The organism is Velazquezella soli, from assembly GCF_977018685.1.
In genome coordinates this window covers 3429284-3486954 of sequence record NZ_CDRNXF010000004.1, presented here as the reverse complement: position 1 = coordinate 3486954, position 57671 = coordinate 3429284, and the positions used below count along the sequence as shown (strand labels likewise).

The 57671-nt window shown below is 60.3% G+C and carries 46 protein-coding genes and 2 tRNA genes (2 of these 48 running past the window's edge); 32 read left to right on the top strand and 16 right to left on the bottom strand.

The window, feature by feature from the left end; translation table 11 throughout:
* From AC0JZ8_RS20415 to AC0JZ8_RS20400, 4 genes are all read right to left on the bottom strand, one after another.
* A protein-coding gene (locus AC0JZ8_RS20415; protein WP_082476242.1) for a chloride channel protein crosses the window boundary here: on the bottom strand, positions 1–688 show its beginning. Its footprint begins 1115 nt before the window's first position; only the first 688 of its 1803 coding nucleotides appear in the window; its start codon is at positions 686–688; its stop codon lies beyond the left edge, outside the window.
* An 89-nt stretch (positions 689–777) separates the two neighbouring features.
* Positions 778–1590 (bottom strand): TIGR02186 family protein, encoded by an 813-nt coding sequence (locus AC0JZ8_RS20410; RefSeq protein ID WP_471893308.1) that lies wholly within the window; start codon positions 1588–1590, stop codon positions 778–780.
* On the bottom strand, positions 1590–2516 hold the full coding sequence (locus AC0JZ8_RS20405; protein WP_174195565.1) for a sulfite exporter TauE/SafE family protein: 927 nt from the start codon (positions 2514–2516) through the stop codon (positions 1590–1592). Before AC0JZ8_RS20405 ends, AC0JZ8_RS20410 begins: the two co-directional genes overlap by 1 nt.
* A 252-nt stretch (positions 2517–2768) precedes the next feature.
* On the bottom strand, positions 2769–6683 hold the full coding sequence (locus AC0JZ8_RS20400) for a peptidoglycan-binding protein (RefSeq protein WP_471893307.1): 3915 nt from the start codon (positions 6681–6683) through the stop codon (positions 2769–2771).
* A gap of 485 nt (positions 6684–7168) precedes the next feature.
* Between AC0JZ8_RS20400 and AC0JZ8_RS20395 the strand changes: the two genes are divergently transcribed.
* From AC0JZ8_RS20395 to AC0JZ8_RS20380, 4 genes are all read left to right on the top strand, one after another.
* Entirely contained in the window at positions 7169–8962 is a 1794-nt protein-coding gene (locus AC0JZ8_RS20395) for an acyl-CoA dehydrogenase C-terminal domain-containing protein (RefSeq protein ID WP_471893306.1), read from the top strand.
* Between the two features lie 197 nt (positions 8963–9159).
* Positions 9160–10368, top strand: a complete 1209-nt coding sequence (locus tag AC0JZ8_RS20390) for an acetyl-CoA C-acetyltransferase (RefSeq protein ID WP_062453885.1) — start codon at positions 9160–9162, stop codon at positions 10366–10368.
* A 2-nt stretch (positions 10369–10370) separates the two neighbouring features.
* Complete coding sequence (locus tag AC0JZ8_RS20385; protein WP_062453884.1) at positions 10371–10754, top strand: cupin domain-containing protein; 384 nt, start codon at positions 10371–10373, stop codon at positions 10752–10754.
* 15 nt (positions 10755–10769) lie between these two features.
* Positions 10770–12983 (top strand): 3-hydroxyacyl-CoA dehydrogenase NAD-binding domain-containing protein, encoded by a 2214-nt coding sequence (locus AC0JZ8_RS20380; RefSeq protein ID WP_471893305.1) that lies wholly within the window; start codon positions 10770–10772, stop codon positions 12981–12983.
* Between the two features lie 72 nt (positions 12984–13055).
* Here the strand turns inward: AC0JZ8_RS20380 and AC0JZ8_RS20375 are convergent, their stop codons facing one another.
* Together AC0JZ8_RS20375 and AC0JZ8_RS20370 are read right to left on the bottom strand one after the other, a co-directional pair.
* The gene (locus tag AC0JZ8_RS20375; protein WP_092663621.1) at positions 13056–14300 is read right to left on the bottom strand and encodes an OpgC family protein; all 1245 of its coding nucleotides are present in this window, start codon (positions 14298–14300) and stop codon (positions 13056–13058) included.
* 206 nt (positions 14301–14506) lie between these two features.
* Positions 14507–18028: a PAS domain-containing hybrid sensor histidine kinase/response regulator gene (locus AC0JZ8_RS20370; protein WP_471893304.1), complete on the bottom strand. Its 3522-nt coding sequence runs from the start codon at positions 18026–18028 to the stop codon at positions 14507–14509.
* A 187-nt stretch (positions 18029–18215) separates the two neighbouring features.
* On the opposite strand from AC0JZ8_RS20370, the gene mscL reads away from it, so the two are divergent.
* The 7 genes from mscL to AC0JZ8_RS20335 all read left to right on the top strand — a co-directional run bounded on the left by mscL (position 18216) and on the right by AC0JZ8_RS20335 (position 24865).
* Positions 18216–18659 carry a large conductance mechanosensitive channel protein MscL gene (gene mscL / locus AC0JZ8_RS20365; protein ID WP_062578996.1) on the top strand — a complete coding sequence of 148 codons (444 nt, stop codon included), beginning with the start codon at positions 18216–18218 and terminating at the stop codon, positions 18657–18659.
* Between the two features lie 124 nt (positions 18660–18783).
* Positions 18784–19959 (top strand): pyridoxal phosphate-dependent aminotransferase, encoded by a 1176-nt coding sequence (locus AC0JZ8_RS20360; RefSeq protein WP_430241050.1) that lies wholly within the window; start codon positions 18784–18786, stop codon positions 19957–19959.
* Between the two features lie 164 nt (positions 19960–20123).
* Positions 20124–21158, top strand: coding sequence for a UDP-glucose 4-epimerase GalE (gene galE / locus AC0JZ8_RS20355; protein ID WP_471893303.1), 1035 nt, complete (start codon positions 20124–20126; stop codon positions 21156–21158).
* Between the two features lie 120 nt (positions 21159–21278).
* Complete coding sequence (locus AC0JZ8_RS20350; RefSeq protein ID WP_113109457.1) at positions 21279–22046, top strand: polysaccharide deacetylase family protein; 768 nt, start codon at positions 21279–21281, stop codon at positions 22044–22046.
* Between the two features lie 170 nt (positions 22047–22216).
* The gene (locus AC0JZ8_RS20345) at positions 22217–22420 is read left to right on the top strand and encodes a KTSC domain-containing protein (protein ID WP_062579001.1); all 204 of its coding nucleotides are present in this window, start codon (positions 22217–22219) and stop codon (positions 22418–22420) included.
* 171 nt (positions 22421–22591) lie between these two features.
* Complete coding sequence (locus tag AC0JZ8_RS20340; protein WP_162237961.1) at positions 22592–24352, top strand: putative bifunctional diguanylate cyclase/phosphodiesterase; 1761 nt, start codon at positions 22592–22594, stop codon at positions 24350–24352.
* A 117-nt stretch (positions 24353–24469) separates the two neighbouring features.
* Positions 24470–24865, top strand: coding sequence for a RidA family protein (locus tag AC0JZ8_RS20335; protein ID WP_430258197.1), 396 nt, complete (start codon positions 24470–24472; stop codon positions 24863–24865).
* An 18-nt stretch (positions 24866–24883) separates the two neighbouring features.
* Here AC0JZ8_RS20335 and AC0JZ8_RS20330 read toward each other — a convergent pair whose 3' ends face one another.
* Positions 24884–25747: a MurR/RpiR family transcriptional regulator gene (locus AC0JZ8_RS20330; RefSeq protein ID WP_471893405.1), complete on the bottom strand. Its 864-nt coding sequence runs from the start codon at positions 25745–25747 to the stop codon at positions 24884–24886.
* Between the two features lie 134 nt (positions 25748–25881).
* Here AC0JZ8_RS20330 and AC0JZ8_RS20325 point away from each other — a divergent pair, with 134 nt between their 5' ends.
* The 6 genes from AC0JZ8_RS20325 to AC0JZ8_RS20300 all read left to right on the top strand — a co-directional run bounded on the left by AC0JZ8_RS20325 (position 25882) and on the right by AC0JZ8_RS20300 (position 34050).
* Positions 25882–26970, top strand: a complete 1089-nt coding sequence (locus AC0JZ8_RS20325) for a D-TA family PLP-dependent enzyme (protein ID WP_471893404.1) — start codon at positions 25882–25884, stop codon at positions 26968–26970.
* A gap of 365 nt (positions 26971–27335) precedes the next feature.
* Positions 27336–28817, top strand: coding sequence for a M81 family metallopeptidase (locus AC0JZ8_RS20320; RefSeq protein WP_471893302.1), 1482 nt, complete (start codon positions 27336–27338; stop codon positions 28815–28817).
* 62 nt (positions 28818–28879) lie between these two features.
* Positions 28880–30409, top strand: coding sequence for an ABC transporter substrate-binding protein (locus AC0JZ8_RS20315; protein ID WP_471893301.1), 1530 nt, complete (start codon positions 28880–28882; stop codon positions 30407–30409).
* 31 nt (positions 30410–30440) lie between these two features.
* Positions 30441–31382, top strand: coding sequence for an ABC transporter permease (locus AC0JZ8_RS20310; protein WP_471893403.1), 942 nt, complete (start codon positions 30441–30443; stop codon positions 31380–31382).
* A gap of 5 nt (positions 31383–31387) precedes the next feature.
* Entirely contained in the window at positions 31388–32242 is an 855-nt protein-coding gene (locus tag AC0JZ8_RS20305; RefSeq protein WP_371816133.1) for an ABC transporter permease, read from the top strand.
* A 2-nt stretch (positions 32243–32244) separates the two neighbouring features.
* A complete protein-coding gene (locus AC0JZ8_RS20300) occupies positions 32245–34050 on the top strand; it encodes an ABC transporter ATP-binding protein (protein ID WP_471893300.1) in 1806 nt (601 codons plus the stop codon).
* Between the two features lie 21 nt (positions 34051–34071).
* Here AC0JZ8_RS20300 and AC0JZ8_RS20295 read toward each other — a convergent pair whose 3' ends face one another.
* On the bottom strand, positions 34072–35160 hold the full coding sequence (locus tag AC0JZ8_RS20295) for a hypothetical protein (RefSeq protein ID WP_471893299.1): 1089 nt from the start codon (positions 35158–35160) through the stop codon (positions 34072–34074).
* Positions 35161–35357: 197 nt separating this feature from the next.
* On the opposite strand from AC0JZ8_RS20295, the gene AC0JZ8_RS20290 reads away from it, so the two are divergent.
* Complete coding sequence (locus AC0JZ8_RS20290; protein ID WP_471893298.1) at positions 35358–35792, top strand: BA14K family protein; 435 nt, start codon at positions 35358–35360, stop codon at positions 35790–35792.
* A 367-nt stretch (positions 35793–36159) separates the two neighbouring features.
* Entirely contained in the window at positions 36160–36780 is a 621-nt protein-coding gene (locus AC0JZ8_RS20285) for a transglutaminase-like cysteine peptidase (protein WP_471893297.1), read from the top strand.
* A 147-nt stretch (positions 36781–36927) separates the two neighbouring features.
* Here AC0JZ8_RS20285 and AC0JZ8_RS20280 read toward each other — a convergent pair whose 3' ends face one another.
* Genes AC0JZ8_RS20280 through AC0JZ8_RS20260 form a run of 5 tightly spaced genes read right to left on the bottom strand, consistent with a single transcriptional unit; the run spans position 36928 to position 42309 of the window.
* Entirely contained in the window at positions 36928–38385 is a 1458-nt protein-coding gene (locus tag AC0JZ8_RS20280; RefSeq protein ID WP_471893296.1) for an oligosaccharide flippase family protein, read from the bottom strand.
* Positions 38386–38428: 43 nt separating this feature from the next.
* On the bottom strand, positions 38429–39352 hold the full coding sequence (locus tag AC0JZ8_RS20275) for a glycosyltransferase (protein WP_471893295.1): 924 nt from the start codon (positions 39350–39352) through the stop codon (positions 38429–38431).
* An 8-nt stretch (positions 39353–39360) separates the two neighbouring features.
* Complete coding sequence (locus AC0JZ8_RS20270) at positions 39361–40140, bottom strand: WecB/TagA/CpsF family glycosyltransferase (protein WP_471893294.1); 780 nt, start codon at positions 40138–40140, stop codon at positions 39361–39363.
* Between the two features lie 5 nt (positions 40141–40145).
* A complete protein-coding gene (locus AC0JZ8_RS20265) occupies positions 40146–41249 on the bottom strand; it encodes a glycosyltransferase family 4 protein (RefSeq protein WP_471893293.1) in 1104 nt (367 codons plus the stop codon).
* Complete coding sequence (locus AC0JZ8_RS20260; RefSeq protein ID WP_471893292.1) at positions 41242–42309, bottom strand: glycosyltransferase; 1068 nt, start codon at positions 42307–42309, stop codon at positions 41242–41244. Before AC0JZ8_RS20260 ends, AC0JZ8_RS20265 begins: the two co-directional genes overlap by 8 nt.
* Positions 42310–42726: 417 nt before the next feature.
* On the opposite strand from AC0JZ8_RS20260, the gene AC0JZ8_RS20255 reads away from it, so the two are divergent.
* Positions 42727–43611: a glycoside hydrolase family 5 protein gene (locus tag AC0JZ8_RS20255; RefSeq protein ID WP_471893291.1), complete on the top strand. Its 885-nt coding sequence runs from the start codon at positions 42727–42729 to the stop codon at positions 43609–43611.
* A gap of 1068 nt (positions 43612–44679) precedes the next feature.
* On the opposite strand, the gene AC0JZ8_RS20250 is transcribed toward AC0JZ8_RS20255, so the two are convergent.
* Positions 44680–44754, bottom strand: a tRNA-Thr gene (locus AC0JZ8_RS20250).
* A gap of 153 nt (positions 44755–44907) precedes the next feature.
* Here AC0JZ8_RS20250 and AC0JZ8_RS20245 point away from each other — a divergent pair.
* The 12 genes from AC0JZ8_RS20245 (at position 44908) to AC0JZ8_RS20190 (ending at position 53567) form a co-directional block, all read left to right on the top strand.
* Positions 44908–45132, top strand: coding sequence for a hypothetical protein (locus AC0JZ8_RS20245; RefSeq protein WP_471893290.1), 225 nt, complete (start codon positions 44908–44910; stop codon positions 45130–45132).
* Positions 45133–45261: 129 nt separating this feature from the next.
* Positions 45262–46554 (top strand): UDP-N-acetylglucosamine 1-carboxyvinyltransferase, encoded by a 1293-nt coding sequence (gene murA, locus AC0JZ8_RS20240; protein ID WP_471893289.1) that lies wholly within the window; start codon positions 45262–45264, stop codon positions 46552–46554.
* 153 nt (positions 46555–46707) lie between these two features.
* Positions 46708–47550: an oxidoreductase gene (locus AC0JZ8_RS20235; RefSeq protein WP_192087542.1), complete on the top strand. Its 843-nt coding sequence runs from the start codon at positions 46708–46710 to the stop codon at positions 47548–47550.
* An 83-nt stretch (positions 47551–47633) separates the two neighbouring features.
* Positions 47634–48065, top strand: a complete 432-nt coding sequence (locus AC0JZ8_RS20230) for a DUF2948 family protein (RefSeq protein WP_062579055.1) — start codon at positions 47634–47636, stop codon at positions 48063–48065.
* 42 nt (positions 48066–48107) lie between these two features.
* Positions 48108–49421, top strand: coding sequence for a histidinol dehydrogenase (gene hisD / locus AC0JZ8_RS20225; RefSeq protein WP_062453858.1), 1314 nt, complete (start codon positions 48108–48110; stop codon positions 49419–49421).
* A gap of 2 nt (positions 49422–49423) precedes the next feature.
* Entirely contained in the window at positions 49424–49897 is a 474-nt protein-coding gene (locus AC0JZ8_RS20220) for a UPF0262 family protein (RefSeq protein ID WP_062453857.1), read from the top strand.
* Between the two features lie 68 nt (positions 49898–49965).
* Positions 49966–50397: an arsenate-mycothiol transferase ArsC gene (locus AC0JZ8_RS20215; RefSeq protein WP_062454876.1), complete on the top strand. Its 432-nt coding sequence runs from the start codon at positions 49966–49968 to the stop codon at positions 50395–50397.
* Between the two features lie 129 nt (positions 50398–50526).
* A complete protein-coding gene (infA, locus tag AC0JZ8_RS20210; protein WP_062453856.1) occupies positions 50527–50745 on the top strand; it encodes a translation initiation factor IF-1 in 219 nt (72 codons plus the stop codon).
* Positions 50746–50773: 28 nt separating this feature from the next.
* A complete protein-coding gene (locus AC0JZ8_RS20205; RefSeq protein WP_471893288.1) occupies positions 50774–51394 on the top strand; it encodes a Maf-like protein in 621 nt (206 codons plus the stop codon).
* A gap of 22 nt (positions 51395–51416) precedes the next feature.
* A complete protein-coding gene (gene yacG, locus AC0JZ8_RS20200; RefSeq protein ID WP_062579059.1) occupies positions 51417–51635 on the top strand; it encodes a DNA gyrase inhibitor YacG in 219 nt (72 codons plus the stop codon).
* A 181-nt stretch (positions 51636–51816) separates the two neighbouring features.
* Positions 51817–51892: transfer RNA gene (locus AC0JZ8_RS20195), tRNA-Phe, on the top strand.
* A 319-nt stretch (positions 51893–52211) separates the two neighbouring features.
* On the top strand, positions 52212–53567 hold the full coding sequence (locus AC0JZ8_RS20190) for a pilus assembly protein TadG-related protein (RefSeq protein ID WP_062453853.1): 1356 nt from the start codon (positions 52212–52214) through the stop codon (positions 53565–53567).
* Positions 53568–53619: 52 nt separating this feature from the next.
* Here the strand turns inward: AC0JZ8_RS20190 and pbpC are convergent, their stop codons facing one another.
* Positions 53620–55701, bottom strand: a complete 2082-nt coding sequence (gene pbpC / locus AC0JZ8_RS20185) for a penicillin-binding protein 1C (protein ID WP_471893287.1) — start codon at positions 55699–55701, stop codon at positions 53620–53622.
* Positions 55702–55841: 140 nt separating this feature from the next.
* Positions 55842–57671, bottom strand: the end of a protein-coding gene (locus AC0JZ8_RS20180) for an alpha-2-macroglobulin family protein (RefSeq protein WP_471893286.1). Its footprint extends 3636 nt past the window's final position; 1830 of the gene's 5466 nt are visible here — the last part of the coding sequence; its start codon lies off the right edge, out of view; the stop codon is at positions 55842–55844.

Below are 57671 nucleotides of genomic sequence, written 5' to 3'. Positions count from 1 at the left end.
GCCGGGTGACGAAGGTTGCCGCAAGCGCCGCAACGACGACGGGCGCGAGGCTCACGATCGTGTAGGTGCCGATGATCAGCTCGAACGCGTAGAAGGCGCCGGTCAGCGGTGCGTTGAAGGCGGATGCGATGGCACCGGCAGCACCGCAGCCAACCAGCACGCGCAGATCCGTTCGGCGCAGCTGCACCAATGAGCCGATCTTCGACGCAATGCCGGAGGACAGCTGCGTATAGCCGGCCTCAAGCCCGATCGAGGTGCCGAAGCCGTTGGAGATCAGGTTCTGCACCGCGACGATGATGCTGTCGGTCAGTGACAGGCGACCGCCATGCAGCGCATTGGCCTCAATCGGGTCGACCATCGGCTTTTTACGCCACTTGCGCAGGATCAGGTACAGCAGGCCCATCACGACACCGCCGGCAACCGGCGCCAAAAGCACCGTCGTCGGCTCGAGAAACGCTGCCGAGCTTAAGCGCTCGGTGCTGCCGATCTTGAAGATCAGGACATGCAGCGCGTGCGAGATAAAACTCATCGCGGCGACCGCGAGGCCGGCGAGAACCCCGACAACGCCTGCAATCAGGATCAGGCCGAATTCGCTGCGCCTGATGACTGCGCGCAGTTCGGACGGCCGAAGCAGCGGACGGAGGAGGGACAGGGAAGCCAAAAGGCGTGCGGCGATCCGGCGGAACATGCTGACGCTTTGCATTGGAACTGTATGTTGCGCCCTAACTAGGGCGTGAGGAGAGGATTGGAAACCGTTCCGGCGAATTTGTTAGACGATCAGTCCTTGCGGAAGATGATGCTGGCGCCCCATCCGGTCACGACAGCGATCAGCACGCAGAACAGACCGTAGGCGATCGGACGCTCGTGGGCTGCATCGGTGATCGCCTGCTCCAGGCCGGTCTTGACCACGCGCAACGGCATCTCCCGCTGAAAGATCAGGTCGCCGCTCTTGAACAGATAGGCGTGGACCATGTGCACGCCATCGGGAACGTTGGCTGGAAGCCGCAAGGAGGCGCGGAACAGGCTGGACGAGACGAAGCGCACGCCGCTCGTGTCGCGCTGGTAAAGCCCGCTGTTAAGCTTCTGCCGGCGATAGGCCTCGCGGAAATCGCGGATCAGACCGGAATTCGGAATGTAGCCGGTGGGGTTGAGAGGCAGGTGTTCGATGCCGACCCCGATATTGTTGAAGGACGGCGCCTGGTGATCGAGGTCGTTCAGCTGGCGCGTGCTGGCGATCGAATAGCTCTCCGGCACCTGTTCGAACGTCATCGCCTGGGTGTTCATCCAGATCCCGAGCACGCGTTCCTTGCGCCGCACGGTGGCATAGTCGCGCGGACCTTCAAGCGTCACGACGATATCGTACTGACCGATCGCGAGCAGCAGCTCGTCCGGATTGGTAATGGCCCCGAAGATGGTGAGGTCGGCGCCGCGGAAATCCGAGGTGATGGCAATCTCGCTCGACGACGCCCCGATCTCCAGCCCTTCCTTGATCGGCGAGGCCGTGTCGAACGGCGTCTGGGCCGCGACCTGCGTTGCCAGCGACAATCCGAATGAGAGAAGAAGAAGGAGGGAGAGGATCAGCCTGCGCATCAGTAGGACAGTCCTCCGACGGCGACCGAATAGACGTCGCTCGGCGTTGCGATCAGGCCGATCGCAAGACGGATGCCGACGGCGAGAACCAGCAGCGCCAACAGCGCGCGCAGCTGTTCGCCGCGCAGCTTCTGGCCGACGCGCACGCCGTATTGCGCGCCGATCACGCCGGCGACCATCAGGATCGTCGCAAGGACGATATCGACTGAGTAGTTGGTCGCCGCCTGAACCATGGTCGTATAGGCGGTGGTGAAGATGATCTGGAACAGCGAGGTGCCGACCACGACATTGGTCGGAATGCGCAGGAGATAGATCATCGCCGGCACCATGATGAAGCCGCCGCCGACACCCATGATAGAGGTGAGCACGCCGATGACGAAACCGAGCACGAGGATCGGGATGGCGGAGAGATAGATCTTCGACTTCTTGAACCGCATCTTGAAGGGCAGGCGGTGCACCCAGTTGTGCTGGCCCGGGCGTTTCAGCGGTAGCTGCTGGTTGTTCTTTGCCCGCCGCATGGCTCTCAGGCTCTCCTGCAGCATCAGCGCGCCGATCGTCGACAAAAGCACGACATAGAGAAGCGAGATGAACAGGTCGAGCTGGCCGATGCGCCGTAGCCAGGAAAAGATCCACACACCGACCGTCGCGCCGACAAGGCCCCCGGCAAGCAGCACCGTGCCCAGTTTCATATCCAGCGACCCGCGCCGGAAATGGGTGATCGCGCCCGAGATCGAGGAGGCAACGACCTGGTTGGCGCCGGTTGCCACGGCAACGACGGGTGGAATGTTGTAGAAAATCAGAAGCGGCGTGATCAGGAAGCCACCGCCGACGCCGAACATGCCGGACAGAAACCCGACAGCTGCACCCATGCCAAGGATGATGAAGATGTTCACCGAAAGCTCTGCAATCGGCAGGTAGACAGTCACGGCTGAACCTCGACACGTCGAAAAAGACAACGCCGTTGCAGGCGGCACGCATTCAAGATGGCCGTCGCTCTGGCTTTGGGGAACCCTTTCACAGACGCGATGAACCGCGCATGAAGGACACCCCGTCATGCGCTTGGCCTGCCGGGGTGTCAATTCGTGAATCCGCCGGGAAAACAGCAGCTTCAGCGTTTTCCAATGGGCGTGGCCGATAGTCCCCAGCCCGACCGGATTGGTCGTCTTACGGGTTGCTGGCTACTTGTTGCGTGCCAGCAATTCCCGAACCAGTGCGTCGTTGATGCGGCCGGAAGGCTCCTGGCCGATCGAGGACTGGAACGACTTGATTGCGCTTACCGTCTTGGCCCCAAGCTTGCCGTCCGGCCGTCCGGCTTCAAAGCCGTTCTTGTTGAGGATCGCCTGGATGTTGCGGACGGCCTTTTCCATGTCAACAGATGCGGTGGTAAGACGCTTGCCGGCAGCCCATTCATCCGGAACAACAACGGCATTTGCCCGCGGCTCGGGTGTCATCACCTTCCAGAGGTCGACCTTGGCGCGGGCGCTTTCCAGCTGTTCCTTGCGCATGGCGTTGGCCACTTCGTCGCGCTTCTGGGCGGCGTCGTTGTCGCCTGCCTTTGCCGCAACGGCAAACCACTTGTAGCTCTCTTCCAGATCCTGCTTCACGCCGTTGCCGCGGGCAAACAGGATGGCAAGGTTGAACTGGCTGTCGGCGACGCCGTGGTCGGCGGCCTGGGTGAACCACTTGACGGCCTGGGTGTAGTCAGGCTGGCCCGTGGCACCGGACGCGTAGAGAACGGCGAGGTTGTGCATGGCGCTGGCATTGCCGGCTTCGGCGGCCAGCTGATAGTAGCGAACGGCTTCACCGAGGTTGCGCTCGACGCCCGTTCCCTTTTCGAACATGTTCGCCATGCGGTACTGGGCAGGCGCAAGACCACGGTCGGCGGCAAGCTTGTACCAGGTTGCCGCCTCTACGAGATCAGTCTTGACGCCACGTCCCTCGGTAAAGCGGGTGGCAATCTCGAACAGCGCGTTGGCATCGCCCGACGATGCGGCGTCGGCAAGCGATTTCGGCTCCAGGCCGACAGGCACGACGATCGGAGCCGGTGCCTCGATTTCAGCGGCAGCCGGCGCTTGTGCCGTGAAGCCGGCGTCTTCTGAAGGTGCCGGAGCAGCTTCGGCGGCCGGACGCATTGAAGCGAGATCTCCGGCTGCGGGAACCGGATCGATCAGGTGGTTTGTCGCGGCGTCGGGCGCGACCGGAGGCGGCGTCGCTGCCACATCCTGTCCGTCACCATCGCTGGCTGCAGGGCTTTCGGCCGGGGCCTGAGCGGTGTCGACAGGAGCGGGAGCTTCGACTGGTGCGCTCGGAGCCTGCGCAGTCTCTTCCGGCACGGAGACCGGAGCCGGGGCTTCGAGGGCAGCCTGTTCGGGCGCGCTGTCGCTGCTTCCGGTCACGTTCTTGACCACCTGCATCGACATCATCACCAGCAGCACGGCGCCGACGGCCATCAGGATGGGGCGGCGATGCTGCGAAAACTTGGCAAACATGCCGGTCTTTTCGGACGGCGTGCCGGCAACAGACGTGGTCTGCGACTTGGTGGCGGAGCGAACGCTCTTGACCGCGTTGACCTGTGAAGGATCCGTCTCCTGTGCTGCGGCCTTGGCTGCACGACGGGCAGCGGCGATATAGTCAGCGCGGTCCGATTTGTCGGCCGTTCCGGGTTTCTCGCCACTGAAATCGCCGGCGGCCTGGCTGGCACGCACGCGCTCGAGGATCTTTTTGACGTCGGGAGCGCCCGAGCCCGGCTCCAGCAGGTCGTTTTCACGGCCGGCTGGGAGAATGTCGGCTGGATCGATCGAAGGCGTTGGCTCTATGACGGTGCGGGCCGGCTTTTCGCCTGCATCGCGGGTGCCCGACTTGAAACGCTTCGAGAGGCCGGCCAGCAGACCGGGCTTGGCCGGCTCTTCCCGCGCGGCTGCAGGGGGCACGACGACCTCGTCGGTTTCGACGGGCGCATCTGCCAAAGCAACATTGCGGTCCTCGGCGCCGGCAAATTCCATCGCTGGAACGGACAGTTGCGCTGCGGCCGGCATCTTGGGATGGCGAATCGGCTGGTCGGTCTGGGCTTCGCGACCGGCCGGCGCATCGCGATAGGCGGGCTCGAAACGGGCCGTGGAAATGCTGTCTTCCAGCGTGTCCAGACGATTGGCGATCTGCACCAGCGTTCCGTGCAAGGCTTCGAAAGTCTGATGGCTGCGCGTTTCCGTGCCGCGGGTCAGCTCTTCAAGGTGGCGAAGATCGTCGGCGAGGGCCGAAAGGGCTGCCATGTCGCCGGACGCGACGGCCATGCCGCCGGCGCCGGTATTGCGCGAATAGGCTTCGACGACGGCTTCTGCGGCCTGCCGTGCGGCTTCCAGAATGTACTCGTCGTTGGTCGACATGTAGCTTTCGATTGCCGAGAACCGATGCTCGAAACCATCAGGTAGCGCAGTGACCGAAGATGTCTGCGGCTCGCTGATCAGGCTCGAAAGATGCGCAATCTGGTCTTCCAGGCTACGCAGGGCGTTTTCGTCGCCGCGCGGTGCGCTGGCTGCTTCGTCCAGTCGCATGGCGATGTCGGTCAGCCGGGTTTCCAACCGGTCGAAGGCCCGCTCGTCGGTGGCAGGCGCCGGGCGATATTCGATCTCGTCGATACGACGGGCGAGATCATCCAGCCGCTCGCCCAGCATGTCGTTGATCGAGTTGTGATCAAGACCATCGATCTTGCGCGAGATATCGGCGAGGTGGTCGGAAAGCTCGGTCTGATACGCGGGCTTCTGCGCCTGCGTCAGCATGACCGAAAGCTGGTCGAGCCGCTCTTCCAGCCGCATGGCGGCCTGCTCGTCGGAGAGTTCCTCGATCCGCGCGGTCAGCGCTTCGATCCGTCCGGACAGCATCTCGCTCGGATCGGCAGCAGCCTGGCTGATCTGATCGACCTGCTCTGCGATAGCGACGATCCGGCCGTCGAGCTTCTGCATGAAAGCCTGGTCGAGCGTGGCTGCAGCCGAAGCACGGCTGCCGGCGGCAACGGCGCGAGTGATTTCGTCGAGACGCTCGTCGAGAATGGTGAACTGCTCGGCAAGCAGTTCGTCGGATGGCTGCATGCGGCTGCCGAGTTGCTCCATCGCGGTCGCGATCGCAATCAGCTTCTGCTCCAGCGCGCGCAGCGCGGGGCTGTCGTTCATGCCGCCAAGCTGGGTCTTGATGTCGTCGATCCGGTAGGCGAGCTGCGAAACCTCGTCGCGCAGAAGCTCTGGCTCAAGCCCGTGGATTCGCTCTTCCAGCCCCTGCCAGCGGCTTTCCATGCGCTGCACGGAATCTTCGCGCGCCACGCCATCCATGACCTGGGCCATGACATTGCGCAGTTCCTCGAACTCGGCACGCAGGGCCTCCGCATCGGGAGAATTGCTGTAGCCCAGCTGACTAATGCTGTCGGCAAGACGGGAGAAATCGCCGCGCAGGTCTTCGGTGCCGCGATGATCTTCGGCGATCGAGCGGATCGAGCGGATTTCGGTTTGCAGTGCGCCCATCTCGCGGGCGACGCCTTCGGCGATGTCCTGCTTCAGTTCGTGACGCAAGCCGACCAGCGCTTCGGCGATTTCGCGCATGGAGGCGCCATCGGTCGCCTGCTGGCGGGTTTCCCGCATTTGCATATCGCGGCTGGCGACAGCCCGCTCGAAGCGGCTCGCAGAAACTTCGGTGGCAGTTGCCGCAACCGGTGCGGCGGGACGGCGCTCCTGGCTGGGACGATAGGCTTCCGGCGGCGTGATCTTTTCGCGGAGTGGTGATTGGACGGGTTGGCGGACCGGTTCGGCCGCATGCGACTGCTGTGCGCTTGCCATGCGCTCGCGGGCCGATCCCAGCATGCGCTGGCGCTCGCGGATTTCCGCCAGCGGGTCGGCAAAGCGAGGCGCCGCTGGCCTCTGCATCTGCGGGGGCTGCACGGACGCCGGTTTTTCGAGGCGCGGGTCGGAAGCGGGCTGGCGGCGTTCGCGCCCGGCGCCCGACATCAGATCCTCGATTCGGGCCTCCAGGCCCTCGATCGTACGGTTTAGGGCGTCAAGAGAGGAGCGTTCGCCCGGGCGGTTGGGATTCGATCGTGATCCGTTCATGTGCTCGCTCGCTTCCGCGTTTTACCTGCCGACGCTCGGTTTCAGCCTCATCCGCCGCCTATTGGCACCGGTGAATCACATCCATATTAGACATTTCTTACGCAAGGCTTGCCTTATGAAAGAACGACTCATTCGTTGGATGGATTTGACTGACCTCCCGTAGCCCCCACTATTTCCAGAAACGTAGTAAATAAATCGTTAATGTTCGTTAAGATCTTAACCTTTTTGCCACGATTCCGCATGTTTGCCCGGATGACACGGGTTTCGACGATGCTATCACTGTGATGCAGCGCGGCGGGCGCGACTTCCTCGGCAATGCAGGCGAAAGCACCTATTAGGTGATGCTAACGCCGGGTCAAAATCGGCTCGCGATATGAGCCTCCAACTGTTTGACGTTTACGCGAACGTCAATTAAGTAAGTGCAGGAGACGACGGGCTGCAATGCCCGGGAGGAAGCGTCAGGCTAATCTGGAGGATGGATAACGATGCCCGTCTATAAGGCACCGGTAAACGATACACTTTTCGTTCTGAATGATGTGCTCGGCTTGGAGCGTTACGGCAACCTGCAGGGTTTTGCCGATGCGACGCCCGACATGATCGAGGCGATCATCGGCGAGGCGGCGAAAGTGGCCGAAGAGGCCCTGTTCCCGATCAACCTTTCCGGCGACCGGGAAGGCTGCACCCGCAACGACGACGGCACTGTTTTGGTGCCCAACGGCTTCAAGCAGGCCTATGACCAGTATGTCCAGGGCGGCTGGATCGGCCTGGCCGTACCGGAAGAGTTCGGCGGCCAGGGCCTGCCCTACACACTGCATGCCGCCGTCGGCGAATACATGTCGTCGGCCAACATGTCGTTGATGATGTATCCCGGCCTGACGCAAGGGGCGATCGCCGCCATCCTCGTCCACGGCACGGACGAGCAGAAGGCCACCTATCTGCCCAACATGGTCGGCGGTACTTGGTCCGGCACCATGAACCTCACCGAACCCCATTGCGGCACCGATCTCGGTCTGCTGCGCACCAAGGCGGTGCCGCAGGATGATGGCTCCTACAAAATCTCCGGTCAGAAGATCTTCATCTCCGCCGGTGAACACTCGATGACCGACAATATCGTGCATCTGGTTCTCGCGCGGATCGAGGGCGCGCCTGAAGGCACCAAGGGCATCTCGCTGTTCATCGTGCCGAAGTTCATGGTGGGCGAAGACGGTTCGCTCGGAGCCCGCAACGGCGTCAGCTGCGGTGCGCTCGAAGAGAAGATGGGCATCCACGGCAATTCGACCTGCGTGATGAACTACGACGATGCCACGGGCTATCTGATCGGCGCTGAGAACAAGGGTCTCTCGGCCATGTTCGTGATGATGAACGAAGCCCGCCTCGGTGTCGGCCTGCAGGGCCTGTCGATCGCCGAGACCGCCTACCAGAACGCCGTCGCCTATGCCAACGAACGCATCCAGGGCCGTTCGCTCTCGGGCGCTAAAGCGCCGGACAAGAAGGCTGACCCGATCATCGTCCATCCGGATATCCGCCGCTCGCTGATGACCATCAAGGCCTTCAACGAGGCCGGCCGCGCCTTTGTTTTGTGGACGGCGCTGAAATCCGATATCGCCCACCGCTCGCAGGACGAAGCGGAACGCCAGAACGCGGACGATCTCCTCGGGCTTGCAACGCCGATCCTCAAGGGCGTGCTGACCGACAAGGGCTTCGATCACGCGGTCATGGCCCAGCAGGTCTTCGGCGGCCACGGCTATATCGAAGAGTGGGGCATGAGCCAGTATGTCCGCGATGCCCGCATCGCGATGATCTACGAAGGCGCCAACGGCATTCAGGCGCTCGATCTGGTTGGCCGCAAGCTGGCGCTTAACGGCGGCCGCGCCGTTATGGCCATGTTCAAGGAAATCGGTGATTTCTGCGAGGAAAACCGCGGCGACGAGGCGATGGTTCTCTACACCAAGGGCCTCAAGAAGGGTCTGAACGACCTGCAGGCCTCGACCATGTGGTTCATGCAGAACGCCATGGCCAAGCCCGACAATGCCGGTGCCGGCTCGACCGACTACATGCACCTGTTCGGCCTCGTCACGCTCGGTTACATGTGGGCGAAGATGGCGAAGGCAGCTCAAACCGCATTGGCCGCCGGGGACCCGCGCGAAGAGTACCTGAAAGCAAAGCTCGTCACGGCGAAGTTCTATATGGAGCGTATCATGCCGGAAACCGCGCTGCGCAAGGTGCGCATCGAGGCCGGCGCAGACACCATGATGGAACTGGCCGCCGAGGCGTTCTGAGGCGTTGGCTACCCCCTCTGGCCTGCCGGCCATCTCCCCCTCAAAGGGGGAGAAAATGTGTGGCGACTGCTCGCCCCGATTGAACATCGGCGGCGGGGCGGGATAAACCCTCCCTCTTGCGGGGAGGGTTTGGGAGGGGTCTTCTCTCCCGCAGTGAAACAAAGGCAATGTAATTTGCCACTAAGGGAGATGACACCATGACCGAAGTCTTCATTTACGATCACGTGCGCACGCCGCGCGGTCGCGGCAAGAAGGACGGCTCACTGCACGAAGTGCCGGCTGTCCGTCTCGCGGCAAAGACCCTCGAAGCCATCCGTGATCGCAACGGGCTCGATACGGAAACCGTCGACGACATCATCATGGGTTGCGTCGATCCGGTCATGGATAGCGGCGCCGTCATCCCCAAGGCCGCAGCCTTCGAAGCGGGATATTCGACCCGGGCACCCGGCATGCAGATCTCCCGTTTCTGCGCATCGGGCCTTGATGCCGTCAATTTCGGCGCCGGTAAGATCGCAGCCGGATCCGACGACATCGTCATTGCCGGCGGTGTCGAATCGATGTCGCGCGTCGGCATGGGCATGTCCGGTGGCGCCTGGTACATGGACCCTTCGGTCAACTTCCCGTCCTACTTCATGCCGCAGGGCGTCTCGGCCGATCTGATCGCGACGAAATACGGGTTCTCCCGCGATGACGTCGATGCCTATGCCGTCGAAAGCCAGAAGCGCGCCGGAAAAGCCTGGGATGCCGGCTACTTCAAGAACTCGGTGATCCCGGTCAAGGATCAGAACGGCCTGACCATTCTCGACCGCGACGAGCATATGCGGCCCACAACCGACATGCAGGCGCTGGCCTCGCTCAATGCCTCGTTCCAGATGCCCGGCGAAATGGGCGGTTTCGAAGCTGTCGGCATCCAGGCACATCCGGAAATCGAAAAGATCAATTACGTCCACCACGCCGGCAATTCGTCTGGCATCGTCGATGGCGCTGCAGCCGTCCTGATCGGCTCCAAGGCCGGCGGCGAAAGCATGGGCATCAAGCCGCGCGCCCGTATCCGCGCGTTCGCAAACATCGGCTCCGACCCGGCGCTGATGCTGACCGGCCCAGTCGACGTCACCGAAAAGCTGCTGGCCCGCACCGGCATGACGATTGCCGATATCGACCTGTTCGAACTCAACGAGGCCTTTGCCGCCGTCGTGCTGCGCTACATGCAGGCGTTCGACATTTCCCACGACATCATCAACGTCAATGGCGGCGCGATTGCCATGGGTCACCCGCTCGGTGCCACCGGCGCGATGATCCTCGGCACCGTCCTCGACGAACTGGAACGCCGCGATCTCAACACCGCATTGGTCACGCTCTGCATCGGCGCCGGCATGGGCACCGCGACCGTCATAGAGAGGGTCTGATCGTGAGCTTCAATACGGGTACAATCGAAGATGAGTTTGCGCATGTTGACGACCACTGGTCTCCACGCGTCATTGCCGATCTCAACGGACAGAGCGTGAAGGTCGCCAAGGTCAAGGATCATCTGACCTGGCATTCGCATCGCGACGAGGACGAACTGTTCCTCATCTGGAAGGGCGAACTCACGATCGAATATCGGGACCGGCCGCATGTCCATATGAAGGCAGGCGACTTCCATGTCGTTCCGAAGGGCGTCGAGCACAATCCGGTCGCGGCCGATGAGTGCTGGATACTCTTGTTCGAACCGTCCGAGACGAAGCATACCGGCGATGTCGTGGTCGAAAAGACCAGGACGTTGGAAACCCAGCGCAGCCATTTGTCGGCCTGATAGGGGAGGAACCCAATGACCTACACCAACTTCACCATCGAAACCGACGCGGACGGGATTGCTGTCGTCACCTGGGATATGCCGGGCAAGTCGATGAATGTCTTTACCGCCGAAGTGTTGGAAGAACTCGACGCGATCCTGAAGGCAACCGTCGCGGATGCCGCCATCAAGGGCGTTGTCTTTACCAGCGGCAAATCCTCGTTTTCCGGCGGTGCCGACCTCACCATGATCCGCGGCATGTTCTCCATGCTGCAGGAAGCGACCGCACAGGACCCTGCCACCGCCAAGCAGAAGCTGTTCGAGGTTGCAGGGCAAATGACCTGGCTGTTCCGCGCCATCGAAACCAATGGCAAGCCCTGGGTATCGGCCATCAACGGCACCTGCATGGGCGGCGCTCTCGAGCTGTCGCTGGCCTGCCACGGTCGCGTCGTCGCCAATTCCAAGTCGGTCAAGCTTGCGCTGCCTGAAGTCAAGGTCGGCATCTTTCCGGGCGCCGGGGGAACGCAGCGCGTCTCGCGCCTCACAGATGCCCAGTCCGCCCTGCAGATGATGACGACCGGTCAGACGCTGACGCCGCAACGCGCCAAGGCGATGGGTCTCGTGCATCAGATCGTCGAACCCGATCAGCTCGTGACCGCTGCAAAGCAGATGATCAAGGATGGCTTGAAGCCCGTCGCTCCCTGGGACGAAAAGGGCTTCAAGGCACCCGGTGGCGGTGTCTGGACGCCACAGGCTGCCCAGCTCTTCCCGGCGGCTCCCGCGATCCTGCGCCGTGAGACGGCAGGCAATTATCCGGGCGCGCTCGCCATCCTCAAATGCGTCTATGAGGGGCTTCAGCTGCCCTTCGATACGGCGCTCAAGGTTGAGCAGCGCTATTTCACGCAGATCCTCGGCACCACCGAAGCCTTCTCGATGATCCGTTCGCTGTTCATCTCGATGCAGGAACTGGGCAAGGGCGCCCGTCGTCCGGCAGGCGTTCCAAAAAGCGAGTTCAAGAAGGTCGGCGTGGTCGGCGCGGGCTTCATGGGTGCCTCGATCGCTTATGTGACCGCTGCCGCCGGCATTCCCGTCGTGCTGATCGACCAGAGCCAGGAAGCAGCCGACAAGGGCAAGGCCGTCTCCGAAAAGCTGGTATCCGACAGCGTCGCCAAGGGTCGCCTGACGAAGGAGGAGGGCGAAAAGCTCCTCTCGCTCGTCACCGCCACGCCGGACTATTCAACACTTGCAGATGCCGATCTCGTCATCGAGGCGGTGTTCGAAGACCGCAACGTCAAGAAGGCCGTGATCGAGGCGGTCGAAGCGGTTATTCCGGAAACCACGATCTTCGCGTCGAACACCTCCACCCTTCCGATCTCGGGCCTCGCGGAAAACTCCAAGCGTCCGGACCAGTTCGTCGGCGTGCATTTCTTCTCGCCGGTCGAAAAGATGATGCTGACCGAAGTCATCCTGGGCGAAAAGACCGGCGACAGGGCGCTTGCCGTGGCGCTGGATTTCATCGGCAAGATCAAGAAGACGCCCATCGTCGTCAACGACACGAGAGGCTTCTTCGTCAACCGCTGCGTCTTCCGCTATATCAACGAAGCCTATGACATGCTGGCCGAAGGCGTGCCGGCAGCCATGATCGAGAATGCCGCCAAGATGGCCGGCATGCCGGTCGGCCCGCTGTCTCTTAACGATGAAGTGGCCGTCGATCTCAGCCAGAAGATCATGAAGGCCTCGATCGCCGATCTCGGCCCCAACTCGGTCAAGCCGGAACACATGGCGCTGATCGACAACATGGTCGATGTGCTCGATCGCCGCGGCCGCAAGAACGGCAAGGGCTTCTACGACTACCCCGCCAAGCCCGCGAAGAAATCGCTCTGGCCCGGCCTGAAGGAGTTCTATCCACAGAAGCCAGCTGGAGACGTCGACGTCTCCGTGCTGAAGCAGCGCTTCCTCGTGACGATCGCACTGGAAGCCGCCCGCACCGTCGAGGAAGGCATCGTCACCGATCCGCGCGAAGCCGATGTCGGCTCCATCCTCGGCTTCGGCTTTGCCCCCTATACGGGTGGCACGCTGTCCTACATCGACGGCATGGGCGTGAAGACCTTCGTCGAACTCGCCGAAAAGCTGGCCGCGCAATATGGCAGCCATTTCAAGCCGACGCAGCTGCTCAAGGACATGGCGGCGAACGGAGAGACCTTCTACGGTCGGTTCGACCCCTATGCGAAAATCGGCCAGGCGGCCTGACGTCGCCATCAAGCGACCATGAAAAAGGGCGGCTTGGAGCCGCCCTTTTTTGTATGCGAACGATAGTCGTCTTTACCGGATGACCATCTGCTGCGGAACGCTCTGGGCCGCCGGCTTCGGCGACTTCAGGGTCTTCGCAGGTGCCGGCTCCGCCGTGCCGAGCAGCTTGTCACGCTCGCGCCACAGGGCAGGGATCGAGAGAAGGCCGACGGCGGTCAGTGCAATGGCAGTCTTCGTCCACTCGCCGAGTTCCGGCGTACGACCGTCGAAATAGTAGACGAAGTAGACGATCGCGACGTGCCATACATAGACGTAGAGCGAGTGGCGGCCGAGCAGGCGCAGGTACCGCAGGGTGAACACCCAGGTCACGGCAGACGCGATGTTACGCACCCAGTTTGCCTTGTGCTGCGGACCGGCAACCAGCAGCCAGGTAACCAGAAGACCCATGGCAGCGAAGTTCAGGAGGTAGACCGGACCGAAATCGGCACGGATTTCCATCGAGGCGAACTTGCCGATCATGTAGGCCGGCATCAGCTCGTTGGCGGTAATCAGGCGCAGCGGCAGGAAGAACATCACCAGCACTAGCGCCACCTTGGGGATGAACGTGTTGTCTGGCGACAGGATCTTGCCCCAGTTGATCTTGCCGGACGAGGTCAGAGCACCGAGCACGAGGCCCGAGAAGAACACGATCTGCCACCCGAACAGGTTGAACGAGACGCGGATGCCCTGATCATCCGAACCCATGATCAGCTCGTTGATCGGGATCGTTGCGATCTGATGCAGACCCAGCTGTCCGGCCATCCACATCATGATCGAGGCGGCGACCACGTAGTGCCACTTGTCATCAAGCACCAGCTTGATCAGCATCGGTGCAAACAGCATGTAGACGATATACTGCGGCAGGATGTCCATGAAGGTCGGCTGGTAGAGGAAGGTGGCGATCGCAGCGAGACGCAGCGGATCGTCGAAATTGGTATAACCCAGCCAGTTGAACCAGACCGAATAGGCCCCCGGCAGCAGCATCTGCGCCACCAGCACGGCGATCACGATGCCCATGGCATAGCGATAGAGCTCGAAGGCACGGCTGTAGATCGCAGTGCGACCGGCGGCATATCCGCCTTTCATCATCTTGCGGGCGTAGACCATGCCGATCATCAGACCGGACAGGAACACGAAGCCCTGCGCATCCTCGACAAAAGCAAGCTGGTTGTGGTTGATTTTGACCAGGAAGTAGCCACCGGCAAATATCAGGTGGTTGAGAACCATAAATACAAGGAAATATCCCCGCATCCCGTCAATGATCTCGAATCGTTTCATCGGTCGCGGTCTCCGTCTCTACCGGTTCCGATGGCCTCGTGCCTTTCGGTCCGTAAGGCCTCTTCGGGCCGGGAAGTCACGCGCCTAAACGTCGCGACGCGCCGGAGAGTTCCGAGCGACACTCGCTTTGTATCTGACGTTCAGACATTTCAACCGTAAACAGTCTGTGATGACTATTCGATGAACAGCTTTTCAAGCAGTTTGCGTCATTCCGCCGCGAGACGCCGCAGACCGGCGATCTGGGTGAGGTAAGCGCGCAGCGCCGCCGGTCGCACCGGCTTGTGCTGCAGTGAAATGCCGTGTTTCTCAGCCTCGTTGCGCACATCCGCGGACCGATCGGCGGTGATGAGCAGGGCCGGAACATCGGCCTCGTAAGCGGCACGCAGCGACTGGATCGCCGCGATCCCGTCGCCGTCATCGAGATGATAATCGGCGATAATGATATCCGGCGCCGGCTCACCCGAACGGATGATTTCGTCCAGCGCCGTGATGGACTGCGCTTCCCTGACCGTGCAACCCCAACCCGTAATCAACAGCGCCATCCCCTCCAGAATCTTCGGCTCGTTGTCGATGCACAGAACCCTCAGCCCGGTCAGCGGCTGCGAGCGTTTTCGCCGTTCAGGCCGCTCGGAGGCTTTCGCCGGTCGCGCGACCGATGCGTCGAGCGGCAGATCCACCCTGAAGATGGTTCCGCGACCGGGCCGCGATGCAAGCTGCACGGGGTGGTCGAGCACGCGCGAAATACGGTCGACGATGGAAAGACCAAGGCCGAGACCGGTTGCGGTTTTCGCCCCTTCGTCGAGCCTTGCGAATTCCTTGAACACGGTCTCGAACTGGGCTGCCGGAATGCCGATGCCGGAGTCGTGCACTTCGATCGATACTCGCCCGCCATGCCGCCGCGCGCCGACCAGAACCTTGCCGCTAATTGTGTACTTGATTGCATTGGACACCAGGTTCTGCACCAGCCGGCGCAGGAGATTGGCGTCGGAGCGAACCCTGAGTGAGGTCGGCATCACCACGAAAGTCAGGTTCTTCTCGCGCGCCATCGGCTCATAGTCGGTCGCGATGCGGCGCAACAGATCGTCGAGGACGATGGTTTCAAACTGCGGCTTCATTGCGCCGGTGTCGAGCCGCGAAATATCCAGTACCGCCCCAAGGATCGCCTCGACCGATTCGAGAGCGGAATCGATGTTGCGCACCAGCGGACCGTTGCGGTCGGCAGGCGTCATGCGCTCGACCAGTGCGGATGAGTACAGCCGCGCGGCATTGAGCGGTTGCAGGATATCGTGGCCGGCAGCGGCAAAGAAACGTGTCTTGCCGATATTGGCTTCCTCGGCCTCGGCACGCGCCTGGCCCAGCGCATGGTTGACGCGGGTCAGCTCTGAGGTGCGCTGTGTCACCCGCTGTTCGAGCGTTTCATTCGCCTGTTTCAGCGCCTTTGCCGCCGCAACACGGTCGGAAATGTCGGTGAAGGTTGCAACGATGCCGCTATCCGGCATCGGGTTGGTGCGCACTTCGATGATCCGCTCGCCGCTTGCAACGACAAGCGAGAACGACGCATCCAGCGTCTTGAACCGGTTGACCACATCCGCCTGTTCGTCTGCAGGAATGTCACCCCGGTCCGAAAGCATCGCCACGATTTCTGAGAGCGGAAATCCGACCTGTCCGACCTGGTCGGGAAGGTCGAGAAGATGGCGAAAACGTCGGTTCCAGATCGTCAGCCGGTCGGCACTGTCGAACACGGCAATTCCCTGGTCCATCTGCGAAAGCGCCGTCTGCAGCATGTCCTGATTATATTGCAGCGCCTCGCTCGCCTGATCGAGCAGGAAGGCGGTGTCGGCACTGGCATCCTCGGCCTTCTGCAGGATCAGCGACAAGACGAGCCGTGCCGAGGAAGAACCGATCGCGCTTCCCAGCAGCTGTTCGGAGAAATGCACCAGCGCCATATCGGCCGGCTGGTCGTCCTCGAACCGGCGTCCCGCGGTGCGCTCATAGTGGGAAAACGAACGCTGCATGCGCTCCTCGCCGAGATAGCGCGCAATCGTCGCCTTGAGGTCTCCCACGCTGACACGGGTCTTCCAGCCGCGGGTCGCAAACTCCGAGCGCAGATGCCGCTTGACGAAAATCCCGGCCTGCAAACGCTCCACCGGTCGCGGATTGCGTGAGAGAGAGCCGAGCACGAAGGCCAGCATGTTGAGCGCCAGACTGAAGATCGTCGCGTTGACGAGCGGATCGGTTTCGGGACCCGAAAATATGCCGGTGCCGGGGATCAGGAAATTCAGCACGGCCGCGGCGATGTGGGAATTGTCCGGTCCGCCGAGGCTCGGCACGAACAGTAGATAGGCCCAGGCCGCAAACCCGAGGCACATGCCAAGGATTGCGCCTCGGGCATTCGCCCTCCGCCAGATCAGCCCGCCGAACAGCGCGGGCGCCACCTGCGCGATCGCCGCAAACGCCAGAAGGCCGATCGAGGCAAGACCCGATTGGGTGTCCGCCATCCGGTAATAGCCATAGCCGAGAAGCAGCACGGCGAAGATCGCGAGCCGTCGGATATTGAGAAGTGCACGGGTGAAATCGGCACGACCCCCATGCGCCGAGCGTGCCGCCATCAGCTTGCGGCGCAGGAAGACAGGAATGATGATGTCGTTCGACACCATGATCGACAATGCGACGGATTCGACGATCACCATCGCGGTGGCGGCGGAAAAGCCGCCGATGAAGGTGATCAGCGTCACGACCGGCAGATTGCCGTGGAGCGGAAGCGTGAGAATGTAGAGGTCGGCATTGCCGGTTCCACCGAACGTGACCAGTCCGGCAATCGCCACCGGCAGCACGAAAAGGTTGATCGCGACGAGATAGATCGGCAGCAGAAACGAAGCGACCTTGCGTTCCCGATCCGTGCGGTTTTCCACGACCGTCACATGGAACTGCCGAGGCAGAAGCAGGATGGCGAAGGCCGAGAGAAGTATCAAAATCAGCCAGCGGCTGAGGGGAGTTTCGTAGGACAGTGCCGAGGTGATCAAGAGGTTGTCGGCAGCCTTGGCCATCAGGTCTGCAGGACCGTCGAACAGCACGAACAGCACCGTCAGCCCAACGGTTGCAAAGGCGAAGACCTTGACGACGGATTCCATCGCCACTGCCAGGATCAGACCGTCCTGATGCTCCGTCGCATCCGTATGGCGGGTGCCAAACATGACGGCGAAACCGGCCATCAGCAGTGTCACGATCAAGGCCAGATCGATGAAATGCAGGTTGCCGCTGCCAATCCCGTAGTCGGAAGGATTGACCATCACGGCGACCGAACTCGACACGGCTTTGAGTTGCAACGCGATATAAGGCACGGAGGCCACCAGCGCGATGATCGCGACAATCATCGCGACAGTCGAATTCTTGCCATAGCGGGCAGCGACGAAGTCGGCGACGGAGGTCAGTTTCTCGGCTTTCGCGAGTTCGACGATGCGTCGGATCAGCGGCATGCCCAACGTCAGCATCAGGATCGGGCCGATATAGATGCCGAGGAATTCAATCCCGCGACGGGAAGCCAGACCCACGCCACCGAAATAGGTCCACGAGGTGCAGTAGATCGCCAGGCTGAGCGCATAGACCACGGGCCGGCCGATCTTCGGCACGCCCACGACGCGGCTTCTCCGGTCGCCATAACTTGCGACCGCAAACAGCAGCAGGATATAGGCGAAAGCGGCGACGATGATCACCCAGCCCGAAAGCATGTCTCCTCCCCGCAATGCCGCGACGCGGATGAGATTAGGTCAAAAGCAAGGGTTTGCAAATCGCCGCGGCATTGGCAAAAAGTCCAATGCCTGGTCATCTTTAAGTCTCTGTCTTTTTCACCTTTTCAGCAAGTGGTGATGCACTATGTTGGGGCGGATCAACAACCCGAGCAGCAGGGGTAATGCTATGTCCGTTGTTTCCGAATTCCGTTCCTTTATCGCCAAGGGCAATGTCGTCGATCTCGCCGTCGGCATCATCATCGGCGGCGCCTTTACCGGCATCGTCACATCACTGGTCAACGATCTCGTCATGCCGGTCGTAGGTGCCGTGACAGGCGGTGGCTTCGACTTTTCCAACTACTTCGTGGCGCTGTCGAGTGCGGTCACAGCGCCCTCGCTGGAAGAAGCCCGCAAGCAGGGCGCCGTCTTCGCCTATGGCAGCTTCATCACGGTCGCGATCAACTTTCTCATCCTCGCCTTCATCATCTTCCTCATGGTCAAGGGCGTGAACAAGCTCCGCGCCATGGAAGAAAAGAAGCCTGCGGATGCCACACCGGCCCCGCCGCCGGCCGATATCCAGTTGCTTTCGGAAATCCGCGACCTTCTGAAGACGGGTAACCCGATCCGGTAACCCAACCGCGTCAACAGATCGGCGATCCATCAAGAAAAACGATCGCCGATCCACGGATTGTCATGGGATTTTCCGAGTTCTCTGCGCTAAACAGAATTAAAGCATAGGGAAATGTTCAGGAACCATGTCGATCATTGCAAGTCTCAGCCCGCGCGCCGTCTCCACTCCCGAAAGCGGTATTGTCGAGATCATCAATCACGCCCGCGCCGGTGGCCGCCGCGACCTGATCCCGCTATGGGCAGGCGAGGGCGACCTGCCGAGCCCGGATTTCATCAATCAGGCGGCATCGAGCGCGCTTCTGGGCGGTGAGACCTTCTATACCTGGCAGCGCGGAATTCCCGAACTGCGCCAGGCACTGTCAGACTATTACACGCGGCATTTTCTAAAGACGCTGTCGTCAGAGCATTTCTATGTCACCGGCTCCGGCATGCACGCGATCATGATGGCCGTGCAGGCGATCGCCTCGCCGGGCGATGAACTGATCTACCTCTCTCCGACCTGGCCGAACATCATCTCCGCGATCGAGATTTCCGGCGCTTCCGCCATCGGCCTGCCGCTTGCCTTTACCGGCGGCGGCTGGTCTCTCGATCTCGACACGCTGGACGCTGCGATCACACCAAAGACACGTGGCCTTTTTATCAATACGCCCGCCAACCCGACCGGCTGGACGGCAACGCTTGATGATCTCCGAGACATTCTGACGCTCGCCCGCAAACATGGGATCTGGATCATCGCCGACGAGATCTATGCCCGTTACTACTACGGTGGTGCGGCAAGGGCTCCGTCCTTCCTCGACATCATGGAAGAGGGCGATCGGATCATCTTCGCAAATTCCTTCTCCAAGAATTGGTCGATGACCGGCTGGCGCATGGGCTGGCTGGTGGCCCCGCCGGAAATGGGACAGGTGATCGAAAACCTCATCCAGTATTCCAATTCGGGCGTTGCCCAGTTCATGCAGCGCGGCGCGGTCGTGGCGCTGAACGAAGGCGATGGCTTCGTCAACGAAAACGTGGCCCGCGCCGTCGCCGGCCGCGATATTCTCTGCGATGCGCTGATCGCCACCAACCGCGTGCAGACGCTGAAACCGGATGGCGCGATCTACGCCTTCCTGAAGGTGGATGGCGTAACCGACAGCCGCCTGACGGCGATGGACATCGTCGACAAGATCGGCGTGGCGCTGGCGCCCGGTTCTGCCTTCGGAGAGGGTGGCGAACTGTTTCTGCGGGCCTGTTTTCTGCGCAATTCGGCCCATGTCGAAGAAGCCGCCGGTCGGTTGGCGGACTATATCAAGCGCCTCTAACCCCGCTCCATCACCGCAAAGAGGGCGGTCTGTAAAATTTTATCGATCGCCTGAACGCCGTGTTTTCCGTGTTCCGCGTTAAACCCGGCGGCCCCGCCCGGTGGTAAGGTTTGCTGAAGAACGGCCGTGTTTCTCTCTGCGAAAGAAAAAGCAGGGGCGAGAAAATGGCTGTTCTGGTCACGGGTGGTGCAGGGTATATCGGAAGTCACATGGTCTGGGCGCTGCTTGACGCCGGCGAAGATGTCGTCGTGCTCGACCGTCTGTCGACAGGGTTCCGCTGGGCGGTTCCGGACGAGGCGCGCTTCTATCTGGGTGATGTCGGCGATTCCATCATCCTGAAGCAGATCTTTGCTGAAAATGACATCGACGCCATCCTGCATTTCGCAGGCTCGATCGTCGTGCCGCAATCGGTCGCGCATCCGCTGGATTATTACGAAAACAATACCGGCAAGACCCGCTTCCTGGCGGCAGCCGCCGTCGAAGCGGGCATAAAGCATTTTGTTTTCTCTTCCACCGCCGCCGTCTACGGCGATCAGAAGGATGACACGCCGGTTCTGGAAAGCGCGCCGACGCTGCCGAAAAACCCCTACGGTCAATCCAAGCTGATGTCCGAACTGATGCTGCGCGATGCGGCTGCAGCCCATGATTTCCGCTTCGTCGCGCTGCGCTACTTCAACGTCGCCGGTGGTGATCCGCTTGGGCGCACCGGTCTTTCCACGGAAGGTGCGACGCATCTCATCAAGATTGCCTGCGAGGCGGCTCTCGGCAAGCGCCGCGGCGTCGATGTCTATGGCACCGATTATCCGACAGCTGATGGTACCGGTGTGCGCGACTACATACATGTGACCGATCTGGTCGAAGCGCACTTGAAGGCACTGAGCTATCTGCGTCGTGGCGGCGAACCTCTGATCGCCAATTGCGGTTATGGGCGCGGCTATTCGGTGCTGGAAGTGCTCGAAGCGGTCAAGAAAGCCGGAGCCCGCGGGTTCGACATCAACTACGGCCCGCGTCGCCCGGGCGATGCAGCAAGCGTCGTCGCCAATGCGACGCTCGCCCGGCGCCTTCTTGAATGGACCCCGCGCCACGACGATCTCGACCTGATCGTCGAAACCGCAATCCGCTGGGAACGGGAACTGGGCGATCGCCGTCCGGAAAGCATCCGCGCGATCCGCACCCGGCTCGCGTCGGCGAGCTTCTGAGCGCAAGCAAGATGCAGTGATGCGGCCGCATTGCTGATACGTGAGAATGCGCATGGTCGAATGGCGTGCAGGGGATTAAAAGCGGGATCCTGGAACAACCCGATCCTGCGGAAACCGACCATGCGCCTCTTGTCCACCGCCGCTATCCTCCTTTGCTGTCTTGCGCCTTTGGCGAAGGCAGACACTCTGGCGGTTCAGAAACTGGTCGAGCCGCGTCTGACGGTGGCGCCTGCGGGAAATGCGAAACACATCCGTGTTGCCCTTACCTTCGATGCCTGCATGGGCAAGGCCGACGAGCGTATTCTGACGACGCTGGTTCGTGAAAGAATTCCCGCAACGATCTTCGTCACGTCACGTTGGCTGAAGCACAATCCGGAAACCGTCGCTGTTCTGCGTGAAAACAGCGATCTCTTCGAGCTGGAAAATCACGGCGAGAATCACATTCCCGCAGTCGATATTCCGATCGCGATCTATGGCATACCGGCCGCAGGCTCGCCTGAAGCTGTCGGCCGCGAGGTGGGGAGAGGAGCCGACGCCATGCTTGCAGCCGGTCTTCCTAGACCGCACTGGTTCCGCGGCGCGACGGCAAAATATGATCTCTCGGCCATCCGGGAGATCCGGGCCATGGGTTTCAAGATCGCCGGCTATTCGCTGAACGGCGATGATGGCTCGCTCCTCGGCGCCGCGGCTGCCGAAAAACGGATTGCTGCTGCCAAGGATGGCGATGTGGTGATTTCACACATCAACCAGCCGACTCATGCCGCCGGCGAGGGGGTCGCTCGTGCACTGGTTGATCTGAAAAACAGAGGCGCAGAATTCGTTCGCCTCTCTGATTTCGAGGCCTCAGGCGACCATGAGACGACCGCCAAGCTGCCTGGATTGTTTTGAGGTGGATCGGGATCAGCCTCAAAAGTAGGGCTCGGAAATTGCTAGTTCCTCCGAATTTCATGTGAAAGCAACGAAGAGAGCGTGAGCATCTCGATTACTTAATTAAGCTTAAATTTTCTTGCAATTTTTATGCTGCACTGCATTATTGTCTCCGTTCAAGGAGTGCGATTATGCAAGCAGAGCTAAACTCATCTCTCTTCGATGCTGCTGCTTATGATGAAGGTGCAGAGCGTCTCCGGCTGTTCATGAAAAACGGGCAAATTCGCGAATTCGAGACGGTGCCCGTGCAGGTGTTCCAGCAATTGGCAGGGTCCCGGTCGCCAGGACAGTATTACATCGAAAACATACGGTCCAAGTTCCCGATGTTCGGTTGATCGCCGAAACGGCGTCGCGCGGCGGTCGCGAACGGCCTGAGCTATCTCGCTGACGCGGATCGCCGGTGTTTAAAGGGTAGAGCTCCCTCATAATAACACGTGCACATTGTTTTAGTATTCGCTAAGTAATGGCTGTTATTGTCGTCGCCACTGATGTCGGCAGAGCAAGCCATGGAAAACAAACGCATCTGGACGAACAACGAACTGGACGACCTCCTGCGCCAGTTGAATGTTGCTTTGGAGGCTTCCGGCATCGGCATCTGGCAGCACAATCTGCGCAAGAACCAGACCCGCTGGGATGAGCAGCTACAGGAGCTCTACGGTGTCCCGAAGGGACCGACGGATGTGGTGTGGCTCGAATGCGTCCACCCAGACGACCGAGATGCCGCCAATGCGCACTTCGAAAAGGCAATCGAAAACCGCGAAGACTATGCGTCACAGTTCAGGATCATCCGCCAGGATGGCTCCATTCGCCACCTTCGCTCACGCGCAAAGTTCTTCATCGACGGGAATGGCGAGCCATGCTTCGTCGGCGCGGAATGGGATGTCACCGACGATGTGATGCGAAGCCATCAACTGGCGGAAGAGCGGGAAGCCGCAGACCAGAGCCGCGCCGAAGCTCGCTATGCTGCTGACCACGACCACCTGACCGGACTTCTCAACCGCCGCAGCTTCGACGCGATATGTGCCAGCCTTGCAAAACGGGGTGAGCTGGACTTCGTGTCGCTGTGCCATCTCGACGTCGATAACTTTAAGGAAATCAACGACCGATATGGCCACGCCTGTGGAGATGTGGTCATCGCCCATGTCGCGTCGATCCTGAAGCAGGCAAGCCGCCCGGGAGATATCGTGGCGCGGCTGGGGGGTGACGAATTCGCCATCGTTTCGATGGACCGCGGCCTCAACGCGATGGAGAAGATCGTCGCCGAAATCCGCGCCGAGCTACAGTCACCCGTTCTTCTCAACGGCAAGAATGTCGTTGTCACCTGTTCGATGGGCGTGGCGCAAACCTCGGCGTCGGATGTCACCGGACTGCTCGCCTGTTCCGATCTCGCGCTCTATGAGGCCAAGAGAAACGGACGCAACCGCGCCGAATGGTTCTCGCCCGCCATGGCAGCCGCATCGATCGCCGAAAAACACATCCTCTACGAGCTGCGCAGCGCCATCACCAACGGCAATTTCGTGCCGTTCTACCAGGTACAGGTCGATGCCCGGACCCGCGCGATCAAGGGCCTCGAAGCGCTGGTGCGGTGGAAACATGGAGAAGAGCTGAAACCACCCGGCGCATTTTTGCCGACTGCGGTGACGAACGGGTTGATCGACGAAATCGACGAAATCATGCTGCGCCTTGTCCTTGCCGACTTGAGGCGATGGCAAGCCGAGGGATTTGCTCTGCCGCGCGTGTCCGTCAACATGTCGGCCTCCCGCCTCTCCGATCCTGATTTGGAGGAAAAGCTCAAGCGTCTCGATATCCCGGCAGGCCAGGTGAGTTTCGAACTGGTCGAGACGATCTTCCTCGATGAGCTCACACCGGAGATCAGAGCCAATATCGATGCCATCCGGTCGCTTGGGATTGAAATCGAGATCGACGATCTCGGTTCGGGCCATGCCTCACTGCTCGGGTTGATCAAGCTTCGCCCGGACCGCGTCAAGATCGATCGGCAGCTCATCCTGCCCATGCTGGATGGCCTGCCCCAGCAGCGCCTGGTCGCCGCACTGGTCGATATCGCCCGGACGCTGGACATGGAAGTCGTCGCCGAGGGCGTCGAAACGCTCGGCCATGCGGACGTGTTGGCAAGTCTTGGCGTTGACCTGTTGCAAGGTTTTGCCTTTGGCCGGCCGGAGCCGGCACATGTCGTCGAGAAGCGCTTGGAGAAGCGCCATACGACGGCGCCGACCGGTTCGCGCGCGTCTTCGGCAAGGCGTCGCTGATATCCGAGCAGTTTTAACTACCGTAAATAATTTTCTCGTATTCCCCCGAGGTGCTGGAAATCCGCATCTCGGCAGTGCTAGACCCGTGATCGGTGAAAATAAATTACGGAGAGCCTCGTGAGCCAGAAGAAGATCGAACGTCTCGCTGCTGCGGATGCCCAGGCGGGCGGCCAGCGACGTCCATTTGCCAAGGCGGTCCGCGCCGGCGATTTCGTCTATGTGTCCGGCCAGGTGCCGACGGTGGATGGCGAAGTGGTGACCGGTGGCATCGTGGCCCAGACCGAACAGGTCGTTGCGAACATCAAGGACGTGCTTGCGCTTGCGGGCTGCACGCTGGCCGATGTCGTGAAGGTCAATGTCTGGCTCGACGATGCCCGTGACTTCTCCAGCTTCAATGCGGTGTTCCAGAAGCATTTCATCGATCATCCGCCGGCCCGCTCGACGGTACAGTCGCCGCTGATGGTCGATGCCAAGGTCGAGATGGACGTGATCGCCTACAAGCCGATCGACTGATTGTCGATATGCTGACCGTTAGTCTCCGAGAAGCTGGCGGTCGTCGCCGTCACGGTTGCGCACCAGTTCTTCCTTGATGCTGCGCAGCGCCTTGAGCGCAATGTTGCGGTCGGCATAGGCGACCATGTTGGCAAGGATGTCGATCGCGGCAAGATAGGCAAAGCGGGTCGAGGTGGGACGGAAGATGTTCTTGCCCTCCTGCATGTCGATGGCGATCGTCAGGTCGGCAGCATCGGCGACAGGCGAGCCCCGCTGCGTCATCACGATGGTGGGAATGCCGTGCTGGCGCAAAAGCTTGAGGCATTGCACGAGACCCATGTCGCGGCCGGTATAGGACGATCCGAACACGACCGTGCCCGGCTGCGCCGCCGCCGAGATCATCAGGTTCATGTTGTGGTCGTTCGATGCATTGATGCGGCAGCCCAGACGAAAGAGGCGATTGTGCAGCTCGTTGACGACCATCGCGGAATTGCCGCTGGCACCGAATGCCTGGATGAAGTCGGCACCGCGCAGCATCTGCGCCGCCTTTTCGATCGCGCCAAGGTCGAGCTGTCGATGCAAATCGAAAAGCGCGTTCTGGGCCTTCGAGATGATGTCCTGGGCAACCTCTTCCACCGTCGCGGTCGGTGCTTCCGGCTTCAGGTAGCGCAGGCCCACATATGCCATCTTGGCCAGCTGAACCTTGAAGTCGGAATAGCCCTGGCAACCCAGCCGACGGCAGAACCTGGTCACGGTCGGCGGCGAAACCCCGGCACGCTCGGCCAGATCGCTGATCGAGGAATTGACCACGAAATCGACATTGGCGAGCGCAAACTGCGCCAGTTTCGTCTCCAGGCTCGAGAGCCTGCCGTCTTCATCGGAAAGCGCGTGAAACAGGTCCATCAGGTCTTCCTCGAAACTGGTCGCACAAACGAAGCACGTCACGATCGTGAAAATGAATTTCACCAGTTCTTGCCCTGATAGCACAAAGCGGGCAAGCATCAACGAAACCAGCCATGCCCACAGAGGTTTACATCATGAACTATCCCTGGCCTGAACCCGGCACGCCGCTCGATCAGATCGCAACGCCGATGCCTGTGATCGACGAGGATCGGCTTGCCGCCAATATTGCGCGGGTGCAGGCTTACTGCGATGCGCAGGGCAAGGCGTTCCGACCGCATATCAAGACCCACAAGATCGCAGCCGTCGCCCGCCAGCAGATCGAAGCCGGCGCCGTCGGCCTCAACTGCCAGAAGGTCACCGAGGCTGAAGTGTTCGCCGATGCCGGTTTCGACGACATCCTGATCACCTACAATATCCTCGGACCGGTGAAACTTGCGCGGCTGAAGGCGCTGAATGCGCGCGTGTCAAAGCTTGCCGTCGTCGCAGATAGTGAAACGACCGTGTCGGGCCTGTCTGCAATGTTCGATGCCGATCGCCCGCTGACCGTCCTGATCGAATGCGATACGGGCGCAAAACGCTGCGGCGTGCAGACGCCGGAACAGGCGGTGGCTCTTGCTGAGAAGATTGCGGCGGCGCCCGGCCTGCGCTTCGGTGGCATCATGACCTACCCGGCCATCGGTGGCGCAGAGGCCGTCGAGGAGTTCATGGCGACCACCATGTCGCTTCTGTCGGAAAAGGGCATCGAATGCCCGGTGCGGTCCAGCGGCGGTTCGCCGGATCTCTTTTCGGCACATCTGGTGCCCTCCGCCACCGAACATCGGGCGGGAACCTATGTCTATAACGACCGCAGCATGGTGCGCGCCGGTCACTGCACGCCCGACGATCTGGCCATGCATATCCTGGCAACTGTCGTCTCGAAGCCGGCGCCCGACCGGGCCGTGCTCGATTGCGGCTCGAAGGCACTGACCTCCGACCTGCTCGGCTTTTCGGATCACGGCTCCCTCGTCGGCTTCGAGGGCGCGCGTATCGTGTCGCTCTCGGAAGAGCATGCGGTGGTCGATCTGTCGGGCTGTGCAGTGCCGTTTGCGGAGATCGGCCAGATCGTAAAGGTCGTGCCGAACCACACCTGCGTCGTTACCAATCTGTTCGACCGCATGGTGTTTCACCGGGACGGCATCGTGACGAGGGTCGAAAACGTCGATGCCCGCGGCACCGTCTGGTAGCTGACGGATCGATTGTTGCTGGCTGAATGAAAATAGGGCGCCTGTTTCGGGCGCCATTTTTCATGTTCGCAGCGCGAAATGCCTTGGAGGTGAAAATTTCCCCGAATCTAGACTTATAGAAAATAAATTACACAAATCGGTGCGAGTTCTGGAAATTCGTTGACTTCAGCCGGGTTTGACGCATTATGAAGAAAATAAATTACACCAAAATGGTGAATGGGCGAACTGAACGAGAAACGGGACTGAGGTTTTCCGGAGCGTGGCATGCCTGCTCCGGCGATCGACAAAATTCATGCAATAGGGGTGCTGGCGCTCGGTGACCATGACGGGAGCCTGATGCCGTTGGACCTATCCGGATAAGACATATGCGCATCTTCACCGCCTCGCTGGCGACCGAGACCAACACATTTTCTCCCGTTCCGACGGATATGAACGCCTTCAAGGCGGCGTTCTTCGCCGGGCCCGGAGAGCATCCGGATACGCCGACGCTGTGCTCGTCCGTCGTGCCGATCCTGCGCCGCCGCGGCAGGGCGGAAGGTTTTACCGTGATCGAGGGCACGTCCTGCTGGGCAGAGCCCGCCGGCCTGATCCAGCGCCAGACCTATGAGGCGCTGCGCGACCTGATCCTCGCCGAACTGACGGCAGCACTTCCCGTCGATGGCGTCGTGCTCGGTCTCCACGGTGCAATGGCAGCGCAGGGCTATGACGATCCCGAAGGTGATTTTCTGGCCCGTGTCCGGCAGATCGTCGGCCCGGATGTTCTGGTTGCCGCCGAATTCGATCCGCACAGTCACCTGACGCCCCTGCGCGTCGCCAATCTCGATATCATGGCTGCCTTCCTCGAATTCCCCCATACGGATTTCGAACAGCGCGGTGAACACGTGGTCGAGCTGGCGCTGCAGGCCTTGAAGGGCAAGATCAAGCCGGTCATCTCCACATTCGACTGCCGGATGATCACGATCTTCCCGACCAGCCGCGAGCCGATGCGCTCCTTCGTCGATCGCATGCAGGCGATGGAAGGCAAGGACGGCATTCTATCTGCCTCGGTCATTCACGGCTTCATGGCCGGCGACCTGCCCGACATGGGCACCCGCATCGTCGTCGTGACGGACAACGACAAGGCCAAGGGCGATGCGCTGGCAGCCTCCCTGGGACGCGAGCTCTACAGCCTGCGCAGGCAGACTGCGATGCCCATGCTCGATACCGAAGCGGGCCTCGACAAGGCCGTGTTGATCCGCGCCTCGCATCCCGGATTGCCGGTAACGATCGCGGACGTCTGGGACAATCCCGGCGGCGGCGTGGCAGGTGATGCGACATTCATCCTGCGCCGGATGATGGAGCGCGGCATGGACGATTTCGCCGTTGCGACGATCTGGGATCCGATTGCCGTCACCTTCTGCCAGGCGGCGGGAGAGGGCGCCGAACTCAGCCTGCGGATCGGCGGTAAATCCGGCCCGGAAGGCGGTGAACCGCTCGATCTGCGCGTCACGGTGCAAAGCGTCTTCGATGCGGGCTGGCAGAGCTTTCGCAACAGCCGCGTCACGCTCGGCAGCACCGCCGTCGTGCGCCCGGTCGGCAGCCATATCGATATCGTGCTGATCACCAGCCGCACTCAGACCTACCAGCCCGATATCTTTGCCAATCAGGGCATCGATTTTGCGGCCAAATCCTATCTGCTCGTCAAGTCGACGAACCATTTTCACGCGGGCTTCCAGCCGGTCTCGTCTGAGATCGTCTATATCGCCGCGCCGACCTGTTACCCGACCAATCCCGCAACGACGCCCTATCGCAAAGCGAGCCTCGAAATATGGCCACGCGTCGCCGATCCGCTGGGACTGGATGCCTGAATTTTCGACCGGACAGGAAAGCCGGCCGGGATTTGATCACTGAAGACAACAAGGGGATGATAATGAAAAAGAGTGCACTTGTTCTCATGACGCTGGCGGCTTTGGCCGGCACCAGCAGCCTGGCGCTGACACAGGCGAATGCCCAGGCCGGCGACGGCGTGCTGACGGTTGCGACGATCGGCGAGCCGCCGTCGCTCGACGTGATGCAGACGCCGACCGATATCGTGCTGACCATCGACCAGCACATTTTCGAAACGCTCTACACCTATGACGCCGAGTGGAAGTCCGTGCCGCTTCTGGCCGCCGCCATGCCGACGCTTTCGGAAGATGGCCTCACCTACAAGATCCCGCTGCGCGAAGGCGTCAAGTTCCACGACGGCAGCGACTTCGATTCCAAGGACGTCACGGCGTCGCTGAAGCGCTGGATGACGATCAATTCCAAGGGCAAGCAGGTTGCCGGCGTCGTCGAAAGCATCGCGGAAGATGGCGACCATGCCGTCGTCATCAAGCTGAAGTCGCGTTATGCGCCGCTGCTCGCAACCCTGTCGCAGGCGTCTGTCATCCTGCCATCCGAAAAGATCGCCGATACGCTGACCGAATTCGTCGGCACGGGTCCTTATTCCCTGAAAGAACGCAAGTCCGACCAGTACACCCAGCTCGTCCGCTTCGACGGCTACAAGTCGCCCGAGGGCACGCCGAGCAACTATGCCGGCAAACGCGAGGCGATCGCCAAGGAAATCCGCTTCGTGCCAGTTCCGGACGCCAATACCCGCGTTGAAGGCCTGATTTCCGGCCAGTTCGATTTCGCCGACTCGCTGCCGGTCAGCGCCTATGAGCGCGTCGAAAAGAGCAGCAATGCCAAGCCTGTCATCTTCAAGAATGCCGGCTGGGCGTCGATGAACATGAACATGAAGGAAGGCCTTCTGGTTAAGAAGGAACTCCGTCAGGCCGTTCAGGCAGCGCTCAATGCATCGGACATGATGCTCGCTGCCTTCTCCGATGACCGCTTCTTCAGCGTCGATGCCTCGATCTTCCCGGAAGGCTCGTTCTGGCACACCGAAGAAGGTGTTGCCCGTTACGGCGAAGGCGATCCGGAAGCGGCGGCAAAGCTGCTCAAGGATGGCGGTTACGATGGCCAGCCCCTGCGTCTGATGACCAGCCGCCAGTATGAATTCCACTACAAGGTCGGCGAAGTCGCCAAGGCCTATCTGGAAGCCGCAGGCTTCAAGGTCGATCTGCAGGTGGTCGACTGGGCAACGCTCACGACCCGTCGTGCCGATGCCAAGCAGTGGGACATCTTCATCACCCACTCCAACTTCCCGGGCGATCCGACGACGATCAACACGATCACCGACACCTATCCGGGCTGGTACGTCTCCGACCAGAAGACCAAGGCCGTTGCGACCTACATGGACGCCACGACCGACGATGCCAAGAAGACCGCATGGGACGCCATCCAGACGGTCATTTACGACGATGCGCCGCTCTACAAGGTCGGCAACTTCAATGGTGTTTCGGGTCTGGCCAACGGCGTTTCCGGTTATGAGCCGACCTACTGGCCGCATTTCTGGAACGTGAGCCCGAAGAAGTAAGCTGGATAACTAAGGACTGGCTATGGCAAGGATCGCACAGGCACTTTTGAAACGGCTGGGGGGCATGGCCATCGTGCTCGCCCTCGTCGTGACGGTGGTCTTCATCATCGTTCGCGTGACGCCTGGCGATCCTGCCGCTGTCATGCTGGGGTCGGATGCGACCCCGGAAGACATCGCGCAACTGCGCACCCGCATGGGCCTCGATGCGCCCATGCTCGTCCAGTACGGCCAGTTCGTGCTGGGCATTCTGAAAGGCGATCTCGGTCAGTCCATTTTCTTGAACCAGCCGGTAACGACTGCACTTGCGGCGCGTGCGGAGCCAACCTTTTTCCTCACGCTGTTCTCGATCCTGATCGCGGTTGCCATCGCGCTTCCCGTCGGCATTCTCTCGGCCGTCAAGCGCGGCACGATCTTCGACCAGATCGTGGTGACGCTGACCATGGTTGCGGCAAGCGTGCCGAGCTTCTGGCTCGGGCTGATGCTGATCCAGATCTTCGCGGTCGGGCAGGGCTGGTTCCCGGCTTCCGGCTATGGCGGTCCGGGTACGCCGTTCTACGAGCGGCTGCATCACCTCGTCCTGCCGGCCGTGGCACTCGGCGTCGTCAACTCGGCGCTCATCACACGCTTCACGCGCGCCGCAATGCTGGACGTTCTCGGCGACGATTACGTCCGCACGGCACGCGCCAAGGGAGCGGGCGAGGGCCGCGTTATCCTCAAGCACGCCTTGAAGAACGCGCTGATCCCCATCATCACCGTCATCGGCCTGTCGGTCGCCATGCTGGTCGCGGGTGCTGTCGTGACGGAAACCGTGTTCGGCCTTCCCGGCGTCGGCAACCTCGTCGTCTCGGCCGTGTTGCGGCGTGATTATCCGGTCATCCAGGGCGCGCTGCTCGTCGTTGCCGCCATCTACGTTCTCATCAACTTCATCGTCGACATGCTCTACATCATCGTTGATCCGCGGGTGCGCCTATGAACACCATGGCCTCCGTCTCCATGCCCTTCGCGTCAAGCCTTCGCCGCCTGTTCGGAAACCGCGCGATGCTGGCAGGCGCCATCATTCTCGTGGTCGTCGTTGCAGCTGCACTGCTTGCGCCCTGGGTCGCCCCTTACGCGCCAAACAAGCTGTCGATCGTCAACAAGCTGAAGCCGCCGTCGATGGCGAATTTCTTCGGCACGGACGAATTCGGCCGCGACATCTTTTCGCGCGCCATCTTCGCAGGCCGCATCTCGCTGATGGTCAGCCTCGGCGTGGTCGCCATTTCCACGGTTCTCGGGGTCATTCTGGGTGTCGCTGCCGGCTTCTTCCGCAAGCTCGACGCGCCGATTTCGCGCCTCCTCGATGCGATGATGTCGTTTCCCGATATCCTGCTCGCGATCGCGCTCGTCGCGGCACTCGGTCCGTCGCTCACGACCGTCATCCTGGCGCTCGGCATCACCTACGCGCCGCGTCTTGCCCGCATCATCCGCGGCTCGACGCTGGTGTTGCGCGAACTGCCCTATATCGAGGCAGCTGTGGCCATGGGTCTGCCCACATGGCAGATCCTGCTCCGCCACGTTCTCCTCAACCTCGCATCGCCCATCCTCGTGCAGGCAACTTTCGTGTTCGCCTCGGCGATGCTGGCGGAAGCGAGCCTCTCTTTCCTCGGCGTCGGTGTTTCCACTGACATGCCGACCTGGGGCACGATGCTCGCGTCAGGGCGCGAATACATGAACAACGCTCCGTGGCTAATGGTGTTTCCGGGCCTCGCCATCGTGTTCTCGGTCCTCTCCCTGCAATTGCTGGGCGATGGCCTGCGCGATCTCGTCGATCCACGGCTGGCGAAGGAAAGCTGATCATGACCGACACAGTAAAAACGACCCCGCCTGTTCTGTCGGTCGAAAACCTGACGACCTCCTTCAAGACGCCGGAAGGATGGAAGGCCGTCATCCGCAACATCAGCCTGTCCGTCGATGCCGGTGAGACGGTGGCGATCGTTGGCGAGAGCGGTTCTGGCAAAAGCGTCACAGCGCTCTCCACCATGCGGCTCCTGCCGCCCGGACGCTCGCGCGCCGAGGGCAGGATCCTTCTCGACGGCAAGGATCTGCTTGCCGCAAGCGAATCCGAAATGCGCAAGGTCCGCGGCGGCTCGATCGGCATGATCTTCCAGGAGCCGATGACCTCGCTCAATCCTGTCTTCACCATCGGCAACCAGATTGCCGAAGCGCTGGTCCTGCATCGCGGCCTGTCGTGGGGCCAAGCCGAGGCCGAGACCGTGCGGCTGATGGAGCGGGTGCGCATCCCCGCCGCCAAGGCGCGGCTGCACGAATATCCGCACAAGTTCTCCGGCGGCATGCGCCAGCGCGTGATGATTGCCATGGCGCTTGCCTGCCGTCCGAAACTGCTGATCGCCGACGAACCGACGACGGCGCTGGATGTGACCATCCAGGCCGAAATCCTCCACCTGCTGCGCGAGTTGCAGCGCGAGGAAAACATGGGCGTGCTGTTCATCACCCACGACATGGGCGTGGTGGCCGAAATCGCCGACCGCACGGTGGTGATGTTCCGCGGCGACATGATCGAGACCGGTCCGACCACCGAGATCTTCGCAAGCCCGAAGGCGATCTACACGAAGTCGCTGCTCGCCTCGATCCCGCGCCTCGGCGCGATGGGTGCTTGCCTGGCACCGAAGCGTTTTCCCGAAGTCGATCCTGCGACGGGCGAGGCGACCGACGGCCGCGAAATGAAACCGGTTTCCCAAACCGTCGCACCGATCCTCAAGGTCGAAAATCTCGCCGTCCGTTTCGACCTGCCCAATGGTCGTGTCCATGCCGTGGAAGACGTATCCTTCGATCTGCGCCCCGGTGAAACACTATCGCTGGTCGGTGAATCCGGCTGCGGCAAGTCGACCACCGGACGCGCAATCATCCGTCTGCTCAATCCATCCGCCGGCTCGATCGTGATCGACGGCCAGGATGTGACCAAGGCCGGCACGCGCGATCTGCGAACCATGCGTCGCAATTCGCAGATGATCTTCCAGGATCCGTTCGCCTCGCTCAATCCGCGCATCACCGTCGGTTCGGCCATTGCCGAGCCCATCCTTGCGCATAAGATGATGGGCAAGCGCGAGGCCAAGGCACGTGTTTCAGAACTGCTGGAACAGGTGGGGCTCTCGGCCGCGATGGCCGATCGCCATCCGCATGAATTTTCCGGCGGTCAGCGCCAGCGCATTTCGATTGCGCGCGCGCTCGCGCTGGAGCCGAAATTTATCGTCGCCGACGAAGCAGTTTCGGCCCTCGACGTCACGGTCAAGGCGCAGGTCTCCAACCTGCTGCTCGAGCTTCAGGAAAAGCACGGTCTGGCCTATCTGTTCATCTCCCACGACATGGCCGTCGTTGAGCGCATGAGCCACCGGGTCGCTGTCATGTTTCTCGGAGAGATCGTGGAGATCGGGCCGCGGTCGGCGATTTTCGACAATCCGCAGCATGCCTATACCCGCCGGCTGATTTCCGCCGTGCCGGTTCCCGACCCGTCACGCCGCGGTGAGACGCCGCCACCATTGTCCGAAGAGATAAAAAGCCCCGTTAGGCCGCTCGATTACGTCGCGCCGAAGCGCACCTATCTCGAGGTCTCGCCGGGCCACTTCGTCCAGCAGGCAGCGTAGCGCAAAAGCCTGCGACTACGATCAGGCGATGATGTCGAAGTCGGCTGCGGTGATGTTGAGGCCCTTGTCGACGATGGCAAACAGCATCTGCCCGTATTTGCCGGTTCCATCGGCATCGTAGTAGAGACGACCGGTCGCCTTGTCATAGATGATCCGGTCGGATGCGTCGCTGGCCGCGGTGCCGCTATGGAATGCATCCGATGCGAGATCCCCAACCGTGCCGGCCTTTGTGAATATATCTGTGTCGAGCCAGATCGTGTCATCCGCGACGGAGAAATCCGTGATCGTATCCACATTGCCCTTCTTGTTCAGTCGCGTGTCAAACACGAAACTGTCCGCGCCTTCGCCGCCTGTCAGGCGATCGTTCGAAAGGCCGCCGGAAAGGACGTTCGCGCCCTGGTCGCCCGTCAGCACGTCGCGATATTGCGACCCGATGAGGTTCTCGATCGAGGTATATGTGTCGCCCTTGGCATTGTTTGTATTGCCCTGCGGCGCGGCGAGGCTGGCAACCACTGCGGTTGTGGCATTGGCGTAGGAGACGGTATCGGTTCCGGCGCCACCGTCCATCTTGTCGGCGCCGGCGCTGCTCATCAGCTTGTCGTCGCCCTTGCCGCCGGACATGATGTCTGCGTAACGCGATCCGTTAAGCACGTCGTTGCCGTCACCCCCAAGCTTGGGTTCATTGAAGGTCACGGTCACTGTGATGTACGACGTCGGACCCGCCTTGATGCCGGTAAAGTCGATCGCGATCTTGTTGTAGTCGAACGAAACGTCCCGGCTGTCGAGGCCGGCAATATTGCTCTTGATCGAGACGCCGACGATCGGAGAAAGGTTGTTGTTGATATCGGTAAACACCGGCCCGTTGAAGTGCACAGCGCTGGCGGTATCGCTTGAAGTCGGCTTGTAACCAGAGGTCCACAAGGCATACTGGGTAAACTCGAAGCGGATCGAGTTGTCCTGCAGTTTCAGCTGGAACAGCGACTTTGTATTGACGGTAAGCGCGGCAACCGCGGTGGTGTCAACCACGCTGACGACGTCCTTGTCGAGGGACGGCGTAAGCCTGTTTGGGAACTGATACTCGTAGCCGAAGGGGTTGCCGTAAAAGCCCATGGGATGCTCCGCACGCTCTGAACAATCAGAAATAGCGGAGAATGCTTATTTAAGATTTAAACGATGTATTGGCCGCTGTTCCCGTTGTCGCGATCGCTCAAGGTTGGAAACACCTGTAACGCGGGCCTCACTCTCGCGTGATGAGGGAACTCCCTGTTGCGTCAATGTGTTGTCTCTCCATAACACGGAGAACTAATATGCATATTGTTACGAAGTTTCTGACCGCGTCGTCGCTTGCGGTGGCACTGGGCCTCACCTCGCTTGTCCCGGCGACTGCGGCACCCCTGCCGATGGTGAAGTCGCCTCAGGTATCCGATGTCGAACATGTCCAGTACCGTCGTGACATGCGCGAACGCCGGGAAATGCGTGATCGTCGCGGGTGGCACCAGGGCCACCGTGGATACAGTGATCGCCGTCCGGGCTATCGCCGCCATTCCGATGGTTTCTGGTATCCCCTCGCAGCATTTGGCGCTGGCGCAATCATCGGCGGTGCCGTGACAAGTCGCCCGGCCCGCGCAGGTACCCGTGCTCACGTCCAGTGGTGTGCCGACCGCTACCGCAGCTACCGTGCATCGGATAACAGCTACGTGCCACGTGCCGGCGTTCGTGCACAGTGCAACTCGCCTTACTGAGGGCGTCTAGCCTTTTGAGGTAATGAGGGGCAGCGCATTGAGCCGCTGCCCCCATTTTTGATCCCGATTTCCTGTTGAATATCTGGATCGAGCTACCATATCTTGGCTACAATTGTTTTCGTCGGCGACCACGGATGTACTGGCGCAGTGGCTGAGAGCAATGCAGGGAGGTCGGTGCGTGTATTCGCTCCGGCCTTTTTTATTGCCTGATGGCAGCAGTTCCTTGAACCATCAGCAAATCAATATTTGCAGTAGTTCTTAAACAGAAAAAATTAATTTACACGACAATTAAAATCTTACACTTTCTCAAAACGTGATATACAACGAATGCAGGTAAATTTCTCTCCATTCCACATGGAGACGTGCCATGAAACTGCATTCGATAGTCATGACTCTGGCGTTTTTCGCAGTTCCATCGGTAACGATGGCGGCTGGCCCTGTCGGCATTCTGCGGGATGTGAGAGGCTCAATGCAGCGCATCCAGGAAAGTGGTTTTGCGCTTGCACCTTACGCTTTTGCGAAATTCTGCCGTAGCAATCAGGAACAGTGCGCCGATACCGGCGGCGACGGCATCGTCGAACTGACCGAGGATCGCAAGGCGCAACTGCTTTCGGTGAATTCAGGCATCAATCGCACCGTCCGTCCCGTCAATGATGCCGACGGCTCCGACGAGTGGAGCATTGATGTGGCGTCAGGCGATTGCGAAGATTACGCGCTCACGAAGCGCAAACACCTCATCTCCCTCGGCTGGCCTTCCGGATCGCTGAGAATGGCTGTGGCAAGAACGCGGTCCGGAGAGGGACATGCGGTGCTGGTTGCAAAGACATCCGCCGGCGACCTGGTGCTGGACAACCGGTCCTCCGAAATCAAGCCGTGGAAGAAGACCGACCTGACCTGGATCATGATGCAGTCGCAGAAGAGCCCTAGGATCTGGGTCAAGATCGGGCCATCCAACGACCGCCCGACCTTTGTTGCCAACCAATGGTAAACTAGGGTCGCACTCGTCAGACACCGGCGCGCTGTCCTGATCGATCAGGTCGGACGCCCCGACGGTTACGATGATACCGTATCAGACCACCAACCTTCCCCAGGACCTCGAGACGGAGGCCAGTCTGCGAGACAGCCGGGCTTTAGATCAGGCAGCAGTCGGCGCACGAACGCGCCGCGCCTTCCAGATCTCAAGAACTGGCCGGATACGATCGTGAAATACGAACGCGCCTATCAATGCGTATGCCAGAGAGGCCGCAGCGCTAAATGATACAGCGACTGATAAGTGTTTGAGATCGAGCTGCCATAGCCATAGAAACCCGGTCAGGGTTGATACGATGGCAATCGCGACAAGCGCCGGAAATGTTGTTTTGATCCCATCAAACGCGTTGATCTCACTGAATCGTTTCTGCACGGCCAGGAGAATAAACAACGCTGTCAGAGAGAATCTCAGGCTGAACATCGCTGCTGCCCAAAATATCCCGAAATATGCTCCGACTGCAATCATCACGACATCAGCAAGTGCCTGGTAGACATTGTTGAGGAATGCCAAGCTTGGGTGTCCTGTTGCAACCAGGAAGGTTTGCACTGGCACGACAACCGCAATGAACGGTAGCGCCACCAGCATCAGTGTTATCGTTTCGGGCAGTTGTGGCCACCTGTCTCCAAAAAACATATATGCGACATAGGGCGCTGAAAACGCGGAAGCGACAAAGGGTATCGCGGCAACAAGGCCTGTTACCGCGCATGACCGCCACATCGTGCTTATCATCCGGTCACGATCCTCACCCATCCTGGAAAAGATTGGCAGCAGGATGTTGTTGATCGGGTTGAGAAACAGGCTTGATGCGAGATCAAGCACCGTGCGTGATAGCCGAAAAACACCCGTCGCTGTCGGTGTCGCGACCAAACCGACCACCACATCGGCAGAGCGCACGTTGATCTGCGTGACTGCCGACATTCCGATTACGGCGAACGAGAAATTCAGCGTCGACCGCATCGAGATCAGCGTCGGCATGGCCGTTGGCTTCCAGCGCGCCGCCACAACACTGACCATCGCCGCAACGATCGGCGTTATCACGACGACTGCAACGATGCTCCAGGCGCCTAACCCCGAAAACGCAAGCGCGCAGCAGACAATCCCGCCCACAAGCAACCCGGCCGACTTTCGGACCGCCAGTACCTTGTAGGCGAAATCTCGCGCGAGCAGTCCTTCCGGCACGACCGCGAGCGCTGAGACAAGGGGAGCGATCGATGTAACGGCAACCATGGCACTGAGGCCGGAGAAGGTTTCCAGGTGGCGGAGAAGGGCGCTCGCTATCAAGAGTAGCGCCGAGCCGCAGAGGCCAAGCAGAAGGAAGAGACCGAAGACCGAATTGACGAAGTCATCGTCGAGCAGTCGCCGCTGTATCACCACCTGGCTTCCGGACTGCAGGGTGGACGCGATGATCACGGCCGGCGCGGTTGAAAGCGCTGCGACACCAAACTCATGCGGCCCGAGCAGGGCTGCCGCAATCAGAAACACCACGGTCTGCGTCAGCCGCTCGACGAGCACCTGCGCAAGCGACCAGCTCGTACCCTTGATTGCCAGTTTCAAATAGGACATGTGAAGCCGATCGGTGAGATTTCGGTCGCGTCAAGCGAATGGTCTAGGCTGTGGCCCGGTCGATCCGAGGTTCCACCCCAGGGAACGGGTGGATTTCACCGTCGATCAGGTCCTTCGCCAACTGGTTTGGAATGATCTTCGGAACGCCGCGCGGGATCGCCGGCCCGATCAGCAGGCAGGCAAGCCGCAGCAGGGCAAGCTTCGCCTCGCTCCACCTGTTGAGACATGGATAGAGCACCGTCTTTGCGACCTGCTTGAAGAGTTGCTTTGCATAGGCCTTGTGGAACCCTCTGGCGACCAGGGAGCTGCCGTTGCCAAGCGAGTAGTAGAACGTGCGCTGGACATCGAATTCGGAGTTCAACGGCAAAGGCGGATGGTCGATTTCCAGGCCGGCCAACCGCTTGCCCTTCAGGCCGGCGTCGACCAAACGTGCCCCGAGATCGAAGCCCTCTCCCGATCCATGAATGGCGCCGATACCCAGCGTGGCATCGAACTGGAATTTTAAAAACGTCTTGCGGCGAAGCGTCAGCCCCGGTTCCCACATGTTGCCGATGATGGTTTGCCTGTTGATTTGGACATCGCTTTCGATCCGGCTTGCAGCCAGCCGCTTGCCGTTCGAGACGATGTTGCAGGTGACGAAATCGACCGCGCCGACATCGAGAATGGTTTTCACCCTGCGGTAGAAATCGCTCGCGGCCGGATATGTGTCGTCATCCAGAAACGAGATGAGATCGGCCGTCGCGTGACAGGCGCCGACATTTCGGGAATGCGACGAGCTGAACACGCGCGAGAATACGGTTTTAACACCATCAATGCCGATCGTTTCGGTCTCGTCGAACCCCTGCATCACGATGATGATTTCAAGCGCGATCGCCCTCTGCTCCTGCAATCGCCGCACCACTTCGCGCGTGCGCGCCAGACGACTGCTTTTCGATACGACTGGAATGATCACGGACACATCGTACATCGGGCCACCTACGAGCTTATTCTGGATTGGTTCAGATCGGCGACAACGGCTGAGAAAAAGCCCCAGGAACTGATGAAGTACCGTTTGAACAAGCGACGGGGCTCGGTGGCCACTCGCCAGAACCATTCCATTCCAACCAGACGGAAAACCTTTGGCGCTCGAGTCTTGGTGCCGGCTGTGAATTCGAGAGCCGCGCCGAAGCAGAAGGCGTAAAGGTGCCCAAGCGCGGATCTGTTCTGGTTCACCCAAATTTCGGATTTGGGCGCGCCGATACCCATGAACAGATGCGTTGTGCGGTTGTCGCGGATCGCGCTCAGCAGGTCGCGCGTATGAGAGGGTTGTTTTTCAAAACCAAACGGCGGTATCGCGTAGCCGAAGCCGGCCTCCGGGAAGCCACGTGCCGTCATCTGGACTGCCAGCCCGTCCGCCGTCGCCTGGCTCGAGCAGACGAAGAACGGCCGATGGTTCGTGTCTGTCAGGGCATCGAGCAGCTTGGGAAAGAGATCGGCGCCTGGTATCCGCTGCTTGACGGCCGCGCCGCACAGTTTCGCATAGAGAAAGACGGGCATGCCATCGATCGTGACTGACCACGCACTGTCGTAAGCACGTCTGAATTCAGCATTTTTGTACAGGTTGGAGACGTGATCCGTATTCGCAGTGACGACCAGTTTTACCCCGTCCGTCTCGGAAAGGGGAGAAACAGCCTGTTCTACGAGAGCGTCGTCGGAATATTCGTAAAAGGATAAACCGAATATTTTATCTCTGGACCCAAGTCGATCTTCGGTCATTGCATTTATCTCTTTAAGTGTGTGACGGCTAAAACTTGCTCTGCAATCGCTTTCCAGGAAAAATTCTGATCGACATGGGCGGTCTGCCACCGCAGGATTTCCGCCCGCTCCGCCTCGTCTGAAAGTTTGGTCAGCAGTGCCTTGGCCTGCTCGATATTGCCTGCCTCGAAGGTCTGGCTGGCGCCGATCACCATCGGAATGCCGCCCACATGCGAACCGACAGCCGGCGTCCCGCAATAGATTGCCTCGATGCAGACACGGCCGAACTGTTCCCGCCAGTTCTTCGTCGAGAGGCTCGGCAGAATGAAGAGATCGAGCGCGCTGTAAAATGTCCGCAGATCATCCTTCTGAAGACTGGGAAGAACCGTTACCCCCGCCGCAACGAGTGTATCGACCAGATAATCATCTGCGACCGGCCCGCAGGCGAGGATCGCGACCGGGAGTTCCTGTGCAAGCTGCGCCAGGATCTCTATCCCTTTCGGCTGCCAGATCCGCCCGGCATAGCCGAGAACGAGACCGCCCTTCTTGAATGCATCGGAGACCTGCGGATACTTTTGCGCAAGCGCAGAACGTGCCGCCGACTTATCGACGATCGAAAACGACGACTTTGAAACGCCGTTACCGATGGGGCTTGAGATCTTGCTCCGGGGAGCCCCCCGTCTGTGAAGGACATCGGCGACCTCATGGTTCTTGGGAATGATCTTGGTCGCTGTTTTATAGACGAACCGCTCGAGGACATTCCATCCGGAGAGGTTTCCCTTGAGATTGATGGCCGAGCTTTCGATGTACATCGGCCGCCCGAGACGCAGGGTGGCGCTTAGGAACGCGACAAGCGAGTGCGGTTCCTCATGAACGTAGAGAATGTCCGCCCGTCGCGCTTCCCGGTAGAAAGCGATGGTGCTCGGGATGAATGTCAGCCAGTGCGACGACAAGACGGAATTAAACAGCTTCACCGGAAAGTGGAATTTCTCAGGGTCGAACGTTGTGCCTTGAAAGGTTTTTGGCCCCATGACCGTGAGATTGGCGACCTTCGAAAGCTCGACAAATCGGTCATGGTAGTGCGAGTTTCCGGCTTCATGCCAGAGCATGGTCAACTGGTGCTCAGGCATGGGACCGTGCTCCGGTGCGTCTATGGGCCTGGATTTTCGAAAGCAGGTTTGCCGCGATAAAATCCCAGGAATACCGGGCTCTGTAGGCAAGATACGCGCTCTCAGTCGCTCGCGGAGCCGTCATGATCTCAGTCGAGATCTCGTCAGCGCGTGCGCCCGGCGAGACCAGCCGTCCCCATGGCGGAGAAACAGTCCGGTGGATGGCGATGTCGGACGCGACAATGCTGCAGCCCAGCGACCCTGCCTCGACGAGCGGCATATTGAACCCCTCGTCATGCGACAAAGACAGGAACGACCGGCAGTTTGCGTAAAGCCACCGCAACTGGCTGTCGGATATGTCCTTCATCCATCGGATGTTGCTCGTTGGGTCGTTGCTCGCCCGGTCAAGATCGGTGGCGATATTTCCCCAACCGCTGCGACCAACAACGACCGACAGGACATTGTGCGGTTGAAGCGCTGCCGCGACGTCGATGATCTTTTCGTAGTTCTTTCGGGGCTCCACCGTCCCCACGCTCAGGACGAAGTCTTTGCCCCGCAGTTCCGCGATCTCGGACAGTTCGCCGTTGAACGGCAGCGCGGGGGCGTTGCCGATCTCGCTCACATCATGGGAGGGAAAGATCGGACGAAGCTTTGCCGCCGAGTAGCCGGTTGGCGCAAAGATGGCGCGGTATCGGGATGAGACGGCGCGCTCCACATCCCGAAACAGAAGGCGCCCCTTGATCGGCATCTCCTGTCCTCTTGTCCAGGGGAAGTCGTCGTGAATGATTCGATAGAGTGGCAGTCTGGATGATATGGAGAGCGGACTTGCCGGCATGCTCGGAAAGACGGCCGCATCGTAACTGGAAGATGCCAGCCTGAACGGCAAAGTGAGCCAGGCCATCAAAGGATGCCGGCAGAGGACCAGGTTGTCGTCGCTCGAAAAAAACGACGTCGACATGACATAGGCCGTGCTGCCAGGGCAAATTTTCCGGAATGCCTCGAATAGATTGATCCCGTAACGTTCGACACCGGTAATCTCCGGCTTGCGCGTGGCAAGCGTCAGATCGAATATCACTCGCATTCCCACTCCTGCTGTCGCCGGACACCCGCGCATGCCGTCCATCACCGCTGCTAATCAGTGAAATGTCGAGTAGCACGACATCGAATCGTGGTTACAGCATGGATATGCTCTTGCTGAGTCCTCAATAAACAAAACTAATCGCTAGGTTAATCGTATAATGGAATTCAATATGGGTGTTGTAGTGTGAATTCGCTGAGGTGTTGCACAAAAATCCGTAAGTTATTGATTGTTTAGTGCATCAATATTATAATAAAATCTTTATTACAGGCGTCTTACATGAATGAATGCTCAAGAAGATCTTTGTTGTTCGGCGCTGGCGCGTTTGCGGCGTCGGTTGTGTCGTCAGGTCCTTCCGTAGGTGCCCGAACGGGAACGTGCCCGCTGATCGGGGTTAACCTGGCCGGTGCTGAGTTCGAGATGATTGGCGGCCGTTGGAAGTGGCCTCACCTGGAGAACCTGAATTATTACCTCTCGCTGGGCGTGAAAGTGTTTCGGATCCCCTTCAAGTGGAGCCGCCTGCAGCCCGATATTGCAAAACCGCTTGAGCCGGCGGCACTTGAGGGCCTCGATCGTCTGGTCGGCCGGGCAGTGGGCGAGGGTGCGGTTGTCCTCCTGGATATGCATGACTACGGAAGGCGCGATAAGATCGTCATCGGAGACGGCACGTCCGCGGCAATGCTCGAAAGCTACGCGGCGTTCTGGGGCGAGCTGGCACAGCGATACGGAAAGAACAGCCTTGTCTGGTACGGGCTGATGAACGAGCCGCATGACCAGGATCCCATTCTCAACCTTAACACCCAGAACGCCGCATGCGCCGAAATCAGGCGGCGTGGCGCAACGGGAACCGTGCTGTTTTCCGGCATCGCCTGGACGGGCGCCCATTCCTGGACGAAGACCTCGAACGGCACCGTGATGTTGCAGGCATTCGATCCCGCCGACAATTGCGGCTTCGACATGCACCAGTATCTCGACAAGGGATTTGGCGGCTCCAACCCGATCGCCACCGAAGGCATCGGAAAACGGTTCCTGAAAAGCGCCACAGACTGGGCGACCCAACATCGAAAACGCATCTTCATCGGCGAATTCGCCACCGGCCGAACCGAAGGCTCTCTACGGGAACTGCGCGACCTTCTCGATGCCATGATGGCCCGCCCCGACATCTTCCTCGGCGCCACCTACTGGGCCGGCGGCGGCGTCTGGGGCAACACCAACCAGCAAACTGTTGATCCCCCACGAGACAGGCCAGGCGTCATGAGCGAGCAGTTGAAGCTGCTGATGCCGTATGTTGGGTGTCGGAGCTAGGCGGAGAGGGGATTGCACGAATAGCAATGACGGTATCCGGCTTACTTCGCGAAATAAGAATGCTGATAGATTCAGTGTAGCCCGCGAATGCCGCGGGCTACACTGGAGTTACTTACCTCTCTTCTCGTCCTGCGAAAGGACGGAAGCGGCGAGTTTCTTCGCATCGGTGGGCGTAGCTTTCTTGGCGCCGGAAAGCACCTTCGAGGCTAACGAGGAAATCGGAGTTGATGACTGCTTTTTAGCCACTTTAGAACTCCACCGTTGGGGCGATATTACCGAAACGCCTGCCTGTTTTAATCTCGCTAACTCTGCCAGGATTGATTCCGAACTTAGCTGCGATGTCATGTTGCATCATTCGCTCAAGAAGAAGACGTTTGATGCGAGCAGCCATCTCCGCCGTTACGCGAGGTGAGCGCTTTCTATGGGGCATAATATTTCTCCTTATGCCTTGCGCCCTGCCTTGCCGTAGTTGGTCGGGATATGTAGAATCAAACTGCACAGTTGGATTTTCATAATCCGCTAAGACATCCGCACGGCAGAGCATTGTTTCCGTGTGCGGCCACGCATTGCGCGACTGCATCTGTCCGCCAAGACAGACCGCAGTCGCCGTCCGCGAATCTAGTATTAGCGAACACTGACAGTATTGATGTGACTGATATTGCTGTCGAGTCATTTCGGCAGAGTACAACTGGATTATGTGTTTTTCCCCTCATAATCCGTTGGTTGTGGAAAAGATGCCGGATTCATAGTGGATTCGTCTAGTTCTTTGCTGCGCGTCCGCGAATGTAATACTCGGCTTGACGCTCAGCTCCACAAACCAAAAGCCGCGCTATTCATCATTTTCGATTGAGATAATGATTGAGATCCGTGCGAGGTCTGGCCCTCTATGAAATAGGGGAGCAGTTATCCGGATCATGGAGCCATGCAAATAGCAACGATCTTACGAGGGTATGTATTCAGATCGGCAATCCGACGAGCGGCTCCCGTCATTCCGCGCATTCCGAAACATACATGGAGAGACGCCATCTGAATGATGGCCTTCAACAATTTCAATCAGGGAAAGAAAAATGGTGCTGCTAGAGAGATTTGAACTCTCGGCCTCTCCCTTACCAAGGGAGTGCTCTACCCCTGAGCTATAGCAGCAACTGCGGACGTTCGGGTTCGTGTCGTCAGCGAGGGGGCTATTGCCATAGGTTCGGGGCAAGTGCAAGCAGCAAAATCGAACTTCTTGGAGAACCATCCGGGAAAACGCCCGGGGCGCTTTCGTGTGTCGGGCTTTTTCTTTAAGGAGAAGCCATGTCGAAAAAACCAAAAACCTTGGATAGCCAGGCGCCGGCCGCACGTTCAAGCGAAGCCGAGCGGCGTGAGCTGGATCGCAAGCAGCGTGCCGCTGCGAAATTGCGGGAAAACCTGATGCGGCGGAAAGGTCAGTCGCGCGCGCGGCGCGCCGGCGAGGCGGACGAGACGCAAGGTTTGCCGGCGTCTTCGCCCTCTGCCGCAAAAACGGACGAATCATCATAGTCTTTGCAGTGCATAAACGGGTTGTGGCACGATTTGCTCTCATCCGCAGTTTTCATCACGGATTGAAGCGGGACAAGGTTTGGTCTAGAGACGCAAACCCGGCCGCTTGAGAGAAAGAGTTACCACACCATGGATCGCATCAGAATTTCCGGCGGCAACGAGCTTCACGGCACGATCCCGATCTCGGGCGCCAAGAACGCCGCGCTGCCGCTGATGATTGCGTCGCTTCTGACCAGCGATACGCTGACGCTCGAAAACGTGCCGCATCTGGCCGATGTCGAACAGCTGTTGCGCATCCTCGGCAATCATGGCGTTGATGTCTCCGTCAACGGCCGCCGCGAAAGCCAGGCCGAGAGCTATTCGCGCACGATCAATTTCACCTGCCGCACCATCGTCGATACGACCGCTCCTTACGAGCTGGTCTCCAAGATGCGCGCCTCGTTCTGGGTGATCGGCCCGCTGCTGGCGCGTGAAGGCAAGGCCCGCGTGTCGCTTCCGGGCGGTTGCGCCATCGGCACGCGTCCGGTCGATCTGTTCCTTGACGGCCTGCAGGCGCTCGGCGCCATCCTCGAGGTCGATGCCGGCTATATCAACGCGTCGGCCCCCAAGGGCGGCCTTGTCGGCGCACATTACACCTTCCCCAAGGTTTCGGTCGGCGCCACGCATGTCATGCTGATGGCGGCAACCCTTGCCCGCGGCACCACCGTCATCGACAACGCCGCCCGCGAACCCGAAGTGGTCGATCTCGTAAAATGCCTGACGGCCATGGGCGCCAAGATCAGCGGCGCCGGCACGCGCACCATCACCATCGAAGGCGTTGCCTCGCTGTCGGGCGCCCGTCACCGCGTCCTGCCGGACCGGATCGAGACCGGCACCTATGCGATGGCGGTTGCCATGACCGGCGGCGATGTGGTGCTCGAAGGCACGCAGGCCTCGCTGCTTGAAAATGCGCTCGATACGCTGCGCCTTGCCGGTGCCGAGATCACCGAAACCGAAAGCGGTCTGCGTGTCGTCAGGAACGGCAACCGGATTCAGCCGGTCGATATCGTCACCGAGCCCTTCCCGGGCTTCCCGACGGACCTGCAGGCACAGTTCATGGCGCTGATGACCATGTCGTCGGGCGTTTCGCACGTCACCGAAACCATCTTCGAAAACCGCTTCATGCACGTGCAGGAACTCGCCCGTCTCGGTGCGCGCATTTCGCTGTCGGGGCAGATGGCGCGTATCGAAGGCGTTTCGCAGCTGAAGGGTGCGCCAGTGATGGCAACAGACCTTCGCGCATCGGTGTCGCTCGTCATTGCCGGCCTTGCGGCCGAAGGCGAAACGATCGTCAGCCGCGTCTACCATCTCGATCGTGGTTTCGAGCGTCTTGAAGAAAAGCTGACACGCTGCGGCGCCATCGTCGAACGCGTCAGCGACTGAGCAATATGGCCTGAAGAGGCCGCATGTTTCGAGGGATGAGGGGCGGCCAGGGGGATACCTTGCCGTCCCTTTTTTCATGCCTATGTCAGGTATTGTCATCCAACACGCCCCGCCTCATTTTCATGATCCGGCTTTTCCATCGGAGATATTTTTATGACTGATGCATCTTCCAACGTCTGGTTCATCACCGGCTGCTCCTCCGGCTTCGGCCTGGAACTCGCCAAGCTGACAATTGCAAAGGGCTTTCCGACCGTCGTCACGGCCCGCGACAAGGCAAGGCTTGCCGATCTCATCGCCGGCCACGACAATGCGCTCGCCGTTGATCTCGACGTGACCGACGAAGGCCAGATCGCAGCTGCTGTCAGCGCTGCCGAGGAAAAGTTCGGGCGCATCGACGTCCTCGTCAACAATGCCGGTTACGGCTACCAGGCCTCGATCGAGGAAGGCGAGGAAGACGAGATCCGGGGCATGTTCGATGCCAATGTCTTCGGCCTTTTCGCCATGACGCGGGCGGTGCTGCCCGGCATGCGCGCCCGCCGCAAGGGCCACATCCTCAACGTCACCTCCCAGGCCGGCTTTATCGGCTTCCCGGGCTCCGGTTATTATGCGGCAAGCAAGCACGCCGTTGAAGGCTTTTCCGATGCGCTGTCCGCCGAAGTTGCAGCGCTTGGCATCAAGGTCACTTGCGTCGCACCGGGTCCGTTCCGGACGGATTGGGCCGGCCGTTCGCTGAAACAGACGCCTGTCAAGATCGACGAGTATCAGGATACCGCAGGCGCCCGTCTGTCGCAGACGGCAGGCTATAGCGGCCAGCAGCCGGGCGATCCTGTCCGTGCCGGCGAAGCCATGATCAAGGTCGTCGAGGCGTCCAACCCTCCGCGCCATCTCGTGCTCGGCGAAATTGCCTATACCGGCATCACCGCCAAGCTTTCGGAACGCCGCGACGAGATCGTTGCCTGGAAGGACACGACGCTCTCTGCCGACTTCCCGAAATAGTTGCTTCTTGCCATGCGCCATCCTATCTCCAGACCATCAAACAACGGGCCGCAGATCGCGGCCCAGGAACGGAATGGACGCGCATGACCGAGCTCAAGCTTCTGGCTCTCGATACCGACGATCTGGGGATCGTGTCTGCCCATATGCAGGATGCGGTCTTCAAGCTGTCCGACGTGCAGTGGTCGGCGTCGGAAAAGATATTCTCGCTGGCTGCCAACAGGTTTGATTGGGAAAAGGCCGGCGAGAAGAAAAAGGGGTTCGAGCGGCACCGTGCAGCGCTCGTCCTCAAGCGCGTGGAAGCAGTCCGTTCGACCGGTATCGACCGCAACCGCAAGGATGATGTCCTGTCGCTTCTCGCCGTGCGCTTCATGCCCAAGGGCGAGGGGCCTGATGGCACCGTGGAACTGATGCTTTCCGGCGGCGGCACCATTGCTCTCGATGTCGAATGCATCGAAGTTGCTCTTGCAGATATCGGCGGCGCATGGGAAACCGCAACGAGGCCGCGCCATCCTTGACCGGCCTTGTGATCATGGCATGGAACGGGAAGGAATATCCGCTTGGCACTCTGGCTTGAGCAGACAGCACCGGACTTCGAGACACGCTTTTCCGCTTTTCTTTCGACCAAGCGGGAAGTCTCCGAGGATGTGAACGCCGTCGTGCACGCCATCATCGATGACGTGCGCGCCCGCGGCGACGCGGCACTTGTCGACTATTCAAAACGCTTCGACGGCATCGATCTTGCAGCGACCGGCATCCGCGTGACCGATGAGGAGGTCGACAAGGCCTTCGCCGAAACGGACCGCAAGGTGATCGACGCGCTGAAGTTCGCAGCCGAGCGGATCGAAAAGCATCATGCCCGCCAGATGCCGAAGGACGATATCTACGAAGACGCGATCGGCGTCGGCCTCGGCTCCCGCTGGACAGCGATCGAAGCCGTCGGTCTCTACGTACCGGGCGGCACGGCATCCTATCCAAGCTCCGTGCTGATGAATGCGGTGCCGGCAAAGGTTGCCGGCGTGCCGCGCGTCGTCATGGTCGTGCCGGCCGGTGGCGGCAGCATCAACCCGGCCGTCCTTGCCGCGGCGCGCATCTCGGGCGTTACGGAAATCTACCGCGTCGGCGGTGCGCAGGCCGTAGCAGCGCTTGCCTATGGTACCGATACGATTGCGCCGGTCGCCAAGATCGTCGGTCCCGGCAACGCTTATGTGGCGGCCGCCAAGCGCCAGGTCTTCGGCATCGTCGGCATCGACATGATCGCCGGCCCATCTGAAGTGCTGATCCTGGCCGACAAGGACAACGACCCCGACTGGATCGCCGCCGACCTTCTGGCCCAGGCTGAACACGATGCCGGTGCCCAGTCGATCCTGATCACCGACGATGCCGAATTCGGAAAATCGGTCGAGGCAGCCGTCGAGCGACAATTGAAGACACTGTCGCGCGCAGAAACGGCCGCCGCGAGCTGGCGCGATTTCGGCGCTGTGATCCTGGTCGAGAATTTCGAAGCCGCGTTGCCGCTGGCAAACCGCATTGCCGCCGAACATCTTGAATTGGCCGTTGCCGATCCGGATGCGCTCATGGCCGGCATCCGCAATGCCGGCGCCATCTTCATCGGTCGCCACACGCCTGAAGTCATCGGCGATTATGTCGGCGGCTCCAACCACGTTCTGCCGACGGCACGCTCGGCACGCTTTTCGTCCGGCCTCGGTGTGCTCGATTTCGTCAAGCGCACCTCGATCCTCAGGCTCGGACCCGATCAGCTGCGGCAACTGGCGCCGGCCGCCATCACGCTCGCCCATTCGGAAGGGCTCGATGCACACGCCCGTTCGGTCGCCATCCGCATGAACGCCCATCCTCCGCAAGACGAGGGCTAGGGATGGGACAAGGGCACTTCCGGCTCTCGGATGTCGTCCTCGACGACTCGATCGGGCGCTCGACGCCCGATGTCGAACATGAGCGGGCAGTTGCCATCTTCGACCTTGTCGAGGAAAACGCCTTCGAGCCGGTCGGCCATGCAGGCGGCCCCTACACGTTGAAGCTTTCGCTGGTCGAGGCAAAGCTGATGCTCACCATCACTGGCGAAGCGGGCGAGGGGGTTGCGGTCCACATCCTGTCGCTGACGCCATTCCGGCGGATCATCAAGGATTACTTCATGATCTGCGAAAGCTATTACGAGGCGATCAAGACCTCCACGCCATCGCGCATCGAGGCGATCGACATGGGCCGCCGCGGCATTCACAACGAGGGCTCGCAAACCCTGATGGATCGTCTCGACGGCAAGATCCGAATCGACTTCGATACCGCAAGACGGCTGTTCACGCTCGTCTGCGTGCTCTACTGGCGCGGCTGAAGACCATGGCGGCCGATGACGAACCGACAAGGAAGCAGACGATCGGCATTCCGACCGCGATCCTCTTCATGTGCGGTTTCAACTCCATCCGTTCGCCGATGGCGGAGGCCATTGCAAAAAGCCTGCTGCAGCCCGATATCTACATCCAGTCGGCGGGCGTCCGTTCCGGCGAGCACGATCCCTTCGTCGATGTCGTTCTGGAAGAGGTGGGCCTTTCGCTCAACCGCAACCGGCAGCACAAGCCGCGGACGATGGATGACCTTGAGGATGATTTCTTCGATTTGATAGTGACGCTGACGCCGGAGGCCCATCACGCGGCGCTGGAACTCACCCGTTCGAACGCCGTCGATGTGGTCTATTGGCCGACCATGGATCCGACGGCTGCGACCGGCACGCGTGAGCAGGTTCTCGACGCTTATCGCGAGGTGCGAGAGCATCTGTGGAAGCTGATTGACCGACGGATGAGGCCCATTCGCAGGCCACCTCCGGCAGGCGATTGACGGTCTTCAAGAATCGCTGTCAAGCGAGGTTCACAAACCGGACGCGATTGTGTAGTTTCCGCGCAAATTTCGAGGCGGCTGATCAGATTTCGGCCTGCCCGACCTTCAACACAGAAAGAAAACCAATACATGGCTAAAGAAGAAGTTCTTGAATTCCCGGGCATTGTCGTCGAACTGTTGCCGAACGCGACCTTTCGCGTGAAGCTCGAGAACGAACACGAAATCATCGCCCACACCGCGGGCCGCATGCGCAAGAACCGTATCCGCGTTCTGGCAGGCGACAAGGTTCTTGTCGAAATGACCCCTTACGACCTGACCAAGGGTCGCATCACCTACCGCTTCAAGTAAGAATTTCTCGCGGCAAAGACGGGTCCCCATGGCGATCGAACAAAAGCTCATCCTGGCCTCAGGCTCGCCGCGTCGTCTCGATCTTCTCAATCAGGTCGGCATCGAACCGGCCCGGCTGATGCCGATGGATATTGACGAGACACCCAAGCGGGTGGAACATCCGCGTTCGCTTGCGCGTCGTCTTTCGACGGAAAAGGCGGAAGCCGCCTTCGCCGCCGTCAACAACGATCCCGCCTGGCGCCACAGCTATATCTTGTCTGCCGATACGGTCGTGGCGGTTGGACGCCGCATCCTGGAAAAGACTGACTATACGCAGGACGCAAGTGCTGCCCTGCATCTTCTGTCGGGCCGCGGCCACTGGGTCTATACCGGCATCTGTCTCGTTACCCCCGGCGGCCAGTTCCGCCAGAAGGTGGTTGAGACCAAGGTGCGCTTCAAGCGACTGTCGACCCGCGAGATCGAGAACTATATCGCATCGGGCCAGTGGCGGGGAAAAGCCGGGGCTTACGCGATCCAGGGCATCGCCGGCGCCTTCGTGCAGAAACTCGTCGGTTCCTATTCCAACGTCGTCGGCCTGCCGCTTCATGAAGTGACGGGTCTGCTGGCTGGCGAAGGTTTTGACGTCGCCGGCGCATGGCCGCAAGGCTGAAGACTTAAGAAGGAGGCCTGATATGGCTGAAACTTCAAACAAGGACATCACGACAGGCGGCAAGGTGGAGCCTTTGCGCAAGGCAAGGCCCTGTCCCGAATGCAGCCGCCCTTCCGCGCGCGAACACTATCCCTTCTGCTCGGACCGCTGCCGCAATCTGGATCTCTCCCGCTGGCTGCAGGGCAGCTACGCCATCCCCGTGGCCGACGATGAAAGCAAAGCCGACAACTACGAGGACTAGATCCTCGTCCGGTTCGGCCTTTGATTTCGCTCATGAAATCAGGTTTTTCACAAACCTTTCAAAAAAGTCGTCCGGGGTGCTGGACATGGCCGAACAAGATGTTATAACCCCGCTCGCTTCCCGGGGATACAAACCCCGGCCGGTCAACCAAGGACCGGAACGGCTTGCATAAAGCCCGGATGCCCGGATAGCTCAGTTGGTAGAGCAGCGGATTGAAAATCCGCGTGTCGGTGGTTCAAATCCGCCTCCGGGCACCATTTTTTATCAAGAAAATGCCTCTGTTGATCGAGTCCAGTTGAAGACGATTTGTCTCGTCTTTGCAGATCCGGGCATCTCTACCACTCACCTGCTGTTCGTCAAAAACGCGACTCCACAAGGATCGGCCGACTTCTTTGGTGAGCGGCCTCCCGTTCCCCACCACTGGCCACGAGACCGGGCGCCGCAAAAACACGTTTCGTTAACAATTTCAATTAGCTACTTTAGTAACAAACATTTGAAGCGGTGGGAGCTGATCGAATGCTCTGATCGAAATGCAGCATGATGCCGCTATAAAAACTAAAAGGCAGATTGCGGTTTATGCTTGCAAAATTGAGGTCTATTTTTTCCTGCACCCGGGGCAATTTCGGCGTGCTCACCGGCCTTATCATGGTTCCTTTGATCGGTAGTGTCGGATTGGCAATCGATTTCGGACGCGCCCTGGAGGCAAAATCCTATCTCGATGCCGCTGCGGATGCTGCGGTACTTGCTGCTGTCTCCGAAAAATCCGCAGCGGTCGCAAAAGCCATGAAAATGGCCGAGGACGGTACTGTCGCCATCGCGGACACCGAAGCCAAGAAAATCTTCAAATCTCAGTTGTCGGCCAGATATGGGGACAACATGGAAGGTTTGTCGAGCCTGCTGATCGACGTCAAGCTGGAGCTGGTAAAGTCCGACGGTGTCGTCACATCGAGACTGAAATACGCCGCCACTCTACCCACGACCTTTACGCGAATCCTCGGCAATGACGAGATGGCGATTTCGGGGCAAGCGACCGCAGCCTACCTGATACCGAGTTTTCTGGATTTCTACATGCTGCTGGACAACACGCCATCGATGGGGGTCGGCGCGACTGCCGACGACGTGGCGAAACTGGAAGCTGCAACGAAGAATGGATCGGATGGGAAAGGCAAGGACGCCAACTGCGCTTTTGCATGCCACATCGTTTCGACGAGCGGTGTCGCCGACAAAAACAGCTATTACTATCTCGCCAAAGAAGTTGGCGCGACCATCCGCATCGACGTTGTCGCGGAGGCGGTCTCGGCGCTCATGACAACGGCGCAGGAGACTCAGACCGTCTCAGGCCAATTCAAGATCGGTGCCTATACGTTCGGACAAACCTCTGCCGATGCCCAGTTATACACCGTTTCCGAGCCGACGAGCAATTTCACCTCAGTGGCGAAGGCCACGAAGATGATTGAGCTGATGAGCGTTCCGAGCCATTCGTCGCCGAACGGGCAGACCGACTACAATGAGATACTGTCCAAGATCGGCCAAAAGATCAAAACCGTCGGTGACGGGAGCAGTTCGGCGGATAGACAGCCAATCGTTTTCCTTGTCGCGGACGGCGTTGGAGACGCATACCGTTCCGATTGTACAAAGAAGCTCTCGTCATCCAACGGCGATCGTTGCATGGAGCCGTTGAATGCCAGTCATTGCAACGCCCTGAAGGCGCGCGGAATAAAGGTCGCAGTCCTGTACACGACCTATCTGCCTCTGCCCAAAGACGGTTTCTACAAGAAGTGGATCGCACCCTTTCAGAAGGAAATTCCAACGCAGATGCAATCTTGCGCCACGGAAGGCTACTATTTCGAGGTCAGTCCGACCGATGGCATAAGCGAGGCAATGGATGTCTTGTTTCGCAAGATCGTGGGCCGTGTACGGCTGACAAGCTGACGGGCCTGATCATTCCGATCTCGGTCCGGTTCACTCCTGGCCTAACCTGCCCTCACTCCACGAACACCCGCACGGTTGCAGCCCGGCCGGCGGAATCGATCACCGTCAGTGTCGAGAAGCCCGCGCCTTCGGGTAACCAGTTGTTGGTGCGGCGGCGGGAAAGATCGGTGAGGGGTTTTCCGTTGGCCAGCCAGCGGAACGGCGGGCGGCCGCCCTGCAGTTTCAGCACCAGCGGCGAGATCTCGCCGGTTTGGGCGCCGAGATCCACCTTGGCACCCTCGGGGGGATAGACGATCTGCGGGGCGGCTTCGCGGGTCGAGGCGCTGATCAGGCCGCTTGCCGTCATCGAGAAGCGCCGCTGGCCCATCGGCAGGTTCGATTGCGCCAGCCGGGCCGTGGCTGATGGTGGCGATGGATGCGGTGTGATCGCGACGCCGGAGCGGGCGAATGCCTCAAACAGGATCGGCGCCGCTGTCTGGTAGCCGGCGATGCCGGGCACCGCACCATTGTCCGGCCGGCCGACCCAGACACCCAGTACGTGGCGTCCATCATAACCCACCGACCAGGCGTCGCGGTATCCGTAACTCGTGCCGGTCTTGTAGGCGATGCCGAGGCGGCGGCTTCCGGTTGGCGGCAGCACATCCGAAAGGATGTCGGTGACGTTCCAGATCGCCTGAGGCTCCAGCAATGGCTCGCTGTCCAGACGCGCCGCGACGGTGTCGATACCGTTGCCGAGGCGGACCGGCTGACCGCCATTGGCGAGAGCCGCATAGGCCTGGACCAGATCCCTCAGTGTAATGCCGACCCCGCCAAGTCCGATCGCAAGGCCCGGCGCCTCGTTCCGGGGAAGCACCGGGTGCACCGCTGCCCGTCGGAAGCGGATCATCAGGCGTGACGGGCCAACTGCATCGAGCAGCCGGATCGCCGGAACATTGAGCGACAGCTGAAGCGCCTGGCGCACCGTGACATCGCCCTGATAGCTCATGTCGAAATTCTTCGGCCGATAGCCGAAGAAATCCGCCGGTCGATCCTCGATCATCGTTTCTTGCGCCACCAGCCCCTGTTCGAAGGCAAGTCCATAGATGAACGGCTTCAGGGTCGATCCCGGAGACCGCAGCACCCGTGTCATGTCGATCCAGCCGGCGCGGCTGGCGTCGAAGTAATCGGCGGAACCGACCTGGGCGACAATCTTCCCCGTTACCGCATCCGCCATGACCATGGCGAGCGATGCTTTCGGTTCGAGCCGCGTCGAAGCCTCCCGCGCAACCTCTTCCAGCTTCTGCTGAATGCCGCGTTTCAGCGTGCTCTGGTATCGCGGCACTCCGGGCTGTTTACGGATCGCGGCTTCCGCCATATGCGCCGCAAGCGCCGGCAATTGCAGTCTGCGCCGGGGGAGGCCGTCTTGGGACGCCCGTTCCGCTTCTCCTTCACCCGTCAGGGACGCGACGGCCGGCCGGGAGAGAACGCCTTGACGGGCCCGCATGGCCGATTGCGGATGCCGGTCCGGCCGACGCGTTTCCGGCGATTGCGGCAGGGCCACAAGCAGAGCTGCTTCCGCCACCGTCAGCCGCGCCGGCTCCTTGCCGAAATAGGCAAAGCTTGCAGCCCTCACCCCTTCGAGATTTCCCCCATAGGGCGCGTAGGTGAGATAGAGCTCAAGGATCTCCTGCTTGTCGAGGCGGCGTTCGATCTGGATGGCGCGGGCGATCTGCAGGAGCTTTGCCGAAAATGACCGGGCTTCCCTGGGCTCGATCAGACGCGCGACCTGCATGGATAGCGTCGAGGCGCCGGAAACGATCCGCCCGTTGACGAGAAGCTGGAACGCCGCGCGGCCCATCGCCTTCAGGTCAATGCCGCCATGCTGGTAAAACCGCTGGTCCTCATAGGCGACAAGCATTTTCAGGAACCGCGGATCGACATCCGCGATCGAGGTTTTGAGACGCCAGCGGCTTTCGGGTGTGGCAAATGCACGGAGCAGAAGCCCGTCGGCATCGAGCACCTCTGCCGATACGGTTTGCGCCTTATCGAGCGGTGGCGGATAGGCACGGTCTGCAGCGTCAAGCCCGATCGCCAGCCCCGCCGCGAGAGCTGTGCAAAGACCAAGGCCCAACGAATACGTCCATCTGCGTCTCATGGCATTCTTCTCGTCGTCCTGCCGCTGACTGCCTCGACTTCGCTTTGCAAGGCGATCGTCATTCGAGGCTTCCTGGTCGCAATCTCATGCTGCAAGCTGCCGCCCGTTGAGGCGGACGGCAGCCACCTGCCTGTCGTCTCTCACGGCGCCGCCACAACCTCCATCTTGCCCATCGCCGTCCTTGCGGAAAGCTGCGGACGGTACATGTCATCCACCTGTGCCGCCGGATGATCGTAGGTGCCGGGTGTCACGGCGCGCACCACATAGGCGAGCGTGATCTTGCGGTTGTCACCCTCGGCGCGGTTGAAGGCTGCCACGAAACGGTCGTTGCGGAACTCCGTATGGGCAGCCTGCACCTCTTCGATCCAGTCGAAATTGGCAAGGCTGGCGCTGTTGACGATGCTCGGATTGTCGATCTCGAAACCTGCCGGCAGGAGATCGGTCACGACGATGCGAGACGGCCAGTCGTTTGTCTCCGTGACGTTAAGAACGACGACATAACGCGTGTTCTGCTGCGCCGTGCTGACATTCGCCTCCTCGCCGTCCATCGTGTAGTAGGTGCGGGTTATCTCGAAACCATCGCCGCCGGCGGCAAGTGGCTGTGCCGGGGCCGCAACCGTGGTGATGGCCGCAGACAGCTTATCCTTGCTGTCGTTGCGCACCGTCAGCGGATGATCGAGCAGCACGTCGCCTGGCATCTGCGACATCAGCGTCCCGATGTGGGCCGCGCCGTTGACGCTGAGACGCAGGTCTTCGTCGCCGTTCTGCAAGGCCCGGGCCGCCAGCAGCATCCAGGTCTGTTCCTGCGTGCTGGTATGTTTCTTCGCCACCCATTCCTTGGCAACGACATTGGCAAGTGCAGGCACGATCGGCGGCACCGGCCGACTTTCGGCGGCTAGCGCCAGAACCGCTGCACCATCTCGCAGCGAGGAGCCGTAATCCGAACGGCTGAGGCTGACTTTCTTGATCTGCGCTTCTTCCGACATCTGCAGCGCGTCGTTGAAGATGGTGCGTGAGCGTTGGGCATCGCCGTAGAGCGAAAGTGCTGCAGCGATATGCGCCTTGGCAAGCGGTGTCGGGAAGTCGCCGAGCATCGTATCGGCGTAATAGCGCAGGTCGCTGATCGCAGCCTTGCGGTTGCGCGCAAGCACGTAGAGCGCATAGGCAATCTGATTGCCCTGGTCGGCGACATTGGTCGTGTAGGCCAGCGTGTTCTGCAGATTTTCGAGCGCCTGGACGAGAGGCTTTTCAGGCACGTCGAAACCCTGTTCGCGGGCCCGCGACAGGAAGTCGGTGATATAGGCGTCCAGCCAGAGATCGGTGCCGGCACCATCAGGTCCCCAAAGCCCGAAACTGCCAGCCGATGCCTGGAAGGAGAGCACGCGGAAGATCGCATCTTGCACGCGCTTCTTGACCTCGGCATCATCGGCAAGCCCGTTCTGAACTGCCATCTGGCTCAGATAGAGAAGCGGAAGTGCCCGGCTTGTCGTCTGCTCGGCGCAGCCATAGGGATAGCGGTCGAGGCTCATCAGCAGCGCCGGAATATCGAACGCGTTGGAGCGGCTGACATTGACGCTGACCGAGGCGCCCTGAAGCACGCTGTCGGCAAGAAGGTTGGAATCCACCGTTACGCTTGCGCCGAGCTTCAGATCCACCAGCCGGCGCTCCGTCACCGGCATGGCCGCCGGGCGAACCGGGATGTTGAGAACCTGATCGACCGACAGGCCGGAAGCATTCGAGACCCGGATCGAAACAGTGCCGTCACCCGGCCCGATGCCCACCAGCGGCAGCGTCACACTCGTTTTTCCGCCAGCCGCCAGTTCGACCGGCTTGATCGCGCTCTGGCCGACCGCAACCGGGTCGTTTGTCGTAATGCCGAGATCATAGGTGCCGGCGGGTCCGTCGGTGTTGACAATGTCCAGTCTGAGGTTGCTGTCGTCTCCCGGCGCAAGAAAGCGCGGCAGGCTGGC

Excerpts from the sequence above, each read along its gene's own strand:
- AC0JZ8_RS20295 (WP_471893299.1), bottom strand. The coding sequence starts at position 35,160 with ATGGGCTTTTACGGCAACCCCTTCGGCTACGAGTATCAGTTCCCAAAC.
- AC0JZ8_RS20370 (WP_471893304.1), bottom strand. The coding sequence starts at position 18,028 with ATGCTTTCGGGCTGGGTGATCATCGTCGCCGCTTTCGCCTATATCCTG.
- AC0JZ8_RS20290 (WP_471893298.1), top strand. The coding sequence starts at position 35,358 with ATGCATATTGTTACGAAGTTTCTGACCGCGTCGTCGCTTGCGGTGGCA.
- AC0JZ8_RS20350 (WP_113109457.1), top strand. The coding sequence starts at position 21,279 with ATGCGCCTCTTGTCCACCGCCGCTATCCTCCTTTGCTGTCTTGCGCCT.
- AC0JZ8_RS20205 (WP_471893288.1), top strand. The coding sequence starts at position 50,774 with ATGGCGATCGAACAAAAGCTCATCCTGGCCTCAGGCTCGCCGCGTCGT.
- AC0JZ8_RS20330 (WP_471893405.1), bottom strand. The coding sequence starts at position 25,747 with ATGGACCTGTTTCACGCGCTTTCCGATGAAGACGGCAGGCTCTCGAGC.
- AC0JZ8_RS20245 (WP_471893290.1), top strand. The coding sequence starts at position 44,908 with ATGTCGAAAAAACCAAAAACCTTGGATAGCCAGGCGCCGGCCGCACGT.
- AC0JZ8_RS20260 (WP_471893292.1), bottom strand. The coding sequence starts at position 42,309 with ATGCGAGTGATATTCGATCTGACGCTTGCCACGCGCAAGCCGGAGATT.
- AC0JZ8_RS20215 (WP_062454876.1), top strand. The coding sequence starts at position 49,966 with ATGTGCGGTTTCAACTCCATCCGTTCGCCGATGGCGGAGGCCATTGCA.
- AC0JZ8_RS20390 (WP_062453885.1), top strand. The coding sequence starts at position 9,160 with ATGACCGAAGTCTTCATTTACGATCACGTGCGCACGCCGCGCGGTCGC.
- galE (WP_471893303.1), top strand. The coding sequence starts at position 20,124 with ATGGCTGTTCTGGTCACGGGTGGTGCAGGGTATATCGGAAGTCACATG.
- infA (WP_062453856.1), top strand. The coding sequence starts at position 50,527 with ATGGCTAAAGAAGAAGTTCTTGAATTCCCGGGCATTGTCGTCGAACTG.
- AC0JZ8_RS20340 (WP_162237961.1), top strand. The coding sequence starts at position 22,592 with ATGGAAAACAAACGCATCTGGACGAACAACGAACTGGACGACCTCCTG.
- AC0JZ8_RS20400 (WP_471893307.1), bottom strand. The coding sequence starts at position 6,683 with ATGAACGGATCACGATCGAATCCCAACCGCCCGGGCGAACGCTCCTCT.
- AC0JZ8_RS20320 (WP_471893302.1), top strand. The coding sequence starts at position 27,336 with ATGCGCATCTTCACCGCCTCGCTGGCGACCGAGACCAACACATTTTCT.
- AC0JZ8_RS20395 (WP_471893306.1), top strand. The coding sequence starts at position 7,169 with ATGCCCGTCTATAAGGCACCGGTAAACGATACACTTTTCGTTCTGAAT.
- AC0JZ8_RS20275 (WP_471893295.1), bottom strand. The coding sequence starts at position 39,352 with ATGTACGATGTGTCCGTGATCATTCCAGTCGTATCGAAAAGCAGTCGT.
- AC0JZ8_RS20375 (WP_092663621.1), bottom strand. The coding sequence starts at position 14,300 with ATGAAACGATTCGAGATCATTGACGGGATGCGGGGATATTTCCTTGTA.
- murA (WP_471893289.1), top strand. The coding sequence starts at position 45,262 with ATGGATCGCATCAGAATTTCCGGCGGCAACGAGCTTCACGGCACGATC.
- AC0JZ8_RS20255 (WP_471893291.1), top strand. The coding sequence starts at position 42,727 with ATGATTGGCGGCCGTTGGAAGTGGCCTCACCTGGAGAACCTGAATTAT.
- AC0JZ8_RS20280 (WP_471893296.1), bottom strand. The coding sequence starts at position 38,385 with ATGTCCTATTTGAAACTGGCAATCAAGGGTACGAGCTGGTCGCTTGCG.
- AC0JZ8_RS20305 (WP_371816133.1), top strand. The coding sequence starts at position 31,388 with ATGGCCTCCGTCTCCATGCCCTTCGCGTCAAGCCTTCGCCGCCTGTTC.
- AC0JZ8_RS20300 (WP_471893300.1), top strand. The coding sequence starts at position 32,245 with ATGACCGACACAGTAAAAACGACCCCGCCTGTTCTGTCGGTCGAAAAC.
- mscL (WP_062578996.1), top strand. The coding sequence starts at position 18,216 with ATGTCCGTTGTTTCCGAATTCCGTTCCTTTATCGCCAAGGGCAATGTC.
- AC0JZ8_RS20235 (WP_192087542.1), top strand. The coding sequence starts at position 46,708 with ATGACTGATGCATCTTCCAACGTCTGGTTCATCACCGGCTGCTCCTCC.
- pbpC (WP_471893287.1), bottom strand. The coding sequence starts at position 55,701 with ATGAGACGCAGATGGACGTATTCGTTGGGCCTTGGTCTTTGCACAGCT.
- AC0JZ8_RS20265 (WP_471893293.1), bottom strand. The coding sequence starts at position 41,249 with ATGCCTGAGCACCAGTTGACCATGCTCTGGCATGAAGCCGGAAACTCG.
- AC0JZ8_RS20345 (WP_062579001.1), top strand. The coding sequence starts at position 22,217 with ATGCAAGCAGAGCTAAACTCATCTCTCTTCGATGCTGCTGCTTATGAT.
- AC0JZ8_RS20325 (WP_471893404.1), top strand. The coding sequence starts at position 25,882 with ATGAACTATCCCTGGCCTGAACCCGGCACGCCGCTCGATCAGATCGCA.
- AC0JZ8_RS20285 (WP_471893297.1), top strand. The coding sequence starts at position 36,160 with ATGAAACTGCATTCGATAGTCATGACTCTGGCGTTTTTCGCAGTTCCA.
- AC0JZ8_RS20190 (WP_062453853.1), top strand. The coding sequence starts at position 52,212 with ATGCTTGCAAAATTGAGGTCTATTTTTTCCTGCACCCGGGGCAATTTC.
- AC0JZ8_RS20220 (WP_062453857.1), top strand. The coding sequence starts at position 49,424 with ATGGGACAAGGGCACTTCCGGCTCTCGGATGTCGTCCTCGACGACTCG.
- yacG (WP_062579059.1), top strand. The coding sequence starts at position 51,417 with ATGGCTGAAACTTCAAACAAGGACATCACGACAGGCGGCAAGGTGGAG.
- AC0JZ8_RS20315 (WP_471893301.1), top strand. The coding sequence starts at position 28,880 with ATGAAAAAGAGTGCACTTGTTCTCATGACGCTGGCGGCTTTGGCCGGC.
- AC0JZ8_RS20230 (WP_062579055.1), top strand. The coding sequence starts at position 47,634 with ATGACCGAGCTCAAGCTTCTGGCTCTCGATACCGACGATCTGGGGATC.
- AC0JZ8_RS20360 (WP_430241050.1), top strand. The coding sequence starts at position 18,784 with ATGTCGATCATTGCAAGTCTCAGCCCGCGCGCCGTCTCCACTCCCGAA.
- AC0JZ8_RS20410 (WP_471893308.1), bottom strand. The coding sequence starts at position 1,590 with ATGCGCAGGCTGATCCTCTCCCTCCTTCTTCTTCTCTCATTCGGATTG.
- AC0JZ8_RS20380 (WP_471893305.1), top strand. The coding sequence starts at position 10,770 with ATGACCTACACCAACTTCACCATCGAAACCGACGCGGACGGGATTGCT.
- AC0JZ8_RS20270 (WP_471893294.1), bottom strand. The coding sequence starts at position 40,140 with ATGACCGAAGATCGACTTGGGTCCAGAGATAAAATATTCGGTTTATCC.